Annotated in this window: 51 protein-coding genes and 2 pseudogenes (1 of these 53 running past the window's edge); 37 read left to right on the plus strand and 16 right to left on the minus strand. The window is 57.2% G+C overall.

The genetic code is table 11. From position 1 onward, the window contains the following. From COMA2_RS11055 to COMA2_RS11070, 4 genes are all read left to right on the plus strand, one after another. The coding region (locus COMA2_RS11055; RefSeq protein ID WP_090897821.1) for a molybdopterin-dependent oxidoreductase at positions 1 to 3,036 on the plus strand (3,036 nt) is incomplete at its 5' end. A gap of 106 nt (positions 3,037 to 3,142) precedes the next feature. After that, positions 3,143 to 4,432, plus strand: a complete 1,290-nt coding sequence (locus tag COMA2_RS11060) for a 4Fe-4S dicluster domain-containing protein (RefSeq protein ID WP_090895909.1) — start codon at positions 3,143 to 3,145, stop codon at positions 4,430 to 4,432. Positions 4,433 to 4,787: 355 nt separating this feature from the next. Further along, on the plus strand, positions 4,788 to 5,117 hold the full coding sequence (locus COMA2_RS11065) for a hypothetical protein (RefSeq protein ID WP_090897824.1): 330 nt from the start codon (positions 4,788 to 4,790) through the stop codon (positions 5,115 to 5,117). Between the two features lie 81 nt (positions 5,118 to 5,198). Further along, the gene (locus COMA2_RS11070; RefSeq protein ID WP_090897827.1) at positions 5,199 to 5,567 is read left to right on the plus strand and encodes a hypothetical protein; all 369 of its coding nucleotides are present in this window, start codon (positions 5,199 to 5,201) and stop codon (positions 5,565 to 5,567) included. 863 nt (positions 5,568 to 6,430) lie between these two features. Here COMA2_RS11070 and COMA2_RS11075 read toward each other — a convergent pair. Then, a complete protein-coding gene (locus COMA2_RS11075; protein ID WP_139077284.1) occupies positions 6,431 to 6,691 on the minus strand; it encodes a Trm112 family protein in 261 nt (86 codons plus the stop codon). A 133-nt stretch (positions 6,692 to 6,824) separates the two neighbouring features. Between COMA2_RS11075 and COMA2_RS11080 the strand changes: the two genes are divergently transcribed. From COMA2_RS11080 to COMA2_RS11095, 4 genes are read left to right on the plus strand one after another with little or no spacing between them, the layout of a single operon-like run. Beyond that, a complete protein-coding gene (locus tag COMA2_RS11080; RefSeq protein ID WP_090897832.1) occupies positions 6,825 to 7,433 on the plus strand; it encodes a DUF502 domain-containing protein in 609 nt (202 codons plus the stop codon). Between the two features lie 3 nt (positions 7,434 to 7,436). Continuing rightward, positions 7,437 to 7,937, plus strand: coding sequence for a GNAT family N-acetyltransferase (locus COMA2_RS11085; protein WP_090897835.1), 501 nt, complete (start codon positions 7,437 to 7,439; stop codon positions 7,935 to 7,937). A 13-nt stretch (positions 7,938 to 7,950) separates the two neighbouring features. Continuing rightward, positions 7,951 to 8,337, plus strand: coding sequence for a hypothetical protein (locus COMA2_RS11090; RefSeq protein WP_090897838.1), 387 nt, complete (start codon positions 7,951 to 7,953; stop codon positions 8,335 to 8,337). Between the two features lies 1 nt (position 8,338). Then, positions 8,339 to 8,764: a hypothetical protein gene (locus COMA2_RS11095; protein WP_090897841.1), complete on the plus strand. Its 426-nt coding sequence runs from the start codon at positions 8,339 to 8,341 to the stop codon at positions 8,762 to 8,764. Positions 8,765 to 8,862: 98 nt separating this feature from the next. Here the strand turns inward: COMA2_RS11095 and COMA2_RS20185 are convergent, their stop codons facing one another. Continuing rightward, on the minus strand, positions 8,863 to 9,207 hold the full coding sequence (locus COMA2_RS20185; protein WP_175304542.1) for a hypothetical protein: 345 nt from the start codon (positions 9,205 to 9,207) through the stop codon (positions 8,863 to 8,865). 132 nt (positions 9,208 to 9,339) lie between these two features. Here COMA2_RS20185 and COMA2_RS11105 point away from each other — a divergent pair, with 132 nt between their 5' ends. The 8 genes from COMA2_RS11105 to COMA2_RS11140 all read left to right on the plus strand — a co-directional run bounded on the left by COMA2_RS11105 (position 9,340) and on the right by COMA2_RS11140 (position 16,679). Next, a complete protein-coding gene (locus tag COMA2_RS11105) occupies positions 9,340 to 10,194 on the plus strand; it encodes an LOG family protein (RefSeq protein WP_090897844.1) in 855 nt (284 codons plus the stop codon). Continuing rightward, complete coding sequence (locus tag COMA2_RS11110; protein ID WP_175304543.1) at positions 10,191 to 11,588, plus strand: MBL fold metallo-hydrolase RNA specificity domain-containing protein; 1,398 nt, start codon at positions 10,191 to 10,193, stop codon at positions 11,586 to 11,588. The genes COMA2_RS11105 and COMA2_RS11110 overlap by 4 nt, the downstream gene beginning before the upstream one ends. Further along, entirely contained in the window at positions 11,578 to 12,807 is a 1,230-nt protein-coding gene (locus tag COMA2_RS11115) for a DmpA family aminopeptidase (protein WP_090897850.1), read from the plus strand. Before COMA2_RS11110 ends, COMA2_RS11115 begins: the two co-directional genes overlap by 11 nt. 120 nt (positions 12,808 to 12,927) lie before the next feature. Next, entirely contained in the window at positions 12,928 to 13,155 is a 228-nt protein-coding gene (locus COMA2_RS11120) for a hypothetical protein (RefSeq protein WP_090897854.1), read from the plus strand. 78 nt (positions 13,156 to 13,233) lie between these two features. Then, positions 13,234 to 14,403, plus strand: coding sequence for an FIST signal transduction protein (locus tag COMA2_RS11125; protein ID WP_090897857.1), 1,170 nt, complete (start codon positions 13,234 to 13,236; stop codon positions 14,401 to 14,403). Between the two features lie 134 nt (positions 14,404 to 14,537). Continuing rightward, entirely contained in the window at positions 14,538 to 14,894 is a 357-nt protein-coding gene (locus COMA2_RS11130; RefSeq protein WP_090897951.1) for an FKBP-type peptidyl-prolyl cis-trans isomerase, read from the plus strand. 91 nt (positions 14,895 to 14,985) lie between these two features. Next, the gene (gene gcvT / locus COMA2_RS11135; RefSeq protein ID WP_090897860.1) at positions 14,986 to 16,089 is read left to right on the plus strand and encodes a glycine cleavage system aminomethyltransferase GcvT; all 1,104 of its coding nucleotides are present in this window, start codon (positions 14,986 to 14,988) and stop codon (positions 16,087 to 16,089) included. A 68-nt stretch (positions 16,090 to 16,157) separates the two neighbouring features. Beyond that, entirely contained in the window at positions 16,158 to 16,679 is a 522-nt protein-coding gene (locus tag COMA2_RS11140; RefSeq protein ID WP_090897863.1) for an NUDIX domain-containing protein, read from the plus strand. Positions 16,680 to 16,822: 143 nt separating this feature from the next. Here the strand turns inward: COMA2_RS11140 and COMA2_RS11145 are convergent, their stop codons facing one another. Then, positions 16,823 to 17,056, minus strand: coding sequence for a hypothetical protein (locus COMA2_RS11145; protein WP_245630972.1), 234 nt, complete (start codon positions 17,054 to 17,056; stop codon positions 16,823 to 16,825). 433 nt (positions 17,057 to 17,489) lie between these two features. Here COMA2_RS11145 and COMA2_RS11150 point away from each other — a divergent pair, with 433 nt between their 5' ends. The 3 genes from COMA2_RS11150 to COMA2_RS21100 all read left to right on the plus strand — a co-directional run bounded on the left by COMA2_RS11150 (position 17,490) and on the right by COMA2_RS21100 (position 19,513). Beyond that, a complete protein-coding gene (locus tag COMA2_RS11150; RefSeq protein WP_090897866.1) occupies positions 17,490 to 18,281 on the plus strand; it encodes an enoyl-ACP reductase FabI in 792 nt (263 codons plus the stop codon). 219 nt (positions 18,282 to 18,500) lie between these two features. After that, positions 18,501 to 19,103: a tetratricopeptide repeat protein gene (locus COMA2_RS11155; RefSeq protein WP_139077286.1), complete on the plus strand. Its 603-nt coding sequence runs from the start codon at positions 18,501 to 18,503 to the stop codon at positions 19,101 to 19,103. A 182-nt stretch (positions 19,104 to 19,285) separates the two neighbouring features. After that, the gene (locus COMA2_RS21100; RefSeq protein WP_090897871.1) at positions 19,286 to 19,513 is read left to right on the plus strand and encodes a helix-turn-helix domain-containing protein; all 228 of its coding nucleotides are present in this window, start codon (positions 19,286 to 19,288) and stop codon (positions 19,511 to 19,513) included. Between the two features lie 8 nt (positions 19,514 to 19,521). Here COMA2_RS21100 and arfB read toward each other — a convergent pair whose 3' ends face one another. After that, positions 19,522 to 19,932 (minus strand): alternative ribosome rescue aminoacyl-tRNA hydrolase ArfB, encoded by a 411-nt coding sequence (arfB, locus tag COMA2_RS11165; RefSeq protein ID WP_090897874.1) that lies wholly within the window; start codon positions 19,930 to 19,932, stop codon positions 19,522 to 19,524. Positions 19,933 to 20,187: 255 nt separating this feature from the next. On the opposite strand from arfB, the gene COMA2_RS11170 reads away from it, so the two are divergent. After that, the gene (locus COMA2_RS11170) at positions 20,188 to 20,949 is read left to right on the plus strand and encodes a DUF2490 domain-containing protein (protein ID WP_090897877.1); all 762 of its coding nucleotides are present in this window, start codon (positions 20,188 to 20,190) and stop codon (positions 20,947 to 20,949) included. 324 nt (positions 20,950 to 21,273) lie between these two features. Here the strand turns inward: COMA2_RS11170 and COMA2_RS11175 are convergent, their stop codons facing one another. Further along, the gene (locus COMA2_RS11175; RefSeq protein WP_217490714.1) at positions 21,274 to 22,128 is read right to left on the minus strand and encodes a carbonic anhydrase; all 855 of its coding nucleotides are present in this window, start codon (positions 22,126 to 22,128) and stop codon (positions 21,274 to 21,276) included. A gap of 805 nt (positions 22,129 to 22,933) precedes the next feature. Here COMA2_RS11175 and COMA2_RS20190 point away from each other — a divergent pair. The 3 genes from COMA2_RS20190 (at position 22,934) to COMA2_RS11195 (ending at position 24,526) form a co-directional block, all read left to right on the plus strand. Beyond that, positions 22,934 to 23,116, plus strand: coding sequence for a hypothetical protein (locus tag COMA2_RS20190; RefSeq protein ID WP_090897886.1), 183 nt, complete (start codon positions 22,934 to 22,936; stop codon positions 23,114 to 23,116). A gap of 352 nt (positions 23,117 to 23,468) precedes the next feature. Then, positions 23,469 to 24,059 carry a Slp family lipoprotein gene (locus COMA2_RS11190; protein WP_090897889.1) on the plus strand — a complete coding sequence of 197 codons (591 nt, stop codon included), beginning with the start codon at positions 23,469 to 23,471 and terminating at the stop codon, positions 24,057 to 24,059. 47 nt (positions 24,060 to 24,106) lie between these two features. Beyond that, positions 24,107 to 24,526 carry a response regulator gene (locus COMA2_RS11195; protein WP_090897892.1) on the plus strand — a complete coding sequence of 140 codons (420 nt, stop codon included), beginning with the start codon at positions 24,107 to 24,109 and terminating at the stop codon, positions 24,524 to 24,526. A gap of 280 nt (positions 24,527 to 24,806) precedes the next feature. Here COMA2_RS11195 and COMA2_RS11200 read toward each other — a convergent pair whose 3' ends face one another. Both COMA2_RS11200 and COMA2_RS11205 read right to left on the minus strand, forming a co-directional pair. Then, a complete protein-coding gene (locus COMA2_RS11200) occupies positions 24,807 to 26,216 on the minus strand; it encodes a sigma-54-dependent transcriptional regulator (RefSeq protein WP_090897895.1) in 1,410 nt (469 codons plus the stop codon). After that, positions 26,207 to 27,913, minus strand: coding sequence for a sensor histidine kinase (locus COMA2_RS11205; protein ID WP_175304545.1), 1,707 nt, complete (start codon positions 27,911 to 27,913; stop codon positions 26,207 to 26,209). The genes COMA2_RS11200 and COMA2_RS11205 overlap by 10 nt, the downstream gene beginning before the upstream one ends. Before the next feature lie 622 nt (positions 27,914 to 28,535). Between COMA2_RS11205 and COMA2_RS11210 the strand changes: the two genes are divergently transcribed. From COMA2_RS11210 to COMA2_RS11225, 4 genes are read left to right on the plus strand one after another with little or no spacing between them, the layout of a single operon-like run. Beyond that, positions 28,536 to 31,691, plus strand: a complete 3,156-nt coding sequence (locus COMA2_RS11210; protein ID WP_090897901.1) for an efflux RND transporter permease subunit — start codon at positions 28,536 to 28,538, stop codon at positions 31,689 to 31,691. A gap of 1 nt (position 31,692) precedes the next feature. Beyond that, positions 31,693 to 32,913, plus strand: coding sequence for an efflux RND transporter periplasmic adaptor subunit (locus COMA2_RS11215; protein ID WP_090897904.1), 1,221 nt, complete (start codon positions 31,693 to 31,695; stop codon positions 32,911 to 32,913). A gap of 47 nt (positions 32,914 to 32,960) precedes the next feature. Beyond that, positions 32,961 to 34,535: an efflux transporter outer membrane subunit gene (locus COMA2_RS11220; protein WP_217490715.1), complete on the plus strand. Its 1,575-nt coding sequence runs from the start codon at positions 32,961 to 32,963 to the stop codon at positions 34,533 to 34,535. 36 nt (positions 34,536 to 34,571) lie between these two features. Continuing rightward, complete coding sequence (locus tag COMA2_RS11225) at positions 34,572 to 34,877, plus strand: P-II family nitrogen regulator (RefSeq protein WP_090897907.1); 306 nt, start codon at positions 34,572 to 34,574, stop codon at positions 34,875 to 34,877. A gap of 207 nt (positions 34,878 to 35,084) precedes the next feature. On the opposite strand, the gene COMA2_RS11230 is transcribed toward COMA2_RS11225, so the two are convergent. The 5 genes from COMA2_RS11230 to COMA2_RS11250 form a co-directional block, all read right to left on the minus strand. Beyond that, the gene (locus COMA2_RS11230) at positions 35,085 to 35,426 is read right to left on the minus strand and encodes a P-II family nitrogen regulator (protein ID WP_090897910.1); all 342 of its coding nucleotides are present in this window, start codon (positions 35,424 to 35,426) and stop codon (positions 35,085 to 35,087) included. 4 nt (positions 35,427 to 35,430) lie between these two features. Then, positions 35,431 to 38,697: a DUF2309 domain-containing protein gene (locus COMA2_RS11235; protein ID WP_090897913.1), complete on the minus strand. Its 3,267-nt coding sequence runs from the start codon at positions 38,695 to 38,697 to the stop codon at positions 35,431 to 35,433. After that, positions 38,685 to 39,989: a proton-conducting transporter transmembrane domain-containing protein gene (locus COMA2_RS11240; protein WP_139077290.1), complete on the minus strand. Its 1,305-nt coding sequence runs from the start codon at positions 39,987 to 39,989 to the stop codon at positions 38,685 to 38,687. Before COMA2_RS11240 ends, COMA2_RS11235 begins: the two co-directional genes overlap by 13 nt. Next, complete coding sequence (locus COMA2_RS11245; protein WP_245630973.1) at positions 39,986 to 41,692, minus strand: NADH-quinone oxidoreductase subunit 5 family protein; 1,707 nt, start codon at positions 41,690 to 41,692, stop codon at positions 39,986 to 39,988. The genes COMA2_RS11240 and COMA2_RS11245 overlap by 4 nt, the downstream gene beginning before the upstream one ends. A gap of 221 nt (positions 41,693 to 41,913) precedes the next feature. Beyond that, on the minus strand, positions 41,914 to 43,614 hold the full coding sequence (locus tag COMA2_RS11250; protein WP_090897919.1) for an NADH-quinone oxidoreductase subunit 5 family protein: 1,701 nt from the start codon (positions 43,612 to 43,614) through the stop codon (positions 41,914 to 41,916). Positions 43,615 to 43,989: 375 nt separating this feature from the next. On the opposite strand from COMA2_RS11250, the gene COMA2_RS11255 reads away from it, so the two are divergent. The 6 genes from COMA2_RS11255 (at position 43,990) to COMA2_RS20205 (ending at position 50,814) form a co-directional block, all read left to right on the plus strand. After that, positions 43,990 to 44,334 carry a Na-translocating system protein MpsC family protein gene (locus COMA2_RS11255; protein WP_090897923.1) on the plus strand — a complete coding sequence of 115 codons (345 nt, stop codon included), beginning with the start codon at positions 43,990 to 43,992 and terminating at the stop codon, positions 44,332 to 44,334. 13 nt (positions 44,335 to 44,347) lie between these two features. Further along, positions 44,348 to 45,823, plus strand: coding sequence for a protein adenylyltransferase SelO (locus COMA2_RS11260; protein ID WP_090897926.1), 1,476 nt, complete (start codon positions 44,348 to 44,350; stop codon positions 45,821 to 45,823). A gap of 128 nt (positions 45,824 to 45,951) precedes the next feature. Further along, positions 45,952 to 49,173, plus strand: coding sequence for a hypothetical protein (locus tag COMA2_RS20195; protein ID WP_175304546.1), 3,222 nt, complete (start codon positions 45,952 to 45,954; stop codon positions 49,171 to 49,173). An 8-nt stretch (positions 49,174 to 49,181) separates the two neighbouring features. Next, the gene (locus COMA2_RS20200; RefSeq protein WP_175304547.1) at positions 49,182 to 49,898 is read left to right on the plus strand and encodes an alpha/beta hydrolase; all 717 of its coding nucleotides are present in this window, start codon (positions 49,182 to 49,184) and stop codon (positions 49,896 to 49,898) included. 2 nt (positions 49,899 to 49,900) lie between these two features. Continuing rightward, on the plus strand, positions 49,901 to 50,647 hold the full coding sequence (locus tag COMA2_RS11270; protein ID WP_090897929.1) for an alpha/beta hydrolase: 747 nt from the start codon (positions 49,901 to 49,903) through the stop codon (positions 50,645 to 50,647). Then, positions 50,647 to 50,814, plus strand: a complete 168-nt coding sequence (locus COMA2_RS20205) for a hypothetical protein (protein ID WP_175304548.1) — start codon at positions 50,647 to 50,649, stop codon at positions 50,812 to 50,814. Before COMA2_RS11270 ends, COMA2_RS20205 begins: the two co-directional genes overlap by 1 nt. 21 nt (positions 50,815 to 50,835) lie before the next feature. On the opposite strand, the pseudogene COMA2_RS21105 reads toward COMA2_RS20205, so the two are convergent. The 3 genes and pseudogenes from COMA2_RS21105 to COMA2_RS11285 form a co-directional block, all read right to left on the minus strand. After that, positions 50,836 to 51,124: pseudogene (locus COMA2_RS21105) on the minus strand (HVO_A0114 family putative DNA-binding protein). A 140-nt stretch (positions 51,125 to 51,264) separates the two neighbouring features. Next, positions 51,265 to 51,519 carry a DUF2442 domain-containing protein gene (locus COMA2_RS11280; protein WP_090897932.1) on the minus strand — a complete coding sequence of 85 codons (255 nt, stop codon included), beginning with the start codon at positions 51,517 to 51,519 and terminating at the stop codon, positions 51,265 to 51,267. A 12-nt stretch (positions 51,520 to 51,531) separates the two neighbouring features. After that, positions 51,532 to 51,792 carry a DUF4160 domain-containing protein gene (locus tag COMA2_RS11285; protein WP_090897934.1) on the minus strand — a complete coding sequence of 87 codons (261 nt, stop codon included), beginning with the start codon at positions 51,790 to 51,792 and terminating at the stop codon, positions 51,532 to 51,534. Between the two features lie 119 nt (positions 51,793 to 51,911). Between COMA2_RS11285 and COMA2_RS20210 the strand changes: the two genes are divergently transcribed. Next, the gene (locus COMA2_RS20210; RefSeq protein ID WP_175304548.1) at positions 51,912 to 52,079 is read left to right on the plus strand and encodes a hypothetical protein; all 168 of its coding nucleotides are present in this window, start codon (positions 51,912 to 51,914) and stop codon (positions 52,077 to 52,079) included. Positions 52,080 to 52,090: 11 nt separating this feature from the next. Here the strand turns inward: COMA2_RS20210 and COMA2_RS11290 are convergent. Further along, positions 52,091 to 52,323 (minus strand): annotated as a pseudogene (locus COMA2_RS11290) (HepT-like ribonuclease domain-containing protein). A gap of 343 nt (positions 52,324 to 52,666) precedes the next feature. Between COMA2_RS11290 and COMA2_RS11295 the strand changes: the two are divergent. The 3 genes from COMA2_RS11295 to COMA2_RS11305 form a co-directional block, all read left to right on the plus strand. After that, positions 52,667 to 53,473, plus strand: coding sequence for a HugZ family pyridoxamine 5'-phosphate oxidase (locus tag COMA2_RS11295; RefSeq protein ID WP_090897942.1), 807 nt, complete (start codon positions 52,667 to 52,669; stop codon positions 53,471 to 53,473). 76 nt (positions 53,474 to 53,549) lie between these two features. Beyond that, the gene (gene ettA / locus COMA2_RS11300; protein WP_090897945.1) at positions 53,550 to 55,229 is read left to right on the plus strand and encodes an energy-dependent translational throttle protein EttA; all 1,680 of its coding nucleotides are present in this window, start codon (positions 53,550 to 53,552) and stop codon (positions 55,227 to 55,229) included. Positions 55,230 to 55,721: 492 nt separating this feature from the next. Further along, on the plus strand, positions 55,722 to 57,671 hold the 5' portion of the coding sequence (locus tag COMA2_RS11305) for a PAS domain S-box protein (protein WP_139077292.1). The gene runs 1,065 nt beyond the window's last position; the window shows 1,950 of its 3,015 coding nt (coding positions 1–1,950); it begins with the start codon at positions 55,722 to 55,724; the stop codon falls past the right edge of the window.

The following is a 57,671-nucleotide window of genomic DNA, read 5'->3' on the forward strand; positions in this document are numbered from 1 at the left end:
TTGATGCGGAAGGGGTGGAAACAATGGGCCGACGACGGATCCCCGGAGTTAACCCCCGAAGCCAAGCGCAAATATAAGTTTGACAGTCGTTTTTTAGACGATATGCTTCGCGTTTCCTGGGATACGGCCTTTACCTATGCCGCCAAGGCCATGATTGTGATTGCCACGCGGTATAGTGGCGAGGCCGGCGCGCGACGCCTTCGCGAGCAGGGTTATGCGCCGGAGATGATTGAAATGATGAAGGGCGCTGGAGTGCGCTGCTTCAAGCACCGGGCAGGCATGCCCATTCTCGGGTTCATCGGCAAACACTCCAACACCCGTTTCAACAACAGCGTCCTGCCGTTGCTGGATACATGGATACGCAAGGTCGGGCCGGACCAAGCGCAAGGCGGTCGGTATTGGAACAATTACACCTGGCATGGGGACCAAGATCCCTCACAGCCGTTTTGGAACGGCACGCAAAACTGCGACGTTGACTTGAGCGATATGCGCTTCACGAAGTTCAACACGAGCTGGGGCAAGAATTTCGTCGAGAACAAGATGCCGGAAGCGCACTGGAAGCTCGAATCGATCGAGCGCGGCGCGCGCATCGCGGTGATCACTCCGGAGTACAATCCGACGGCCCAGCGAGCCGACTACTGGATTCCCCTTCGCCCGCAATCGGACGGGGCGTTGTTCCTCGGGGCCTGCAAAATCATTCTCGATGAGAACATGCAGGACATCGACTATCTCAAGCAGTTCACGGATATGCCCCTGTTGGTCCGCACGGATACTCTCCAGTATCTGGACCCACGGGATGTGATCCAGGATTATAAATTCCCTGATTTCTCACACAGTTATTCCGGCCGGATCCAAGCGTTGAAGCCGGAATACATCGAACGGCTAGGCGGTTTCATGGTGTGGGACATGGCCAAGAAGCAGGCCGTCCCGCTTCATCGTGAGCAGGTCGGCTGGCATTTCGATAAGAGCGGGATTGAGCCGGCCTTGACGGGTACCTATCGAGTCAAGCTGCTGAACGGACGCGAAATCGACGCGCTGCCCATCTACCAGCTGTACCTGATCCACCTCCAAGACTACGATCTCGATACCACGCATCAGATCACCCGCTCTCCCAAGGATCTCCTGGTCCGCTGGGCGCGCGACTCGGGCACCATTAAACCAGCCGCGATCCACAACGGCGAAGGAGTCTGTCACTATTTCCATATGACGGCGAACGGGCGGGCGGCTGCCCTTGTCCTGACCTTGACCGGCAATATCGGCAAGTTCGGCTCCGGTTGCCATACCTGGTCCGGCAATTACAAGGTGGGAATTTGGAATGCGACGCCCTGGTCTGGCGTCGGTGGCGGCGTACACTTATCGGAAGATCCCTGGCACATCAATTTGGACGCCAATGCCCATGGGAAAGAAATCAAGTACAGGAACTACTATTACGGCGAAGAGCCTGCGTACTGGAATCACGGGGATACCGCGTTGATTGTCAATACGCCGAAGTATGGACGCAAGGTCTTCACCGGCAAGACCCACATGCCGACGCCGAGCAAGTTCCGTTGGGTCGTCAACGTCAACCTGTTGAACAACGCCAAGCACCATTACGATATGGTGCGGAACGTCGACCCCAACATCGAATGTCTCATCACCCAGGACATCGAAATGACGTCCGACGTCAACCACGCCGACATCGCCTTTGCCGTGAACTCCTGGATGGAATTCACCTATCCGGAAATGACGGCCACCGTGTCGAATCCGTGGGTGCAGATTTGGAAGGGTGGGATCAGGCCGCTGTACGACACGCGGAACGATGCAGATACGTTTGCGGGGGTGGCGGCAAAACTCGCCGAGATCACGGGCGAGAAACGAATGAGAGACGTCTTCCACTTTGTCTATGAGAATCGCGTGGACGTGTATGCACAACGCCTCCTTGACGCATCCAGCACGTTTTACGGCTACAGTGCCGATGTGCTCTTGAAGTCGGAAAAGGGCTGGATGGTGATGGTCAGGACCTATCCGCGACATCCACTCTGGGAGGAGACCAACGAGTCGAAGCCGATGTGGACCAGATCAGGGCGCATCGAGAGCTATCGTATCGAACCGGAAGCCATCGAGTACGGCGAAAACTTTATCTCCCATCGGGAAGGTCCGGAGGCGACGCCCTACTTGCCGAACGCGATCTTCACGACGAACCCCTACGTTCGGCCGGACGACTATGGCATTCCGATTGCGGCCCAACATCACGACGACAAAATGATTAGGAACATCAAGCTTGCGTGGCAGGAAATCAAACGCCACAGCAATCCCTTGTGGGAGAAGGGGTACCAGTTCTACTGCGTGACCCCGAAAACGCGCCATCGCGTGCACAGTCAGTGGTCGGTGAACGACTGGGTGCAGATTTACGAGTCCAACTTCGGCGATCCGTACCGGATGGACAAGCGAACGCCGGGGGTCGGCGAACATCAGGTGCATATCAATCCTCAAGCGGCCAAAGATCGTGGGATCAACGACGGGGACTATGTCTACATCGACGGGAATCCGGTGGACCGGCCTTACCGCGGGTGGAAACCCAGCGATCCCTACTACAAGGTCGCGCGGTTGATGATTCGCGCGAAGTACAATCCGGCCTATCCGTACCACGTCACGATGGCCAAGCATGCGCCCTATGTGTCGACCGCGAAGTCCGTCAAGGGCCATGAAACCCGGCCGGATGGGCGCGCGATCGCGATCGACACCGGGTATCAGTCGAACTTCCGGTATGGCGCGCAGCAGTCCTTTACGCGCAGCTGGCTGATGCCGATGCATCAAACCGACTCGCTCCCCGGTAAATCTGCAAACGGGCTGAAGTTTAAGTGGGGGTTTGAAATCGATCACCACGCGGTCAATACGGTGCCGAAGGAATGTCTCATCCGGATCACCAAGGCGGAAGACGGCGGCATCGGGGCCCGTGGGCCGTGGGAACCGGTCCGGACGGGGTTCACGCCGGGGCAAGAAAACGAGTTCATGATCAAGTGGCTCAAGGGCGAACATATCAAGATTAAAGTCTGAGGAAGACGTGAACCGTGAGGCGTGAACCGTGAAGCGCAGGAGTGGGTCTCCAACGGTTCACGATTCACGCGTAACGAATAACGGTTGCGACTGAAAGGAGCACACGATGCCGGAAGTCTATAATTGGCAGCTGGGCCGCAAGATGTTGTATCCCTACGAGGAACGGCATCCGAAGTGGCAGTTTGCCTTTGTCTTCAACATCAATCGCTGTTTAGCCTGTCAGACCTGCAGCATGGCGGATAAGTCGACCTGGCTCTTTTCCAAAGGGCAGGAATACATGTGGTGGAACAACGTGGAAACCAAGCCCTATGGCGGGTATCCCCAGTTCTACGACGTCAAGATCACGCAGTTGATCGAGCAGGTGAATCCGGGGGGGCAAGTCTGGAACGTTCGGGTGGGGCGGAAACACCATGCGCCCTACGGCGTCTTTGAAGGGATGACCATTTTTGATGCCGGGGCCAAAGTGGGCCAGGCCGCCATCGGCTACATTCCGACGGACCAGGAGTGGCGGTTCGTCAACATCTACGAAGACACGGCCACCTCGATGCGAGCGTTGGTCGAAGGCATCGACAAGACCGGCTTCTCGCGGGATGAGCCGTGGAAAATGACCGGGAGCAGCTTGCCGGAGCACGAGACCTTCTTCTTCTATCTCCAGCGGATTTGCAATCACTGCACCTATCCGGGGTGCTTGGCGGCCTGCCCCCGCAAGGCCATTTACAAGCGGCCGGAGGACGGCATCGTCCTCATCGATCAGAACCGGTGCCGGGGCTACAAGAAGTGCGTCGAGCAGTGTCCCTATAAGAAGCCGATGTATCGCGGGACGACGCGGGTGAGCGAGAAGTGTATCGCCTGTTATCCCCGGATCGAGGGCAAGGATCCGCTGACCGGCGGCGAGCCGATGGAGACGCGCTGTATGGCCGCCTGTGTCGGCAAGATTCGCATGCAGAGCTTGATGCGGATCGGCGAGGACGGCTTGTGGGCGGAAGATCGGTGGCATCCGCTGTACTACGCCATTCGGGTAGAGCAAGTCGCCTTGCCGCTGTACCCGCAATGGGGCACCGAGCCCAATGGCTTCTACATCCCCCCCCGGCATTCCCCGCGGGGCTATGCCCGGCAGATGTTCGGGCCCGGCGTGGACAATGCCATTGAGAAATACTTGGTCCCCAGTCGCGAACTGTTGGCCGTGCTGCAGCTCTGGCGGGCCAGTCAGCAGATTGTGTTCCGCTACGATGTCATCCCGGGGCCCAAAGTCTTTGAAACGCAGATCCACGGGAAGCGGTTCGAAATGTACAACGACACCGTCTTGGGCTTCAATAAGTCGGGCAAGGAAGTGGCCCGGATTCAGGTCGAAGAGCCGATCTACATCCGGCCGGCTGAACGGGTCACCTGGTTATAATCTAACGCAGGTCTTGTGTATAAATGGGGGCGGGGTCCCTTCGAAGAGGCTCCGCCCCCATGTTTTTCAGGAGCCTAAATTCTTAGTGGTCGGATCACACGCTTTCGGATCACATTTTTGAAGAGCTACGTATAGCGATATTTCCCCAAAAACGAATACCCTCAAGTCAAACTCGTCGCCAATTCCCAGCCTTTCAATATACCTACGGATCTTAAATCAGCTAGAGCCAACTATCCCTCTGTATCGGTCTTCTGGCTCAGCAGTACTGCTTCTTCTGTGCGCTTGACGAGACAGGCCATGTCCAGTACAGTTTTCCCATGGTGTCCTTGCTATTGTATTAGGGAGTACTCCCGGCGTGACATCACATCAGCAGCAAGCAGTTCCATTTGCTGCCCAAGCCATTCCATTTGATGAGTTTCTCGCCTCAGGTAAACTCCCAGATGGCTATCTGAATAGTGAATATGTCGCTCAACAATTCGTCGAGCGCCTTGTCCATTATATTCTCAGCGTTCCATCTGGCAGTTATTCCATGGCTCAGTTGAGCCAACTTTTGGAGCAGCTCGATCCACGCACACAGGTTTTTTTCTTCAAACGGCTCAAGGAAACCAGCCCGGATTGCTTAAAGGATTTTGCGTCTCTCTACTATGGTTTCATGAACGAGTTTCATTCGCTCCTATTCACATAAAAAGACCACGACAAAAAATACTCCTTGTCGGCACTCCAAACTGATGTATAATTACGTCTCATTCAAAGGAGAAGGAGTATTATGAATCCATCGTTACAAAGGGCCGTCACCAGTTTTTACAATTTGATTTACGAAGCACAGACCTTTGCCACCGCGATGGCAAGGATCGATACCGCTGAGCAGGAGCATTACGCCGGACGTATTGAAGGCCTCAATTGGGTTCTCGACCGCTGTCAGGAACTAGAGGACATGGACACGAACCTGACGCCTTCTTCTCTCCAGCGCATCCTTGGGGAAGTCAAATCCGATTTGGAACATGAACTTTCCGTTCAGCGAAGAGAAAAGGGACGACGGGCTGATGGGAGGGAGGAAGCCCTCAATTTCGTTGCAGATTATCTATCAAGCCTCATTACAGCCACTGAGATCGAGTCCGCCAAAACCACCGTCTGACCCAGATCCTTTCATATAAACGGGGCGGCTGTCTCTCTTTGGCTCAGAAGAGGCACGGCCCCGCCTTCTCCAGTCAATCCCAGGGAAAACGGAATCGATCACCAGCCACCAGCTTAGGGTATCGTGCCCGGACAGGGCAAGCGCACTTCTTAAAGCGACCTTGACCCCATAATGCCTTCTCAAGGTGTGACGACAGTTGGATCAACCTTCGGCCATACCAATTGCTATGTGGACGCATCATTGGTCTGACTCATGCTAAAACTGATTAAGTCTTGACCAAGACTTCCACTTCTCACTAAGATAAATTCATGTTTCCACCCACGCGCAGACCAGGCAAGCAATGGATTCCTGGGGTTGCCGGACCTCCCCAAAGACGGCAACGCCCTTCCACAAACGCTCCACAAGACCAATTCGGCTCACTCAATGCTTCTCTCCTGTTCTGTCCGCGATGCCGTGCGGCCACTCCGACAAGAGAGCGACTTCTCCTGGTGCTGCCAACGGGAAATCTGTATGAGTATCTCTGCATCCATTGTGGAACCTCGACGGGATCGAAGACGGACCATCCAGCGAACCCCCCTCAGATTGTCGCCCCCTAGCCTCTTCACACCTTCTCCAGTCACGGCCGTAGCATCCGAGACGCTTGCGAATCACTCTTCTTGCATAAGCAACTGAGTTCTTGATCAGAGGTCAATCACAACCCATGAATTCTGACTGAGAAAAGCCGTATCGTCCAAAAAGGCGAGACCCAACGACGGTCATATCACAGGGCATCATGAAAGAGAGCCTAAGCTTTGCGGCTTTGCTAGGACAATCGCCGGTCCGTCACAGAAATGCATGACCAAAAAGGTACGGGAACAGCTGGATCAATGAAGTTGCTCGAGCGGAATGCCTTCTTCAATCAGCATCACTGGAATATGGTCACGGATGGGGTAGAGGATCGCCCGATCGGCGCGAATCAAACCACCGTCGAGCTCGCCGGACACTGGACGTTTTCCCACATTCTTCAATTCGCCTCGGGCCACCGCGGCATTGAGTTTCTGGATGAGAGACTCTTCCGCCAGACTCACCGTCTGTTTCGTCTCAGGGCAACAAAGGATTGCCAAGAGCTCTTTATCAATACTCATGACCATCGATCTCCCGATGTGTAACAACCGGTAGAATAATCGATAGGCATCTCAAGCGCAAGCCGTCAGAACGCACTCCTCATCCTCTATCAGATCTGCTAGACTGAACAGGCATCCTCAAGGGTGTGTCGCTATGATCAAAGCCTTCTCGAAAACATGCATGGCGGGCCTCATTATTCTGGTCCCGGCCTGGACTACGTTCTTAATTCTCACGACGCTCTTTACGACGCTTGACAGCTTGATCGGTCGATACATGTTGGATCCCCTCCCTGGACTCGGCCTGTTCCTCTTGGTGCTTCTGCTCATTCTAGCCGGCATCATCGGTGAACATATGGTCGGTCGAGACTGGTTGGCCAAGCTCGAGCACAGGATTGAGCAGATCCCACTCATCCAGAGCATCTATCTCACGTTGAAAGGCATGACGGATGTCCTGAATTTTCGCTCGCGCTTCGGGCGCAGCAAGGTCGTTGCCTTTCCGTTTCCGCGCGACGGCTGTTGGGCATTGGGATTTGTGATGGGGACGGCGCCTCCATCCGTTCAAGTCGAGCCTTCCCACACCCTGTTCATGGTCTTCGTTCCCACCGCGATTCACCCCTTTACCGGTTTCCTGGCCTTTATCCCGGAACATGCGCTGCGGTCGATCAATCTTCCTGTCGAAGATGCGATGAAAATGGAGTTTTCAGCCGGATTCTATCGTCCCCCAAACGGTTGGCTCGACGCCTCGCCCTCACGTTCCACATGATCTATGACGCTTGAGAGCATCCACATCAGACCAGCGACCAAGGATGACGCGGAGACCATCATCGGATTCAATAGAGCCATGGCACTCGAAACCGAGAATCGCCGGCTCCACCTACCAACACTGCGTCAGGGCATTCTCGCATTCTTAGAAAGTCCCGGGTATGGATCGTATGTCGTGGCGGAACTTCCAGAAGACACAAGATGCAAGCTGGTCGGTCAGCTTATGCTGACCTATGAATGGAGCGACTGGCGGAACGGGGTCTTTTGGTGGATCCAGAGTGTCTACGTCGAACCGGATCGGCGAGGCAGAGGGGTGTTTCGGGCCATGTACACGCATGTCCTGGCCAAGGCGAAAGCCGATCCAGGGGTCTGCGGGATTAGGTTGTATGTGGAACGGGAGAATCGCAGGGCTCAAACCGTGTACCAGCGTGTGGGACTCACTCCGTCCGTATACACGGTATTCGAGCAAGATTTCGTCCTGGGGCATGGGGCCGCCCAGAAATAGACAAGGAGTTCACATGAAAGTCGGTCGCTGTTTGCATGGCTTCGTTATCGCCGCGTTGTTGCTTCAAGGATGTGCCTTCAGTCGAGGGACGCTCGGCGATGACGTCAAAACCGAGATCGTCGCGACTATTCAGAAAGGTACGACGACGAAAACGGAAGTGGTCAACCTGCTGGGCGCGCCGGATCGGTTGCTGCAACTCAACGGACGGGACGTTTTCCACTATTATCGCTACGATGCAAAGGCGGGAAGCCTACTCCTGATCCTCCTCAATTTCACGCGCCTTTCAGTCAAGAGCGATGACGTATTTATCATCATGAATCGTGACGGGATCGTTGAAGACGTCATTTCATCGAAACGCACCGATAGTTTGGGTTTTCGATTTTGGCCATTCGGGGAGTGACGTGAAGCGCGTGGTGAAAAAGACCCTTCCCTCACTCGTGGCGGTGGTGGTGTGTCTGTCATTCATGGGTTGTAATGTGGTTCGTGTGACCCTCAATACGACGCTCACGCCGGAGAACGTCGCATTCATCGTCCCGGGAAAGACCACATTGACCGAGGTCATCACCAAGCTCGGCACACCGGATACCCTCACGGATGCTGACTCAGGGGTTGTCGCGACATACCGGTTCCTCGACCTGAAATATTCACGTGTCAACTTCGGATGGTTGGCGAAACCCTGGACACCCGTGGATCCGGATTTGATCTTTTCACGGACCGGACTTGGGGTCGATGAGTTCCAAGTGTTCTGTAATCCTGACTGGATTGTTGTGCAGCAAGGTTTTCAACGCAGTCTCATCAGACCTCCGTTCCATCCCTATCCCTTTTAACAACACAAACGATCCCCTCCATAATACCTGTAGATAGCAAGTTAAATTGTCCGGTGTATGGAGCACATGATCTGTCCGGTATGTCCTCTCAAATCATGTCAGCTGCGCGCTGAAATGTTTTCGCGCACAATTGACTTAGGAGCAATGATCGGTCGGGCGTCCGATCCATGGGGCGAGCCACGACGACCTGGCTGAGCCTTGTCCGGTTCGATCACCCACCCATCCGACTGATACCGCGCCAAGCACCGTGGGCCATGGAAGACGGCCAACGGGCCATCGGGGTATTCATAGACCCGCACGGTGACTTCCACGGTATTGTCGTTGGGGACGACGCGCTCTTCCTGGACACAGAGCACATCGGCGAGATCAGTCCCAATCCACGGGACGAAGGCCGTGCCCGCTTCAGTCGCCGCCACCTCCTGTAGGATCCGTGCCCGCGTCATGGTGTCCCTCCTTGAGGGCGCACCCTAAACCGGACACTTCATGTGCTACAAAAAGCGAACAGATGATGTGCTAGCCACATCCCCTCCATAATGAATTGCCGCTGTCCTCGACCGCAGCTATAATGGCGGACCGTGGAGCGACCATCTTCCGATCAAGCGGTGCCGTCACAGCCCGATATCACATCCTCCTCCTATATTCCCGCCGATAAAGATACGGAGTTTCTCCAGCGCGATGAGCTTCGGCCGATTCGCATCGGACTCGAACTCCTGAAGCCGGAGCTGATTCAGCGCGAGGAACGCATACACTCAACCATCGTGGTCTTCGGAAGTGCCAGACTGCATGAGCCCACTGTGGCACAACAAGCGCTGCACCAAATCGAAGCGGAAGCCGCCCACAGGCCGAATGATCCCGCGTGCCGGCAGAAAGTCGCCATTGCCAAGCGGCAGCTCGAACTCGCCAAGTATTATGAGATCGCCCGAGAATTCAGCCGGTTGGTTTCGTCGACCTGCCAGATCGACGGCCATTGCGACTATGTCATCGTGACCGGCGGAGGGCCCGGCATCATGGAAGCGGCCAATCGTGGCGCGGCGGATGTGAACGCCAAATCCATCGGGCTCAACATTACCCTGCCGCACGAACAATACCCGAACCCCTACATCACACCCAAGCTGAGCTTTCAGTTTCGCTATTTCGCCATCAGGAAAATGCATTTCCTCATCCGAGCGAAGGCGCTGGTCGCGTTTCCCGGAGGGTTCGGCACACTCGATGAGTTGTTCGAAACGCTCACCTTGCTCCAGACCGGGAAAACTGAGAGCGTGGTCGTCGTTCTGGTAGGACGGGACTTTTGGGGACGTCTGATCAACTGGCAACTGCTGGTCGAATGCGGCCTGATCACACAGCAGGACCTGCAACTGTTTCACTATGCCGAGACAGCTCAGGAAATCTGGGATCTCATCTCACGCCACAATGGAGCACACGCCATATGAAACTCTCATTCCACGGCGCCGCCCGTTCGGTCACCGGGAGTCGACATATGTTAGAGGTGCCGGGGTTCCGCATGCTGTTGGATTGCGGAATGTTTCAGGGCCGCCGGGAGGAGGCATTCAGGCGGAACCGAGACTTCGGGTTTGAACCCAAGTCGCTGGGGGCGGTGCTGCTCTCCCATGCGCACATCGATCATTCCGGAGCACTTCCGGTGCTTCCTCGACAGGGATTTTCAGGAAAAGTCTATCTCACCAGAGCCACGGCTGATTTGGCCGGCATCATGCTCGAAGATTCCGCCCGTGTGCAGGAAAACGACTGCCGCTACGTCAACAAACAAGAGAAGCGGCGCGGGAGAACTTGTATTCAGCCGTTGTATGACGGCAACGATGTTCGGAAAATTGTCAGGACATTTGAAGGCGAACGATACGGAGCTCAACTGAAGCTCGCGCCGCGCGTGATGGCGTCGTTTCATGACGCCGGTCATATCTTGGGATCGGCGGCTATTCGCGTCAAGTATTCGGCACGGGGCAATAGCACCACCGTCTTGTTCAGCGGCGATCTGGGTCGGTCCCACATGCCGATCCTGCGTGATCCCGAACCGCCACCGGCCTGCGATATCCTGATTCTGGAATCCACCTACGGCGATCGCTTGCACGAACAGGCCGGCGAGGAAACGAAAAAGAAGGCCCAGGACCTGATTGCCCACGCGCGGCAACACAAGAGCAAGATCATCGTGCCGGCCTTTGCCGTGGGTCGCACCCAAGAGCTGGTGATGCGGATCAAGGAACTGGTCGGTGAGGGTCGCGTGGACCCCATTCCCATCTATATCGACTCACCGCTGGCTGATAAGGCCACGGAGGTGTTCAAGCGCCACCCGGAATGTTATGACGAAGAGACCATGAAGACCTTCTCATCCGGGGGCGATGTCTTCGCCTCGCGCTACATCCACTTCGTGTCGTCGCAGGAAGACAGCAAGCGGCTCAATGCCATGCGGGGGCCCTGTGTCATCATTTCCTCGTCGGGGATGTGCGAGGGCGGCCGGGTCATTCACCATCTCAAACATGCGATTCTGGACGAGGCGAACATCATCGTGTTTGTCGGCTTTCAAGCGGAACATACACTTGGGCGCAAACTGGTCGAGGGTTGGGATGTGGTCCCGATCTTCGGCGTGCCGACGAAGCGCCGGGCCCAAATCGTCAAGTTCAACGGTCTGTCGGCCCATGCCGATCGCAATGATTTGTTGGCCTACGTGCGAGCGATCACTCCGCAGCCCAGCACCGTCTTCATCGTGCATGGTGAAGAGAAACAGGCCCTCTCCTTGGGCGCGGCGATCCAAGCAGAACATCCGAAGATCGATGTGCGAATTCCGCATCAGGGCAGCACGCATGACGTCTAGCGCCGGGCATTCTATCGAGGCGATAGGACAAGGGATCGCTCGGCTGATCACCCTGTCGTGCCTCACCATCGTGATCGCAGGGTGCGTCTCGCCTGCCACGGCTGAATCACCACAAGAACGTCAACGCCTACGGGATCTTGGCATCGTGATCGGACAGTCTCAGCCCGGCCCTCTGAATGCGATTACCGACGTAGCCGGTGTGAAAGTCGGCCACACGACCCTCATTCAAGGCGAGGGACCGCTTAAGCCGGGCCAAGGTCCCGTCCGCACAGGCGTGACCGTTGTGATTCCTCGCGAGGATGTCTGGCACAAGAAGGTCCCCGCCGGCTCGTTCGTGCTGAACGGCACCGGCGAAATGACCGGCCTCGCATGGGTCGCGGAGTCGGGCTTCCTCGAATATCCCATTGCCCTCACGAACACGCTCAATATCCCCCGCGTGGCGAACGGCGTCATGAGCTGGATGATCATGCGGTATCCGGAGATCGGTATCTCCGATGACACGCTCACACCCGTCGTGGCCGAGTGCGACGACGGCCGATTGAACGACATCCAAGGCCGCCATGTATCCGAACCGGATGTGATCGCGGCGCTCAACGGCGCGAGCAGCGGCCCGGTGAAGGAAGGCACCGTTGGAGCCGGCACGGGCATGATCTCCTATGGATTCAAGGGCGGCATCGGCACCGCATCACGAAAGCTCTCGGAGAAGGAAGGCGGCTACACCATCGGAGTCCTCGTCAATGCGAATCATGGCCGTCGACCGGAATTGGTCATCGCGGGCGTACCGGTGGGAAGACTCTACGAACCATCACGACAGATGTCTGAGGCGCTCTCGCCAGGCCAAAGCGAAGGGTCCATCATCGTCGTCATCGCCACCGATGCGCCGCTCGACAGCCGCCAGCTCACGCGCTTGGCCAAACGCGCGGCGCTCGGCCTGGCCCGCACCGGTTCCACTGCCCGCCACAGCAGCGGTGACTTCATGCTCGCTTTTTCCACCGCCAACGTCATTCCGCATTATCCGAAAGAGCCAATCTACCAGCTGACCCATCTGGCCGATACCCACCTGAACCCGCTCATCACCGCCACGGTCGAGGCCACCGAAGAAGCCATTCTGAACGCCCTCACCATGGCTTCCACGATGACGGGTCGAGACGGCCGGCGGGTCGAGGCCATCGACCTCATGCGCCTCCACACACTTCTGTCCGGTTCGCGAGGAAACTGATCACCTGAGGTTCTGAGCATTTGTTGACCGTCGCATCCTGCGCCCCATTGTAAGGTGAACCAAGCTTGCAAATGTGGCGATTCCCTCGTTATCCTGCGAATGGTACCCTGGAGGAATGGCATGGGCGATTATCAGATCGGTGGCGGGCTCCAACTGCTGACAGCGGTGCAAAAGACAGAAGCCTTTGCCGAGTTCCTCAAGGCACGAATGATTCACGCGCTGGAAACGGAAGATCCGACCGAATTGCATTACCTCCTGGCGCAGGTGGACGATTATCATTCCTATCTGTGGCGCTATTATAAGAAGCTCGCGCAGACCCGAGCCCAGCGGATGGATCCAGGCGTCTGATCCCCCGCTCGCTCCGAGGTTGTGCGATCCACACACATATCGGACTCACCTAATCTGTCCCCATCATGAGGCGCAATCGTGCAATTTGCAGTAGCTCTCTCGAAAACGGCGGAGACGGAATCTGCGGCTCAGGCCGTAGCTGAAGATATTCGAGCGCAGCTGGGTGCCGCGCCGGTCGACCTCGCCTGCGTCTTCTTTTCCGCTCATCATGCGGCCGAGGCCGATCTCTTGGCGCAGGCGCTGACAAGCACGCTTCATCCGAACCTCCTGATCGGCTGCAGTGGAGAGGGGGTCATTGCCGGCGCGGAAGAAGTGGAAACGGCCCCGGCGGTGACCGTTTGGGCCGCGGCCCTTCCCGACGTCCATCTGCACCCATTGCGATTGTCGTTTTCACCGACCCAGGATCAATTTCACCTCTCGGGATGGCCTGAGCCTGGGACTCACGACGCATCGTTCCTCCTGCTCGCCGATCCCTTCACCGCGCCTGTTCAAGACATCCTGGGGATGTTGGAAGAGCGTTACCCTGGAGCGAAGGCGGTCGGAGGACTGGCCGGAGGCGGACAGGAGGCCGGCATGAACCGGCTGGTGCTCAACGACCAGGTCTTCGATGGCGGGCTTGTGGGGGTCCGGCTTTCGGGAGCGGTGGCAATTCGCCCAGTCATTTCTCAAGGCTGCCGCCTGATCGGCGAGCGATTCGTCGTGACGAAGGCGGAGCGCAATCTGCTACATGAACTCGGGGGCGCGCCGGCGTTGGAGCGGTTGCAGGCGGTCTTCGAATCCCTGTCGGAGGAAGACCGGTTACGCGCCAATCGGGCGCTTCACCTCGGGATCGTGATCGATGAACATCGGAACCGGTTCGAACGCGGAGATTTTCTCATTCGCAATCTGCTCGGGGCCGACCGCGCCACCGGCGCCGTCGCGATCGGTGATGTGGTGCAAGAGGGGCAGACGGTGCAGTTCCATCTTCGCGATGCGGACTCAGCCACGGAAGATTTGAACGCCCTGTTGGCGACCGACCGAGCCGGTCATCGGCATCCTGTCCTCGGCGCACTCATGTTCAGCTGTTGCGGCCGTGGTCTGGGGCTCTTTGGACGGCCGAACCATGATGCGGCTGCGACCACGCAACAGCTGGGACCGATTCCGATCGCGGGGTTCTTTGCGCAAGGCGAGATCGGCCCTATTGGCAACCGCAACTTCTTGCACGGGTACACGGCCAGTCTGGCGCTCTTTGCCGAACGGGACCGGTAAGTCCCAGTCCTGGTTGACCCAACCATCCTGACCATGCCATACAGTGTGAGGGAGGAGATCTTATGAAATCATGGTTCTTTTCATCGCTCGTCGTGATGCTGATGCTGATATTCTCATTGGGAGTAGGAGGTTCCATGGCTGAGAGCAATCAGGAAGTCACAACGCCCTCCGGGCTCAAATATGTGGATCAGGTAGTCGGCACCGGAGAGGTGGCGGTCGCCGGCAAGACGGTGAACGTCCATTATACCGGGTGGCTGGAGAACGGGAAAAAATTCGATAGCTCCGTCGATCGTGGACAGCCCTTCTCGTTTCCCCTCGGCGCCGGGCGTGTCATCAAGGGGTGGGATGAAGGGGTCCAGGGCATGAAAGTGGGAGGCAAGCGGAAACTCACGATCTCCTCCGATTTGGGGTACGGCTCGCGCGGTGCCGGCGGAGTGATCCCACCGAACGCCACGCTGATTTTCGACGTCGAGCTCCTCGGAGTCCATTGAACGTCATCAGGTCTATCGGGTCAGAACGTCATCAAGTCCGGGTCTTCGAATTCTCTGACGTGACGGGTTGTCCGACGTTCGACTGATCATTATGAAACAGACTCCGCTGCACGCGTGCCATCGGGCGGCCGGCGCCAAGCTCGTCGACTTCGCGGGATGGGAAATGCCCATCCAGTACAGCGGCGTGGTGGATGAATATCACACCGTCCGCAGCAAGGCCGGTCTCTTCGATGTCAGCCATATGGGCCGACTTGTCCTCGCCGGCTCCGGGGCCGAAGCACTGCTTCAACGCATGACGACGAATGATCTGGCGGCGCTGCGGCCCATGCAGGCGCAGTACTCGATGGTCTGCAACGAGCAGGGCGGCATCAAGGACGACATATTCGTCTATCGATTGGCGAAGGCCGGAGTATTTCTTCTCTGCGTCAATGCGTCGAATCGAGCCAAGATCGTATCCTGGCTGACGGAGCACGGTCAGGCGTTTCCTGATTGTCAAATTTCCGACCGTTCGGCGGAGATCGCGCAAATCGCCTTGCAGGGCCAGGCTGCGCGGGCGATCGTCGCGTCGCTCGGGTTCTCACAACTGGAGCAGCTCAAGCTCAGAGAATCCACGATGGTGCAAGTGGCGGATGTGGAGTGTCTGGTGGCGCGAACGGGTTATACCGGGGAGTTCGGCTATGAGTTCTATGTGTATGGGCCGGCCGACCCAGTCTGGGACAAGCTCCTGCACGCAGGCAAGCCGTTCGGATTGAAGCCGGCTGGTCTGGGTGCGCGAGATCTCTTGCGCCTAGAGATGGGGTATTTGCTCTATGGCAACGATATCGATGAGCGAACGACGCCGATCGAGGCCGGAGCGGAATGGGCCGTGCGGTTCGAGAAAGGGGACTTTATCGGAAAACCTGTCCTGCTGGCTCAAAAGCAAGCAGGCCCGTCCAGGCGCTTCATCGGCTTTGAATTGCTGGAAAAAAGTGTCCCCCGCCACGGGTTCACGATTCTCTCTGTATCCTCACCCCAGACTCCCATCGGAGCAGTCACCAGCGGCAATCTTTCCCCGCTTCTCCAGAAGGGAATTGGCTTGGGGTACGTTGCTGCCGAGTATGCCGAGCCGGGAACGGACCTCTTCATCGACATTCGTGGAAAAGCGGTTCCGGCGAAGGTGGTGAAGCCGGCGTTCTATAAACGTCCCTCGAAGTAAGTGACGCCCTAGTCGGAGGGGTCGCTCCCGGTTCAACCTGCACAGTGCTCAGCCGAGGAGAATCTCGAATGGTTCGCAATATTTACACAGGGAAGGTTGTCACACTGAACGTCGACACCGTGCAATTACCGAACGGTGTGACGGTGGACCTCGAAACCATCCGTCATCCGGGGGCGGCCGCGGTCGTGCCGATCAAAGATGATGGGACCGTGGTCTTAATCCGGCAGTTCCGGCACGCGGCCGGGGGGTTCATTTACGAGATTCCTGCAGGAAAATTATCTCCGGGCGAAGATCCGTTGCATTGCGCGGCACGCGAACTGGAGGAAGAGATCGGCTATCGCGCGGCCTCGTTTGAGTTGCTCTCGAGTATCTTCACGGCTCCGGGGTTTGCGGACGAGGTGATTCATGTCTACAAGGCCACCGGTCTGACACAAGGGCGTCAGCAGTTGGATCACGACGAAGTGCTTGAGATCGTCGAAATGTCGCTGGAACAAGCGATCACAAGAATTCAGGACGGCACAATCCGAGATGGGAAAACGATCGTGGGATTACAAGCCGTCCATATCATGTCGAACTCGACTCGTCGCTGACCAGGTAGTGTGCCGACGGAAGTTGAGGAAGTCGGTCAGGCCTGTCTGAGAGTATCCGCGGTAACGACTCCGTACAATAATTTGGGGGCACCTCCACACGATGTGGAAGTGCCCCTAAAGTTCCAACCTCACCAGACGGAGTCTTATTTTCCGCCCTTCTCGTCCTTCTTATCGCCAAAGGTGTCCGCATGGCCACCTTTCTTCTCTTCTTTCTTATCGCCGAAAGTCTCGTCGGCCTTGCCATCCTTCTTCTTCTCTTCAGCCATCACCACATGGCCGCCCTTCTTCTCTTCCTTCTTGTCTCCGGCGAACGCGGGCGCGCTGAAGGTTACCGCCACCGCCACTGCCATTACTGCCATTAACATGCTCTTCATCATGGATATCCTCCTTGTTTGCTGGTTTGTGTACCGACTATTGGGCACCTATCGAAATAGGTGAGCAAGCTTGGTGCCATGCTTTCCTTTTCCGCCTCCCGGCTCTATAACGTTGAGGAATCATGAAGTCTTCGTGCAGTGCCACGGTCCTCTACGCGCGGTTGGCAGAAGGTTTTTTGGGGTGAATTCTTGGGGCAGAATGGAGTCAGCCTCAACTAAACCGCCTCACGATGGTTTGCCGGACTCCTGCGAACCTGTCGTATTTCACAGCAAGACAGAATCGTGCTATCTTCCGTCCCCTAGGCTGGAACGCTTTTTCTGACCCGAGCTCTATTTGTAGGGTGCGCGAAAGCCAGGTATCTGGGAATGGGAATTCCGGTCAACGTGCCATGCGCTGACCACTCCCGTCGATCTTCAACAAAGGAGAACTGTGCCGATGTTACTCACTGGTAAAAAAGGACTCGTGATCGGCGTGGCCAATAAGCACAGCATCGCCTGGGCCATCGCCCAATCGGTTGCCGGTCAAGGAGCTCAGCTCCTCTTCAATTATCAAAACGAACGGCTGAAGCAAAACGTGGAGGAGTTGGCCGCCACCTTGCCCGGCTCGAAGGCGTTTCCCTGCGATGTGAGCAACGACGGAGAGATTACGTCGCTCATGCAGCAGGTTCAAAAGGAAGTCGGTCAGATCGATTTCCTCGTCCACTCCCTGGCGTTCGCGCCTCGAGAAGAGCTGAGCGGACAATTCGTGAATACCAGTCGGCAAGGGTTTGCAATGGCGCTCGACATCAGCGCCTATTCGCTCGTGGCCGTCACCAGGGCCGCCTTGCCGTTGATGACCGCCGGGGGCTCCATCATCACACTCACCTATCTGGGAAGCGAACGCGTTGTGCCTCATTATAACGTGATGGGTGTCGCCAAAGCCGCGCTGGAGGCCACGGTCCGCTATTTGGCCTATGATCTCGGCCGTCTGAATGTCCGGGTGAATGCGATCTCTGCCGGGCCGATCAAGACCCTCGCCGCCCGTGGCGTCTCCGGGATCACGAAGATGGTCGATCTCCATAAGGAGTTTGCGCCGCTCCGTCGTCCGACCGAACAGGGTGAGGTCGGCGACACGGCCTTGTTCCTGGTCAGCTCCTTGGGGCGGGGCATTACCGGGGAAGTGATTTACGTTGATGGCGGATTCAACATTCTGGGCATGATGGCTCCCGATGAACAGGTTGGTTCCTGAGCGCACGTTTTGTAGGGATGTTGACGAATGGTGCATATACCGAAGAGAATCAGCCGTGCAAAGGGGGATGGTGACGATCAGTCGCATCTCGCGTGACGGTGGTAGAATTAGGACGACGGGTCGATCGAAAGGCAATCTCCGGTAACAGCGCAGCTCATCATGCGGATAACGTCATTTCTTCTGGTAGGCATCGTCTCGAGTGGCGTTTCTCTCGTTACGATGTCAGCGTCGGCACAAGACGCGCACCCGTCCCTTGCGAAACAGGCGCTTGAAGAGTGCGCCAAAGGAAGACTCGCGACTGAGCGTGAGAAGCGGCAGGCGCATTTTCAACAAGGACAGAGTTTAGGCGAACGGGCGGTCGCGGCCGATGAAGGGAATGCCGATGCCCACTTTGCGCTGTTTTGCAACCTGGGAGAGCTGCTCCGCATCGACGGAGAATCCCTCACCTCGCTCTTCGGACTTCGCCGCATGATGCACGAACTCGACCGGGCTCTCGAGATCAATCCAGCCCATATCGACGCGCTCTCGGCGAAAGGGACCTTGTTGGTGAAGCTGCCGAGCCTCTTGGGGGGCGATGCCGAGAAAGGGGAGGCGCTCTTAGAACATGTTGTGAACAAGGCGCCGAAAGCCGTCAATGCTCGACTATCTCTTGCCAAAGTGCGGTGCGAGCATGGCCGACATCAGGAAGCCGTCACGCTGGCGACAGATGCCCTCGTCCTCGCTCAACAACACGACCGGGCCGACTTTATCCCCGAAGCGCGAGCGGTACTCGAGCAGCTCCAGGCCAATGCCGCTAAAGCCGGCTACAAAGCTCAATTCTAATCTTCTGCCGCCACATCGGTCTTGATCGCGTCCGGAGCAAGACCCATCGAGTGTTCTCCGCAACGTCTTCACGGGTCCTCGCCGCTTCTTCGACGCAATTCGTCGATCGTGAACACTCCGAAATCTCACGCCTGCATGCATGTCATGATTGACTGAGTCCGGAGGAGATCGCACTCGTCGAAATGAAGGTAAATTTGAGCCGATCATTGCGGGCTCGTCGTGAGGCTCGTGGGCTTTCTCAGCTGGCCCTCGCAAAGCGACTTCGATCGAGCCAATCTCGCGTGGAAAAGATGGAGGCAGCAGACCGGACTGTTTCGATTGATTTGCTGATACGCGGCCTCGTGATTCTCGGCGCAAGACCGCGAGACATCGCACAAGCTCTTGGCCGAGAGACCGGTGCCGCGGCCTAATCTACTTGCTAGTCAAGAGTTCTTCGCAATGCCTTGAGACGTCCCTGCCGTTTCTTTCCCTCAATCCGCCGATTCTGCGAACCCTTCGTCGGCTTGGTCGGCCTTCGCTTCTTGCGCAGGATCGCCACGCTCTGAATCAACAGGCGCAGTCGATCCAAGGCATCCTCGCGGTTACGCTCCTGGGTTCTGTGTTGTTGCGCTTTGATGGTAATCACGCCGTCGGCGGAAATGCGGTGATCTTGAAGCTTCAGCAGTTCCTCTTTATAGAATGGCGGCAGGGAAGAGGCACGAATATCGAACCGTAGATGTATGGCGGTCGAGACCTTGTTGACGTTTTGCCCGCCGGCGCCTTGCGACCGTATGGCGTGTATGTCGATCTCGTGATCCGGGACAGCGATAGACGATGAAACACGCAGCATGATGAGTAGCTAGCACAATCTCGTGACAGGTGGCAATCTCCGGCACCCACTGGTGGGAGTCACAAAATTTTTAGCTGGCGTTTCTTGTGCGGGAAGAGGTACAAAATTGGCCCAAGACGAAGCAAGGACCTGCCGACCTCAGCCCGACAAGAACCCATGGTGAGGTGAGGATTGCGGAGAAGGCTCGCCCTTGCCTCGGGAACAACGTGCGGGGTTTTCTCGAGTGTCGGACATGCGCCCGCTTGAGGAGGAATCATGCAGCGTGCAACGGCCAATAAACGAATGCGCAAGTGGGGACGACGGATCGCAATCGTGACCATCGCCTGGAGTCTTCTGATCGGAGGAGAAACCTTTGCTCAATCCACCTCGACATTCAACCAGGACTTTCGCCTCTGGGCACCGGTTTTCCTCACGGTGAAGCTGCCCTCATCCTTTCTTGCCTACATGGAAGTCAACACCCGCTTCGCGGATCTAGACGATGCCGGCCATATCGATCAACTGCTGCTCCGTCCGGCGCTTGGCTATCAACTGACGGATAATCTCTCCATTTGGCAAGGCTACGCGTGGGTCGGCAACTTTAATCAGCCGCATACCCCACCGCAGTCTTCCTTCTTCGAAGAAAGCCGGATCTATCAACAGATCAACTATGCGAGCAAATTCGAATCCTTCAGGATTCTCAGCCGCTTCCGCCTTGAGGAACGTTGGATCGAACATGCCGACGGTACTGCTCTGAGGTTCCGTCTGATGCTGCGGGGGGTGTACCCGTTGCCGTTTGCTCCTGAATGGGCGCTCGCGACCTACGACGAAATCTTTGTCAACCTCAACACGGTCGGCACGCGCGGGCCCGAGGCGGGTTTTGATCAAAATCGATTCTTTCTCGGCATCAATCGCACGTTTTCAAAATATTTCAATATGGACTTCGGTTACCAAAATCAGCTCCTCAACAGCCGGTCGATTCCCGACCTTGCGAACCAGATGAACCATGTCATCTTATTCCAGTTTTACATCAATCTGTAATCTCTTGAGGCGCAATGCACTATTTCCTCGATCCTCAAGACCACACTAGGCCCGGAAAAGAAGTTGTCGGCAACTGCGGGCCGATCCGAGAACGATCAGGCAGGGCATCCTGACCGCCAAATATTCAAGCCGATGTCTGTTCTTGCGCGTAATTGGGTGACATGCACCAGCTTTACGGGACCAACCCGTAAAGCTGGTGAAGTGATCAGAGAGGAAAAGACCGGCGAATCCCTATAGACGGTAACATGCTCTGTGAATCTGTCGAGATCTTCCATGCAGGATCGAGATGGATGTCCGTAACATAGCCTTCGTGCGACGACATACTTATTTTTTCGTCGCGGTCGTTGTAGTTGGGAGATTCGTCTCCAGCACGAAGCGTTTATGCAAAGGTTGCGTCGGTCGCGCATTGTCGTGTTTCACGAGAGCGCGAAACTTTTTGATCTGTTCAGCGGAGACCTCGATGGGGTCTTGCATAACCGCCCAAATAACACCTTCGGAACAGGGCGGCGTGGTAAAGGAACCGGAGTAGCGATAGTAGGATTTCCGCTCAGGCAAGAGGTTCATCGGATTGACGGTGTGATTATGGTCGTCATTGACTTCTCCCACCTTGGTGGGCGCATGCTCCAAGAAGGTTTCGAAAAACTGATTGTGTTTGCCTTCTTCCATAAAGACGGCAACCACCGCCACCTCATGACGCTCGTTGTGATGCACCAGATGCAGTTCCATCGGGTAATGCTTCTGATCTATCGTGTGCTCACTCGGAACATGGAAATGGAACTGTTCAAGTAAGTAGAGGTCCTCGTCGAACACGATGGTGCTGTCCTTATCAAAATGGAGGACCGTCTGTCCGTGTTTGGGATAACGGGATTTGACCGTTTCTGAAAGCGGCTCGACTTCTTGTAATGTATGTCCATTATTCACCACATGAAAAGGAGCATCTCGATAAGAAAACTGAATGTCGTCGAGCGTCGTCTTATGAGCGCGCAACAAATCGATCGGTGATTGGGCCATGCCTTTTTCACAGATGGAGAACTCGGGCCCAAGCTCGCTCCAATGAAGCGGTCCATGAGGACCATCATATCCCCATGTGCTATGCCCTGTTTCTCCCGCATGCACGCATGCGACCGGCAGCGTCAACGTCAGCATGATCAGCAGGCTTCTGATCGAAATCCTCATCATACTCGAGTGACTCGATACGGCAACCATTGATCCCTTCATGACATTCCTCCCCCTTCTATGCGGATTGACCACTGAGTCATCTGTCGACAACCAATCTTGAAGTGAAACTGTTGCTACCCGGGGCGCAATTATAGGTTCGCGTCGATCCATTTCTCAATAGTTTACCTGTAGGATTCGCCTGGGTAAATCGTATAAAGATCGGTATACGAACTAATTCAGGAATAGAAGATCAGGACTTTCGTGGCATGGCTGTTCGTCGACGTCGATTGAACAAACGAAGCAGGTGATCTCCATAGCGAGAGGCTTATGAAGCCTCTCCATTTCTCAACTCAGTCCCTTCCCTGTGCCTTTGTGACATACCATGCCAGGCTGTCACGAATCCATTTCTGATTTCCCGCCATATCGGATAGGACCATAGGCGAAATCGTTGACGAATTCTTTCAGGCGATAGGCCGCAAGGAGCTTCTCAGATGGCATCGGGCTTGCTGTTGCTCATAACAGGCGGTTCAGAAATCCAGGAAGTCGTTCCGACCGAGGCTCAGGTGGCGGCTGTCTCACGAAGGAGCCGATATGGAATTGACGCCATACATATTGATCCATGATCAGGGCGAATGGTGCGGTTATCGAAAAGACCATCCGAACTATCGGGTGCATGGAAAGTCGTTCGAAGATCTGCGATTGAAGCTCTATCGAATGCTTCTCGATATAAGTTGTTCAACGTCCTCTCCCGGCGGTTCCAACACGACAGGCTGTACTGCTATTGGCCACGACCAATTTCTCAAATTACGTAATGAGGGGTAAGACAATGGCGGACACGAGATATTCAAAGAAACAGATTGCCACCACGCGACGACAACGACAAATTGAGCTGGCCGACAAAAGGCTGCGCAAGCTTCTGGCGGATCTCTCTTTTGACGAGATCATCGTGCTGCAAGAGTTATGGGAGAGACAACACCAAGCGATCGGGGCAAAACGGACTTTCAATTAGGAGCACCGCCATTGAATCGCGCCACGATCCTCGGCAGTTTCAATGCGTAAAACGAACGAGTCGGCATCAAGATCGGATGAATGAGATCGGACGGATGAACAGCTGTCGCTCTGTCAATTCTACTGCTTTTGACGCCGGAGCATCCGACATGAACGGCTCAATGACTCAACATTCCAGCGTGAGTAGAGCACGCCGGCGGCCGGAACATCACGAAGGAAGCGACATGTGTGGGACGTTGTAGAAGGTTCATGATGGCTGAGTGAAGGAGCGCGTGCGGCATGGCTATTCCGCTTGCTCTGTGACCATCCGCACGTGTCAGGACCTGTGATTTATCCAAGAAGGAGATTCACCCATGCGTATCGTCGGCCTATTCGCAATATATGTATTGCTTGCGGCATGTACAACTACGCCGATGTTTCCTCCGGAAATCATGAAAGACGTCGAAAAGGATACCTTTGATTTCAAGACATGGAAAGAGCAGGCGTATCATCCTTCCAACGCCCATTTCGTCCCTCACAAAGTGGAATTGGGAGGACGGATCATCAAAGTGGTTCAGAAGCCGGAAGGCGTTCTCATTCTTGCCGAAAAACAGCCCGTCGAGAAATATCCTGGGTATGGCCCCCGTAGCGCCGAACAGGAAAGCCCATTGATGTACGCCATCCTCTTCAATGGTTTTCCAGAGTCCGGCATGTTGCAGGTCGGCAATCGACTCGCCGTTGTCGGCGCGACGGATAAGGCCGGAACAGAAGTGATCGGATGGACTCCCACAACCATGCCGCATCTTCTGGCGCAATGTCTTCACATTTGGAATACCCAGGGAGTGAAAACCGTCGACGATTTTCCCTATGAAGGCATGATGGGATATTACCCTCCGGAAGAGAGAACCTTCTGTGTTGAAGAGAACGAGCGAGGGTCATTGTCCGCCAGTGGCACGGGTTCCTGAAGTGGAGGGGCGAAGAGTCCGTCCAGAATTGAGCGAAGGAGGCTGAGATGACCGGGTATGGGAAACGAGTGTTGATTGCCGAAGACGAGCAGGATCAGCGAACCTGGCTGGGCGTGGTTCTAGAGAGTGCGGGATACAGCGTTCATGTGGCCTGTAATGGACGCCACGCATTGGAAGAAATGAAACGTCGTCGGTTCGATGCCGTGGTGACTGATGATCGCATGCCCCATATCGATGGATTTCAACTCCTTTTGCTCGGGCGGCTGGTTTGGCCGGAGACGCCGATGATTCTGTTATCGAGCGAGGATGCAACGTTGTCCGACATGGTCGAACAAGGAGAAGCGCGCCGTTGTCTCCGTAAACCGTACGATGCCGGCGACTTATTGAAAGTGATAGAAACCGCCATTGAAACAGGAGGCGAAAGGCGATCGCACACGTCGGGATCTATGGCGTTGTCTCTACGATGAAGCATGTTCAATCTACCGTACCATTTTTATGTGCTTTGCATTGGAAGCGAGCCGAGCCTATCAGCGAGCCGCTGTAGGAGCACGCTCTAACTTTGCGCACGGTTCTCGAGATACTCACCGTCTGTACGCCGAGCGATCTGATCCCGTCTAGCAATCCGAGCTGACATGATCCCGGCACCTTCATTCAACGCCGCGATGATTCACTGAAGATGTAAACGAGACCGATACCGTTCCCAGGGGACGCCAGGTCTGTTTGTCCCCTTCATGAAGCTGCACCGCGTCAGGACCCGTTATGATCCGACGTGTTGGTCTCGGTCCACGCCTGAGTTTTGCCGAGATTATATCGTTCGAGAAGACGATAAAGTGTTCGCCTGCTGATGCCGAGCAAACGCGCCGTCCGCTCCTTGTTGCCGTGCGCCGATTCCAGCATTTTGAGTACCTGGTCCCTCTGCAGCGCCTTAAGAGTTCCCGGGGAAATGTTCATGGGATCAGAACTGCGCCCGTTTTTGTGAAGCACTTCGGGAGGAAGATCGTCGATTGAGAGAATCGCGTGTGAGGCCAGTGCCACCGCGCGCTCTACGACATGTTCCAGCTCACGCACGTTTCCCGGCCAGAAATACTGGACCAACGCGTGCATCGCGGTGGAAGAAAAAGACGTGACGGGAATTTCTTTTTGGTCGCCGTACCGCGCGAGAAAGAACTCAGCCAGTAAAGGAATGTCTTCAGGCCGTTCCCGAAGCGGAGGCAGGAGGACCGTCACCGTGTTCAACCGGTAGAGCAAATCTTCACGAAACCGGCCGGAGGCGGTCAATTCGGGTAGGTTCCGACGGGAGGCCGCAATAATCCTCAAATCGACCCGCACCGACTCATTGCTTCCGATTCTTCGGATTTCTCCTTCTTGAAGGACACGCAAAAGTTTAGCCTGTCCCGCCGGTGAGAGATCCCCGACTTCATCCAAAAAGAATGTGCCGCCGCTTGCTTCTTCGAGCAGGCCGCGCCGCATGGCATGGGCGCCGGTAAACGAGCCCTTGGTGTGGCCGAACAGTTCGCTTTCGAGCAGAGAATCCGGGATGGCGCTACAGTTGATGGCCACGAACCGGTGAGCCGCGCGCGGGCTGTTGTCGTGAATGGCGCGGGCGATCAATTCCTTGCCGGTGCCGCTCTCGCCTTGGATCAATACCGCTGTCCGACTGCGAGAGACCTTCCCGACGAGTTTGAAGACCTCCACCATCTTCTTACATTGTCCGATCAGAGATGCCGCTCGTGGCCGTTCGCAGAATGCGCGCTGAAGCGTGCGATTGTCGTCGATCAGGCGCCGGTGTTCGACGGCTCGTTTCATCGTGAGGACAAGTTCGTCGAGATTCACGGGCTTGGCGATATAATCGAACGCTCCTTGTTTCATGGCTTGGATCGCAGTGTCGACGGAACCGAATGCGGTCAAGAGCACAATGGGCATCTCCGGCATGGTTTTGTGAAGCGAGTCTAAAAGGTCTAATCCTGAAAACGGCACCATGCGGATGTCGCTCAATACGGCGTCATAGGTGACCGCGCCGGCCTTGCTCACGGCCTCCAGGCCGTCAGAGGCGATGTCCACCCCAAAGCCGGCTTGGCTTAAGGCCTCGGCCAACATCTCCCGATTCCGCTGGTCGTCATCCACGACGAGGATTGAAGGCAGGCCATTTAGTGACATTCCCGGACCTCCCGCTTCTTCCAAATAGGCAGATCGACAGTGAATTCCGTTCCCTGCCCCACCTCACTTTTTACGGCGAGCCGGCCGCCGCTGTCGGTCACCACCCGGTGACAAATCGCCAAGCCGAGTCCGGTTCCGCCATGCTTGTGCCGTGTCGTGAAAAACGGCTCGAAGATTCGAGACAAGTGTTCCGGAGGGATTCCATACCCCGTATCGACGATTGTCAGGCGAACCGCCGTGCCGTTAATGAGAGCTCCTTCACTCACAACGACCGTGCCGGGAAGCTCGGTGCCGCACGCGGCGCGTGTTCGGATCGTCAATTCCCCCCCGGACGGCATCGCTTGTTTGGCATTGGAGACCAAGTTGAACACCAGTCCGTGCAAGGCATTTGGGTCGCCGGCGACCAGTGGGAGATCTCCTTGCAAGTCGGTCTTGAAGGTAACCTGTCGTCTCGTCATTCCCGGTGAGAGCAGGGACAGCACTTCGTGGATGGTGCTGTTGAGGTTCAGGGGAGCCGACCGGAGACGCACGCGGGTTTGATTCAACACCTGTCTGATGACGGCCACCATGCGGTCGACCTCGGATCGGATGATGGCAAGATGTCGTTGCCGGCTCGAGGAATCGTTCGCATGATTGAGCATTTGTAGATGACCGGAGAGGGCATTTAAGGGGTTGCCCAATTCATGAGCCACCGTCGCGGACAACTCGCCCAGCGCCGCCAAGCGCTGGCTGCGTTCGATCGCGATCCTTGCCTCGACCAGTTCCAGGTTGGCTTGCTGCAGTTCCTCGGTCGCGTCCGCCACCCGCTTCTGAAGCGTCTCGTTGAAATGCCGAACTTCCATCAGAAGACGATCTTTTTCCGACCACGCTCGCCTGCGCGCGGACAGCATGCGATTGAACTGAGTCGTCAGTTCTTTGATTTCGACGGGGCCTTCGATCGACACATCGCTTGACAAGTTTCCAGACTCCACATTTCGCATGGCGATCAACAATCGCTGAACCGGCCGATGGAGCTTGATCCGGATCAGGAACAAAAAGGTCACCGATGTGATGATGACGACGCCGATGCCGATTGTTTCGGACAAAGCCAGTTCCTGTTTGATGAGATCATCATACTCCTTTACCGAATAGAGACCCCGCAATGCTCCGACAACCTTGCCGTCGATCGTAATCGGGGCTGTAATGCGCCAACCGCGCTCCGTCGACGATTCATCGAGCTGCATGACCGAGCGTCCTGCCTGAACCTCGGTCCTTTCATGAAGATCCAACGCGTGGGGCACCGCCTTCGGGTCGGTGGAGAAAATGAGGGGGCTGGAGTCGGGCGTGATTTCGAATACCGAAAGACGCTTCACACCGGCTCGGATCTCATGAACGTCTTGGATAAGCTCCTGTAGTTTCGCAACGTCTCGGATTCCTCCCGTCTTGCCGATCATGTCGCCCATAAACTCCGCGATGCGGAGAAACGCAACTTGTCGATTATGCGCTCCCGCCTTATTGACAACCTCACTTTCAAGCAGCGCCATGACGACGATCGACAGCGCGACAAGCATGGCTCCGGTGACGATGAACCAGGCCATGATACCGTCGAGCTTAAACCACTTCCTGAACATCTCGGCCTCGTCGAATCGGTCGACCAGTGTCGTACTGTGCATCATACTATGTTGTGAGGTTGTCTGCATCCGCATGTCTTGACGCATGTTCGCTTCCATCGGATGAACAATCAGTTCCGTCTTCTCACGATAGCGAGGCGTTCATGTTTTAGTGCCCGGTGCCGTCGGTTCACATAATCGGTACCGCAAAAAGACTTGCAAATTACGGTCCTTCCAAACATTCAGGAGCGACTCATGTTCCTGCTTGTTCTCCACAGAGTGAACGGTTGGATTTTTATGGGAACTACATCCTGCCCGACACGACAAGTCTACAAAGGCAGCATGAATGACAGCCGGCGCATGACTTCTAGGCCGCCATCAATGTGCGAGATGAATGTCTCCGACGGTCTTCTACGCTCTGCAGTCGCCCGCCGAGCCGGTTACCTTTGGCACACCTGTGTAATTGTGGCACGACGATTCCTCGCCTTGTCTCAAGCCGCTTACTCTTCTCTTTAACGAATCCTTCATGATTTCGCGTTTTGCCACGTCAGGCAAACACCTTGCTTAGTGTGTGGCTCATGAACATGACCTACGATTTCTCCCTCAGCGGATGGCGATGTCTCGTAGAGGCTTCTTCGGAAGCGCATCCTGGTAGGTCGTCACGGAGAGCGGTGATTCGGAAACTACGTCTCGGAAACCAACATGAAAGAAGTATAGGGAGACTCCTCGTATGAACAATCTCGTCCAGATTGCCTTGAAAAGACCATATACGTTCGTGGTCTTGGCTATCCTCATCCTGGTGTTCGGGGCGATGGCGGTCGTTGAGGCACCGACCGATGTCTTTCCAAATATTCAGCTGCCGGTCAGTTCCGTAGTGTGGCTTTATGATGGCTTGATGCCGCAAGAAACCGAGGGGCGAGTTACACGCGTCTTCGAACAACTGCTGACGAGTACGGTCGAAGGCATCAAGACCATCGTGAGCACGTCGTACTTCGGCCACTCCATCATCAATATCTTTCTTCAGGACGGCGTTGATCTGGCCGGCAGCGAAGCCGATATCGTGGCGATATCGCAGACCGCCGTTAAAGCGCTCCCGCCTGATGTTGCCGCGCCCATGGTGATGCGGCTGTTCCCCTCCCAAGTGCCGGTGGCCGTATTGCAAGTCGAATCAGAGGTGCAAACACCGGCGGAGCTCTACAATCTCTGCATCATGAGAATACGACCCATGCTCGTCACGATACCCGGCGCGATCCTGCCGCATCCCTACGGGGGGCAAGACATGCAGGTCATGATCAATGTCGATCAGCAGAAATTGCTGGCCCGCCACCTCACCACGGAGGACGTGCATCAAGCGATCGAGAAACAAAACCTCGTGTTGCCCGGCGGGGACATGAAGATCAAGGAGACCGATTGGCTCGTCTTGACGAACGCATCGCCGCTGAAGATTGAAGAGTTCGACGACATCCCGATCAAGCGAGACGGCAACTCCTTCATCCACCTGCGCGACGTCGCCACGGTTCGCCTCGCCGGCCGGGTACAAACGAACTCCGTCCTGGTCGACGGCAAACAGGCGGTCATCGTCGTCGTCATGAAAAGCAGCGAAGCGTCGACGTTGGACATCGTGGATGGAATCAAAAAAATGCTCCCTCGCATCCAGGAGGTCGTGCCTCCCGATGTAAAGGTCAGTCTCCTCAGCGATTCCTCGGTCTTCGTCAGAGATGCCATTGCCGACGTGGTGCATGAAATGGTCATCGCCGCCGCCCTGGTCGGCTTCATCGTGCTGCTGATGCTCGGCTCCTGGCGCCCGACGGTCATCGTTCTCACCTCGATTCCACTTTCCATCCTTTGCTCCATCATAGGACTCCATCTGCTCGGAGAATCGATCAATATCATGACCCTAGGCGGGCTGGCGTTGGCCGTCGGCATTCTCGTCGACAACGCCGCAGTCATGATCGAGAATATCGATACGCACCTCGCCATGGGTAAGCCGTTGGAGACGTCGATCATCGACGCCGCCAATCAGATCATTCTCCCGACGTTCGTCGCCACGCTTGCCATCACAATCGTGTGGGTCCCCCTCTTTCACTTAAGCGGCATTGCCGGGTGGGTGTTCCCGGCGATGGCCGAGGCCGTCGTCTTCGCGATGCTGGCTTCCTTTATCTTGACCTATACCCTCGTCCCGACGATGGCGAAGTATATTCTGAAGGCTCATCACGCGACCGAATCCGGAGGCGGCGCCTTTGCCCGCTTCCAGCGTGGATTCCAGGAATCCTTCGACCGCTTCCGCGATCGCTATGCCGCATTGCTGGAGCGCGTGATCGCCCACCGGGCGCGATTCGTCATGATCTCCATGGTGTTCGCGCTGGGATCGCTCGTTCTGTTTTACTTCAACGGACGAGAGTTTTTCCCTCAGATCAAGGGCGGCTTGTTGCAGATGCACATGCGGGCGCCGCTCGGGTTGCGGATCGAGGCGGCAGGGCGTGTGGCTACCCTCGTCTCAAACGACATCAGGGAGATGCTGCCCGGCAACGTCGACACGATCGTCAGCAATTGCGGCCTTCCGGTCGGAGCCCATAACCTCGCCTTTATTCCATCGCCGACGATCGGCACTCAGGATTGCGACCTCACCATCACGCTGAAGGATGGACAGTCGCCGGTGTGGGAGTATCGGAACCTGCTCCGCAAAAACCTGACGAAGCGTTATCCAGGAACGGAATTCACCTTTCAGCCGGCGGATCTGACGGATAAGATTCTCAACTTCGGCTCGCTCGCGCCGATCGACCTGCAGATCAATGGGCCGGATCTTTACGCCAATTACGCGTACGGCCAAAAACTGGCGAGCAAATTCCGCCAGATCCCCGGCGCCGCGGATGTGTACATCTATCAGACGATGTTTCAGCCGACGATCCTGGTCGAAGGCAACCGGAGATTCGCGCTCGGCCTGAATCTGAACCAGAAGGACTTCGGCTTCAACATGCTCCTCGCAACCGCGGGCAGCCAGCAGATCGATCAGAAATATTGGCTCGACCGCTCGACACGGCAGTCGTATCGACTCAATGTCTATACCCCGCAACCGCAGCTGACGAGCGTGAAAGATCTCATGTCGATCCCGGTTGCTCCGGAGGTGCGCGACCATGAGGAAGGCTCGGACGACGCCGTGCATTTGCTCGGCAATATGACCAACCTCTCGCTGATCGGAACACCGGGAGTGGTGACGCACCGGAATCTCCTGCCGATGATCGATGTCTTGGTGTCGGCGGAGGGACGCGATCTCGGCGGTGTGTTGGCGGATGTCCGAACAATAGCGGCCTCCATGAAGGACGAGCTGCCGCGCGGCTCGGAAGTGGAAATCCATGGCCAATCCGAAGTCATGCACGAAGCCTTTATCGAACTCGGTGGCGGTCTTCTTGTCGCGATCCTACTGGTCTATCTGTTGATCGTCGTCAATTTTCAATCCTGGCTTGATCCCTTCATTATCATTACGGCCTTGGTGGGCGCATTCGCGGGCATCGCATGGTCGCTCTTCGCGACCCATACGAATATCTCCGTGCCTGCGCTGACCGGAGCCATCATGACGATGGGCACGGCCACCGCCAATTCGATCCTGCTCGTCGCCTACGCCCGTGAGCGGCTTGCGGTTCACGGTGACGCGCTGCGGGCCGCGATCGAGGCGGGGAAGGGCCGCATTCGCCCGGTACTCATGACGGCGGCGGCCATGATCATCGGCATGCTTCCCATGGCCATGGCGAATTCGCAGAATGCGCCGCTTGGCCGCGCCGTCATGGGAGGATTGGCCGTTGCCACCCTGTTCACGTTGTTTTTCGTTCCCTGCATTTACGCCATCATCTATAACCGTCGAACTGTTCTCCAAAAGGAGTGTGATTAACATGGATAACTTGGGCAGGAAAGTCTTTCTGATTGTAGTTGTCATCGTGGTGCTCGCGTTTCTCGGTTATCGGTTTAGCGCGAACCAGCAGGAGGCGGCCGCGTTGCAAACGGACACCGTGGACCGCACCGTTACTCCGGTAGCGATCACGCATGCCAAGCTGTCGGATGCGACCGACACCATTACACTCCCCGGCAATATCGTCGGTTGGAACGAGGCGCCCATCTACGCGCGTGTCACCGGCTACGTGAAGGAGTGGCACAAGGACTACGGCCATGAGGTGAAGAAGGGAGAGGTCCTCGCCGAAATAACCACTCCGGATTTGGATGCGGAATACCGACAGGCCGTTGCGGATCTGCAATCGGAACGCGCCAAGAACGAGCTGGCCGACCTGACCGCAAAACGTTACGTGGCGATGCGGCACAATCAAGCGCTCTCGGAACAAGCGATTTCCGTACAGGTGGCCGAGGCAAAGGCCCAGGCCGCGAAAGTGAAAGCGGCGGAGCAAAAGGTGAAGAACATTGAAGCGTTCATCGGGTTTAAACAGGTCACGGCTCCCTTCGACGGCGTCGTGATCCAGCGCAATATCAGCGTCGGAGATTTGGTCGGCAAAGAGGGCAACCTCAACACACCCAATGCAAAGAACAATCTCTTTACCGTGGCCGTCGTCGATAAGTTGCGCCTCTTCGTGAGTGTCCCTGAGTCCTTCGGAGCCTTCCTCAGTCCCGGCCTGACGGCCGACGTGACCGTGCCTCAATTCCCCAATCGCCATTTCACGTTCGAATTTCTGACCGTCTCGAAGGGATTTGATACGAACACACGCACCGCGGTGGCGGTCTTTACCATCGACAACAAGGACCGCGTGCTTTGGCCGGGATCCTATGCCACCGTTCATTTGACCGCTCCCGTGGACCTCGGGGTGATGACGATTCCGACGAGCGCGATGGTGTTCCAGGAGCACGGCACGCAGGTGGCCGTCGTGGGAGAAGACGACCGGCTTCACTTTAAGCCGATCGTGGTGGCCAAAATTCTCGACAACGTCATCGAAGTGACACAGGGCATTTCCGAGAGCGATCGCATCGTGAATAATCCCGGCGCCGCGCTGCTGGAAGGAGACAAGGTGCGCATCGTCAAAGCCGCCGGAGGCTATGACCTTGTGACTCGAGAAGCCCCAGCTTCAGAAGCCAGTACGCAGAAGAAACAATCGACGAAATCTTTATGACATCCGATCCTCTTGAGAGGGGAGACTGTGCACAAATGACGATGAATATGATCCCCACAAAACGCATCGGGGCATGGCAAAGCGGCTTGTTGGTCTTGGCCCTGCAGGTTTCGGCCTGCGACTCCCTTCCGCGGGTCGATTTGGCCCCGACCTATGAGCCGCCACAATACGTCGTGCCCGTCTCCTGGCATGGCTCGAGTCCCTTCGTGGAGGCGAAACCGTCGGATGACGAAGTTCGCCCCGATTGGTGGAAATTGTATAACGATCCGGTTCTGAATAAGCTCGTCGAACAAGCCATGGACGCCAATCCGGATCTCCAGGCCGCCGCCGAGCGCTTCGTGCAGGCGCGGGATGTGATGATGAAGGCCCGGTCGCAGTTATATCCACAGCTCGGCATCGGGTTCGGCGGTCGGCACGCCAGACAGTCGGTCGACAAACTCTTTCGCCCCGACAATATCCCGATCCAGGGAAGCACCATGGAGCTGGGAGGCATTGCGGCATGGGAGCCGGATTTCTGGTCGGCCCTCCGCAATGCCATGCGGGTGGAGACCTACACCGCCCAGGAACGCGCCGCCGATTGGGCGCTTGCGCGTCTCAGCCTGCAAGCGGAGGTGGCATCGGACTATTTCATCCTCCGGGGTTTCGATGCGCAAACCGCCACGTATAGCCAATCGATCGACCTTTACAAACGATCGTTGGCGCTCGTCAAGGCGCAGTTCGCCGGCAAACTCGCCTCGGCGCTGGACGTCGCCCGTGTCGAATCCTTGTTGTTCAGCACAGAGACAAGATTGGCGCAGATCCAAGGCCAGCGCCAACTGACGGAACAGGCGATCGCCATTCTGGTCAATATGGCGCCGGCTAGTTTCACGGTTGAACCGGTCGATGACCTTCGTGTCGCAAGCTTTACGATTCCGCGCACCATCCCGTCCACCCTGCTGGAGCGTAGGCCGGACATTGCCGCGAGCGAGCGAAGGGTCGCACAGGCGAGCCGCACCGTCGGCATCGCCAAGGCGGCGTTTTACCCCAATGTCGCGTTCCGCGCGGACGGCGGATTCGAAGACGGCTTTCATTTGATCGAACTGGCCCATACGTTTTGGACCTACGGCGCAGAGGTGTCGCTGCCGGTCTTTCGTGGAGGATATCGCCGCGCTCAATTGCAACAGGCATGGTCGGCGTTTCGCGAAGCGGAAGATGTCTATCGTTCGACCGTGCTCAATGCCTTTCGTGAGGTCGAGAACAATTTGAGCTTGACGAATCGGCTGACCCTCGCGGCGGATCGGCAAGATGCCGCGGTGGAGGCGACGTTCAAAACGCAAAATTTGACCACCGATCTGTATCGGGGCGGGCTCGCCTCGAGCCTGGAGCTCATTTTCGCGCAGGTCAATACACTTGAGGCCCGCATCGATTCCATCACCATCAAGGCGGACTTGCTCAAATCCTCGGTGGCCCTCATTCGGGCGCTCGGGGGAGGCTGGAACAGAAAGCAATTGCCCTCCGACGACCAGATTCAACCGTTCGGCACGCTTCAATATGTCAATCTTGACAAACCTGCTCCCGCCGGAGGAATTGATGTCCCCGCAGAGAATAACCATTTATACAATGATCTGACGAAGCGCCCTTAGTTGGACAGGCGTTCAGAAGAGAGAGGATATAGGCACATGAAAACTCTCATCATTGTGGCTCGGGACTCGATGATAAGCGACCTGGAGGAACTCCTGCAGAGTAATGGCGTCAAAGCCTACACCATCATGAGCAACGTCATGGGCAAGGGAGTAACGGGTAGAGTGTTCGGGACTTTCCTCAACCCCGACACCAATGCGATCATTTTTGCGGTCCTTCCACCCGACCAGGCGGACAAGGCGGTCAGTGCGCTTCAAACTCTTCATGCCACGCGAAAAGCGTCTTCATGTGACACGCCTATCCCTCTCAAGGTGTTTTCTTTTCCTTGTGAGGAACATGTGTAGCGTCATGGGCTAAAAGCTGTCCGGTGTCTGCTTGGCGGTCTTGCAAATAGGGGCGGCTCAGGGAGGGGCTCGCAAGCGGTTCTCCACGATGAGTTCGGTGGAAGGGCCGTCGTCGTACTCATCGGTCGTCGCGGCGTCAATGGGAAATGAACATCAGGGAAGTGACGAGCTCAGGCCGACCTCTCCTCGTGTAGACGGAAGCGGCAGTCAGGATTTGGCGCCCTTCTTCCCGAAATATTCCTGGCGGCCCACGGCGACATCGGCGACATACATGAAACCGGAGTGCCGATCGAAGAGCGGACGAAGGCCGGCAAGAATGGGTTCGACCTTTTCTTCCGGCACGACCGTGAGGATCATTTCGAGGCTCTCCTGCTCGCTGAACATGAAGTGCGCCTCCCGCACCCCATGGTGTCCCTTGCCGGATATATTGCCGATGATCGTGTATCCCGAGGCGTGGACACGGTCCAGCAGGTCGGTTACGAACGCGCGATGCTCGCCCGCGACAATCACACGAATTTCCTTCATCGGATGCAAACTTAAACCGCCCATCGAGTCACTCCTTTCCAGCCTCGGGTTGTACCGTCGAAACCGGTTGCTTCTGTTCCCTTGAGACATCCTCGGCGATGCGCGCCCATTCTCCGTTCGGTCGATATCGATACCAGCCACCGTCTCGCGGATCCAGCACGATCAAATGCACCCACTCATTGTGATAATAATGCTGAAGCACTTCATGTCGCGCAATGAGTTTCTCGATTCCTGTACGAGGGGCTTCAACGATGGTCAATAACCGCATCGGCTCGTGGTACGGCATTTCCCCGTTCATGACGGTTTGTCGAGCCAATCCCAGCCGGAGATCGCTCCAGGGGCCGGACATGATGCCAAGCCGCCCGACGACATTATGGTAGATCTTGCTCCCGCTGCCGTACACGTCGTTGTCCACGGCGGAGAAATAATGTTCCATATTGATCCACTGCGCCACCACCTGCGGCGCGGTGAGCAGCACTTCGAGTAGTCGATGGTTCGGATCTTCGCGATAGTCGTATGAATGCAGGAATACACGCCCGCCCAAGTCCAGTCCTTTCGTCAGCTCGCGGCGTCCGATCAGGAACGAGGTATTGTTCGAGAGACCCCACTCCGGCCGGACTTGGCTCCAGTCGACGCTCCGCTTGCGGACCTGTGCCTCGGCGCTGGTTCGTTTGAGTACCCGGCGGATATCGGGAAAGCGCAGACAACGCTCTTGGCTGGTGAGGACGGAGGCCTCTTTGAGGTCTTCTTGGAGTCGGGCGATGTCCGCGCGATGGGTCGGCGGGGCGTCTTCGAGGTCGAACAGCTGTATGGCATCGGTCGTCGTGTCCATCTGGCCGGCGACAAAATGCGTATCGGCGGGGATATTGATTCCCAGTTTGGGGATTCGCTCGCGGACCTTGGGATTGTTCGCCATCATCGCGAGGGCGCGAGCATTGGGTTTACCCTCATTGCCGCCGCAGGCTCCGCAATCGAGCGCGGACTCGTAGGGATTGTTGTCCGACGTGCTGCCATGGGCGCAGAACAGGACCAGACGCGCAAAGTTCTTGGTCAGTCCCATCATGCGGAGGGCGGTATCGACGGTCAGGACTTGCTCTTCCAAGGTGAAACCGGTCCTGGTGAGCCGTTCTTTGTGTCGTGACGCGGATCGCGCCGTCAGGTCATATTGCCGTCGCAAGGTGTCGACGAACGCGGTGATCGTCTCCTGTGTGAGTCCGGCCCGCTCGAGTTCCTCGTCCGCGATAGGCGGCGCTGGGTCTCCTTCCACCATCAGAGCCCGCTGACGGAGACTTTCGACGAGCGTCGGCGTGATGCGAAAGCTGCGGAGCCCGAGGTGTTCGTGCAAGGCTTCCTTGATCACGGCTTGTTGCTCGGCTGCCAGCATTTCCGCTGTTTCCCCAGGCGCCAGCTTGTCTATCGTCAACGTGGTGGCCAAAGAGGGGACGAACAGGCGCCGCAACCAGGTGGTCCATCGCTGGTAGAGCTTCGGAACCAACGTCTTGCCGAATATCGGCAGGCTGTAAAACCAGCCCAGCGATTCCACCATGACATAAGGAGTCACGACGTTCTCTTTCAGATCGTGCAAGAGCGTGTGACCCGCCTGCACCCACTTGGCCCTCGCCGTGTGCAGCGAGACCTTATCGTCGAGATAGCTGCGGGGAATTTCCCGGACCTCGTTCTTCGCCCGCATGATCACGGGGAATTGTTCCGTGTCGTGTTCCTTGCCCCAGGCCCGATAGCGGATGAAGGCGGCGAAGAAACCGGCAAAGCCGAACGTTTCGTGTGGGCCGATTGCTTCAAGGTGGCGGCGGAACGGTTCGGAGCGCACGTCGATGCAGTAGACCGACTGTGAGTACGGGCGAGCCGTCTCAGAGGGAGGGGTGTTCCTGGCGCGCGCGCGCAAGGATCCTAACAGCTCCTCCTGGTAGCCGGCTTCCAGGGCCTTGAGCCATACCGGCCCATGGTCCGATTCGGGGAACGTCTCCATCCAATCGACGACTTGCTTGAGGTCCGTGGGAGCGCTTTCAACGAGCGCGGTTGCCTTGATGTTCACTGAATGGGCCAGGGCGAGAAGCCGGCGCGCGGCCCCGCGACGGGCGGCAGCTTGCAGCCGGGGAATGACCTCGGCGCGGTATCGTGCGAGGATATTGTTCCAGCTTTGTCCCTTCCGATGCGAGAGCCGGTCGACTTCCTCGGCATAGAGGGCGGGCAACCGGCCGGCCACCCGCTGCCGTCGAAGATAGTATTCTTCCGGATAGTCGCGCATGAAGGCCATCACGGCTTCGTATCGCCCGTCGATCCCGAGACGGTCCTTGCAAGCCTGTTGGACCAATTCACGCGCGTACCAGAGACGAATCGCGAGAAACTTCACCAGCCCGACGGGGTGAGTTTGCTGCCATGGATAGTCACGTTCTTCCGCGCGCCATTTGATGAAGCCGGCCCATCCGGGCAGCGCCGTCAATTGTAACGATAAGTAATTTTGTAGAAGTTCCGCGGGAATCCCCAGCGCATCCAGGCTTTCGAGGAGCGCATCCTCGGGGTAGTCCGGCAGCTGGGCGATCTTCCGGCGGCTGTCTTTGATTCCACAGGGAGACCATTCGTGGGAGGTCATGGCCCTCCACGCTTCATACAGGCCCTTGTCGCGTCCCGGCATCACCCACGTGGCATGTCCCTCGTCCAGGAAGGCCCCGCACCATTTGATCATTTGCTCGTTGATCTGCTGGACGATCTGTGTGCCGAGTGTGTCGTCGCACCAGTGCGAAAGCGTCAGCCACCGGCAAAGCGCGGCTTGATTTTCATCCACGACTTTACGGATTCGATCGTCCAACGAAAAAGGGAGCAGCGCGCCTTCCAGCTTACGAGCAAGCGCGTCGATCAGCGGCCTGTCGGGATCTTCCAGTTGATCATCGAGCGGTTCCATGGTCGGCGCACACAGTCCGTCGGCCAGACAGGCGCGCAGGACCGACCCATGCGTGATGGTATGCGATCCGATCGCCACCTGCTTATCGAGGACATGAGGCTTGAGCGCGTCATCGAGATGAGTTGACCGGATACGACCGGCCTTGAGGTACTCGCGATACAGAGAATTGGGAAGATATCCGTTGCCGCCCATGAACTGCTTCCCGCGCTTGACGGCTTCCTCGAACGGCAAATATTCAATGCTGTGCAAGGGATTGTGGTGGACGAAGGTCCGCATCGGCCAGTACTGCGCAATGACTTCCCCGGCAAGGCGGACGACCCCGCGCAATTCCATTCGCCTGGATTCCATGTCCGCCACGCGCTCTAGCGATTCCATGCGAGGGACCTCTCCATGGCGATGGTTCTACTTGAGGCCTGATCCGGCGCATATAAGCTGGTCGGGGCCAAGCCAAGCGCCAGCAAGGTCAGCACCGCGATCAACAGCGATGCCAACTCGGGATACCGGAGGTCGGCATAGCGTAAATCCGGCCGGCGAGCGCCGAAGAGCAGTTGTTGCACCATCTGCATGATGTACCAGGAAGCGGCAAGCCAGGCGGTGAGCGCAATGAACAGGCCGATCGTTGAAGAGGGCGGCGCGGTCAGCAGCAACCCCATGAATCCCGCAAACACTCCGAAGGGTGGAAGACCCATCGCAGCCAGGGCGAGCAGCGACAGCAGGACCCCGTAGCTCGGCATGGACGAGGCCAATCCACTGATCGACTGCGGGTCCACATCGTCGCCGTATCTCGTGCGGATCACCTGCCAGGCAACCAACAGTCCACCGGTGGCAAGGCCGACCGCTCCGGCCAGCACGGCCGCGCGCGGCGTCGCCGTGTGGGCTCCGGCCACAAACCACCAGAGGATCGAAAAGAAGGAGACGCTGCCGTAGCCCAGCAAGAGACGGACGCGCGACTGGGCCAACGCCTTGATCGCGCCGTACAGCGAGCTGACCAGGGCCAAGAAGCTGACGACCGTCACGAATTCATTCGGCATCGTCGGCATGGCTTTCGCCAGTCCGTGAAGGCCAAGCAGGGGCAGCAGCAACACAATGAACGGCGGCAAGCTGCCCGGCAGTCTGGTCAGCGCCGTGAGGTATCCGTCATGAAAGGGCATGAGCGGCAACAGCACGGCACAGGTCGCCAAGGAGGCCACCGATGAGATGGGCGGTTCAGCCGCGAGGGACACACCCGCGCCGACGACGCCGACACCGAAGGAGCCGATGCCCCACCAGGAGATGGGCCAGAGCGTGGTGTGGTGGCGGTATAGCAGGAACATGATCGTCAGCATGAGTGAGATCAGGCACAGGAGGCCGAAATTCTCGGCGGTGAGCGCGCCCATCCCCAAACCGAGAAACACCAACGTCATGATCCAGGAGAGCCGATGGTTCTCGTGAACGGGCTGGCCTAATACGGACACCATGGCCGCGATCGGGAGTAAATAGAGCGGTAAGAACCCATCGGGCGGGGTCGGAAGATAGTTGGCAATGGCGACGATCGACGCGAGGCTGATGACAGAGCAGACGATCGCATACATTTTCACCCGATAGGGATCCGACGACCGGGTCAGGCTCACGAGCGCTCCCAGGAAAGGAATCCCGGTGACGAGCCATGGGAGGAAAGCTTCCATCATCGCGACCACCCGCGTTCCAGTTTGTCGATTCGATGAACCAGCTGCGTCGTCGTCGAGCCGAGCAGTTGATAGAGCTCATCGGCATACATCCGATTGAGGAACACCGTATAAAGCCGAATCCTCATCGCTTCGATCCAGACCGGCATCCAGACCGTCCGACCGTGGGCGCGCAGGTAGAGATAGGTCCAGCCGAAGATCGTCATGATCGCGGCCATCACGACAATGAGGTCGAAGAGCCAGTCCGGGAGATCGGCGGCCTTGAAATACGACGCCACCTCTTCCGGGTTGGGATAGAGGAACGCGGTGAACGATTCGACGGCGAACAGATAGACGAACACGGTGAACAGAAGCGTCAGCAGCATGATGGCCGATACTTTCCAGGACGCCACGGCACGCAGCCGTGTGAGCGTCAAGATCGCTTGCGACGAGGTGATCCAGATGAAAAACAGGATAATGACGGTTCCCTGGGATTCCAAGAGTGGAATGCGCAGGACTCCGTGCGTGACCAAGAGAATAAGCAGCGGGATGAACAGCGTCGTCACAAACCCGGTCAGCCAGGCCAAGCGAGAGAATCCCGCCTCGTCATTCTCATGGTCCGTATGGGGGAAATGCGGCTCCTGGCGCGCCTTATGGATGACATTTCCACAATTGAGGAAGACCGTGGCCTTGAAAAGGCCATGGGCGATCAAATGAAAGACGGCCAGCGAAAAGGCTCCTAAGCCGCATTCCATGATCATGTAGCCCATCTGCCCGATCGTCGAGAAGCCGAGCGTCTTCTTGATGTCGTTTTGCGCCAGCATCATCGTTGCGCCGAGGGCGGCCGTCAGCGTCCCGATCACGAAGGCCACGTGCAAGGTGGTGGAACTCATGCCGAAGAGCGGCGCCAGGCGGTTGATGAGAAAGCCTCCGGCGTTGATGATACCCGCATGCAGCAAGGCGTGGACCGGCGTGGGAGCGAAGAGCGATCCGGGCAGCCACAGATGCAGAGGAAACTGCGCTGACTTCCCCATCGCGCCGATAAACAGGAGGAAGGTGACTGCCGTCACGGCGCTGACGTCCATCCCGGGCAGAATCGACAGCGTCACGGGGATGTCGGCCGCTCTGGCAAACAGTTCTTGGAATTCGAGGGTGCCGTACAGTTGATACGCGAGGACAATGCCGGCTAGAAACGCCGTATCGGCAACGCGCAACAGCGTAAACGTCTTGAATGCGCCCGCCAGCGTCGCGGCATGGACATGGTTGTGCGCAAGCAGGTAGAGCAGATAGCTGAGGATTTGCCAAAAGAGAAACAGCATCATGAGGTTGCCGCTCGAGACCATGCAGATCAACACGAAGTCGGTCAGGCAAATCAACGTCAGATACCGGCGCGTATGACGGTCCTGATACATATATCTCGTGGAGTAGTAATAGATGATGGTGGAGACACCCGTGATCAATGTCATCATGACCGCGCTCAAGCGGTCGACATAGAAGCCGATGGGAATAATGAAGGATACGACGGAGGAAGGGTCGTAGAATCGAACGGTGACGGGACCTTGCGAGGTGACCAGGACCAGGATGCCGATGGCGCCGAGGAATGCCGATCCAATGGGATAGGCGGCCGCCTTCGCGCGGGTGGAACGCGGCGCCTCGCCGCCGGTCATGACGATGCCGGCGGCGATGAGCAGCAGCAGCGGGACGCATAGTACGAGCGACAGAAGCACGTTATTCCCACGGAAGGTTGAAAAGCGCTCGTTCGTTCTCGGTCAGGCAGTCGGGCACACCCTGCCGTAACGGCGGCAGGCTAACCATTAATACGGGGTCTCCATACTCGTCAAGCAGGGACTGATCGTCGGTTTCCGCTCTTGTGCTTTTGCGGACCAAGCGCCTATGTCGTCTCCGCAGAATCCGGCAGTCTCATCTCCACGTCGTCGGGCCCGGTCAGTCAAAGCGCGCGTTCCTGGGCGCGCTTATCCAAGCGCTGAATGACGGACGTCAGTCTGTGCCCCACTCGATGTAAGACCACGTCGACATACAGTCGATTGAGGAACAGCACATAGAGGCGGATCCGGACGCTGGTGATCCACGATGGCGTCCACAGGGTCCGGCCATGGGCCCGCATGTACACATAGATCCAGCCTACGATCGTCACCAGCGTCGACACCACGAGAAGAAGGTCAAAGAGCCAGTCCGGAAGATCACCGGCCTTGAAGTACGAGGTCACTTCCTCCGGGTTAGGGTACAGGAATGCCGTGAACGATTCGACGGCAAACAAATACACGAATACGATGAACAAAAGCGTCAGCAACATCGCCGCGGACACCTTCCAGGACGCGACGGCCCGCAACCGGGTCAGCGTCAAGATCGCTTGCGACGAGGTGATCCAGATGAAAAAGAGAAAGATGACGGTACCCTGGGACTCCAGCAGGGGAATCCGTAACACGCCGTGAGTCGCCAGCAAGATGAGCAAGGGGATCAGCAAGGTCGTGAGAACCCCCGTCATCCACGTCAGGGGTGAATAGCTTTCTTCCTCCGCCTCTTGTCCTCGATAGGGGAAGACGGGTTCCTGTCTCGCCTTGTGGATGACATTTCCGCTGTACAAGAACACCGTGGCCTTGAACAGACCGTGCGCGATCAAGTGAAAGACCGCGAGCGAAAACGCCCCGAGACCGCATTCCATCACCATGTAGCCCATTTGACCGATCGTCGAAAAGCCGAGCATGTTCTTGATGTCGTTTTGCACCAGCATCATGGTCGCGCCGAGGATGGCCGTCAGCGTGCCGATCACGAGAGCGACGTGCAAAGTGGTCGAGCTCATCCCGAAGAGCGGGGCCAGGCGGTTGATGAGAAAGCCCGCGGCATTGATAATGCCCGCGTGCAGTAAGGCGGTCACGGATGTGGGGGCATAGAGATACCGGGGAAGCCAGCCGTAAAACGGAAATTGGGCTGATTTACTCATTCCGCCGACAAGGAGCAGGAGAGTGACCGCTGTCGCGCCGTTGAATTCGACACCGGGGATCAGGGAGACGGTCGCCGTCGATTGCGCGGCGGCGGCAAACAGATCAGGAAATTCCAATGTGCCGTACAGCGAGTAAGCCAGCACGGTCCCACCCAAGAAGGCGACATCACCGACCCGCAAGAGCGTGAAGGTGCGAAACGCGCTTTTCAGTGTTTCTTGGTGGCTATGATTGTGGACGAGGAGGTAGAGGAGGTAACTCAGCAACTGCCACAGCACGAACAGCATCAGCAAGTTCGCGCTGGACACCAGGCACAGGAGGACAAACACGGTCAACCCGATCAAGGCAAGATACCGGCGCTCGTGCAAGTCTTGGTACATATATTCGACGGAGTACGTGTAGATGATCGTGCCGATGCCGGAGATCAAGACCATCATGACCGCGCTCAGCCGATCAATATACAGGCCGATCGGAACGGCCAATACGGTGGAAGCCACCGGATCGTAGAGTCGAAGCGTAATCGGGCCTTCCGTGGCCACGGCGTACAGCGTGGCGATGGCGCCACAGAAGGCCACACCGATCGGCCAGGCGGCAATTTTTGCGCGAGTGTGGCGCGTGACGTCGCTACCGACGCCCACGATAAGGGCGGCGATCAATGGAAGCAGGTGTACCAGCAACACCGCGGACATCATTACCTCGAAAAACACAAAAGCCAACCGGTATGCTCGACACCTGTCGATGCAGCTCAGTTGGCTTGTACTGCGACCGGCCTCTCGCATGAACTGCCGGTCACCCTACGATCCATGACATGGAACACTCGGGGTCCCACCGATCCGTAACCATGTTACAGTACCAGGACCGGCAGCATCGCCGTGTGTTCAAAACAGTTCTTGCATAATATGGATGAACGAGCAGCGTCAAGGACGAATAGGAAGACAGGTCTCTCAACCGGAGATTCTTGGCCCGAAAGGCCCATGATTATGGATTGATTAAGACAAAAGGCCCAGCGCGACACGTATCCTTACTTGTCATGCGATCCTAGAGGATGATAGTGAAGGTGAGTCATGGAAAATTCAATTCGCAATGCCATTATCAAGTTCGAACAAGAGTTCTTGGGGCGAGGCCCTGATGAAGTCCGTGCGCTCGTGGCTCGGGATCTCGTTGTCGTTCGGCTCAAAGGCGTGCTGACACCCGCTGAACGCCAGCTCGCGAAAACCTCGGAAGGTGTCGAGATGGTGAAACGCCTGCGGCAAAACTTGATCGCGCAGGGTCGTGACAAGCTCTGTGAGCAAGTCGGCGAGATCACCGGAGCCAAGATTCTCGGTCTCTTCACCGATATCGATGTGCAGCTCGGAGAACGGGTCTTCGTGTTTACGTTGGATCGGGAACTGCAAAACGGTGGCCGATAGGATATCGTCTTCCATGACTCGGCGCACACTGGAAACGCTCGCTTTCGACAACACCTACGCCCGTCTTCCCTCAGCCTTCTACGCGCGATTGAGTCCGACTCCATTTACCGCCCCTCCCTATCTGGTTCATGCCGACCCGGCCGCGGCCGAGCTGATCGATCTCGATCCGGAACAATTTATCCGGCCGGAATTCACGGCGCTCTTCGGCGGGAGCGCGTTGGCGCCGGGCATGGAGCCGCTGGCCATGCTGTACTCCGGCCATCAGTTCGGGGTCTATGTGCCGCAGCTTGGCGACGGACGAGCGATTCTCCTCGGGGAAGTCAAGAACGAACGAGGAGAGCGGTGGGACCTGCACCTCAAAGGTGCGGGGATGACGCCGTTTTCGCGGGACGGAGACGGCCGGGCGGTGCTGCGCTCGACGATCCGCGAGTATCTTTGTTGCGCGGCGATGCAGGGACTCGGTATCCCGACCACGCGGGCCTTGTGCCTGGTGGGCAGCGACGACAAGGTCTACCGCGAGCAGATCGAAACCGGCGCGACGGTGGTCCGGATGGCGCCTTCACATGTCCGCTTCGGCATGTTTGAAGTCTTCTATTACCGAAAGCAGCATGAACATCTACAGACGCTGGCCGATTACGTGATCGAGCACCATTTCCCGCGTCTTCGTGATGATGACGACAAATACGCCCGGTGCTTCACCGAGGTCGTCGAGCGCACCGCACGGTTGATCGCTCAATGGCAGGCGGTCGGTTGGGCGCATGGGGTCATGAACACCGACAATATGTCGATCCTCGGTCTGACGCTGGACTATGGGCCGTACGGCTTCATGGACGATTACGACGCCGGCTTTATCTGTAATCACTCCGACCACAATGGCCGCTATGCCTTCAACCAGCAGCCCTACATCGGGCTCTGGAATCTGAGCTGCTTGGCGCAAGCCTTGTTGCCGTTGGCGGAAAAAGAGGCGTTGAAAGCCGGTCTGGATACCTATCAACCCCTGTTTGAGTCCGAATATCAGATGCGCATGCGGGCGAAATTCGGATTGGTCGAGGCGCAGGCGGAAGACGACGAACTCATCCGCGACTTCCTGGGGCTCCTCCAGGGCAGCCATGCGGATTACACGATCGTATTCCGGGAATTGGCCACCGTGTCATCGGCGGAGAATGCCCCGAACGACAGGCTGCGAGAACACTTCCTCACCCCAAACCGGTTCGATGAGTGGGCGGCGCGTTACCGAGATCGACTGCGGAACGAGCATAGCCGTGACGGCGACCGGCGGGACCGGATGAATCGCGTGAATCCCAAGTATGTGCTCCGGAATTATCTTGCTCAAACGGCGATTGAGAAGGCGCAACACAAGGACTTCTCCGAGATCGCCCGCCTCTTCACTCTTCTGCAAGATCCTTTCAACGACCAGCCGGGTATGGAGGCCTATGCGCTGCCTCCTCCGAACTGGGGCAAGCACCTGTCCGTAAGCTGCTCATCTTAGTCGGCCGTGACCTTTGCAATTGCGTTGTGAGGGACCTCGGCTTCACTCTCAGAGCGGTCTGTTGTAGAGTGGCGCGCGCGGCAGCTGCATGCATGGCTCTTTGACGCATCACCTCTCTAAGAAGCGAGATGGCGAAAAAACAAAGCGATTCCAAGATAGCGGTGGCCGGCGCCCTCACGCTCGTGCTGGGGTTGGCCGGCGTCCTGCTGGTGAAAGAGCCGCTGCGCAGCTCTCGACCAGTCGGGACGGGACTGGACATGAGAGCAACCGTCGAGGAGCAAACAGTGCGTGCCCGTTTATGGGAAGACCCCGTCGCGGCGGTTCAGCGGGGCCTCCGGGAAGTCAAAACGAACCGACCTGCCGCCACTCCTCTTCCACCGCTCACCCAGCGGCTTCGATCACTCCGCCAAGCGATCGCGGACCGGGTCAAGGATGGTCATCACGTGACAGTCTTGGTGGTGACGACCAGTGGAGGACCCTATGTCGAAAGTGCCGAGTCGCGGGTTCGTGATCGCTATGCCGTCGGAACGGCCCTCGGAGTGGCCTGTTATGTGCCGGAACAGGAGGGCCAACTGTCGTTTGTCGAGTGGGACCAAGGTTCTCTTTCAGCCTTGCCGTACGAATGGTACCGACTCCGGAAGACGAGGGTGTGCGGCGAGGAAGGGGCGCGTGCTCAGGACGTGCTGGTGGTCTGGTTTTCGGACGAAACGCTGAGCCGGGGATTTTTCGCGAGTCTGACATCGTTCTCGCAAGCGCTCGTCTGCCGAGAAACCGCGAAGAAAAGCGAGTGCCTCCTCACGGAGGATTCACGCAGGCTCGTTCGGTTGAATCCGAACCTGCAACAGGCCGTCACCTTCAAGATCCTGGGACCTCGTACCTCTTCGGCCTTTCGGGCGCTGCTGGCCGAGGCGGGTGAGTCGTATGCCGAGCCCCACGAAGGAATCGGGGTCTGGCCGAATGCCGACGGCTGGATCGAGCTGTACTCCCCATGGAGCAGCGCGATGAAAGGGCTTCTGGCCTACGGCCTCAAAACAGGTGGTGGGAAAGGCGCGGCCTGTGCCACGTATGCCTCCTGCGAGCAGGAATTCGCTCGACGGCTGTCGGATGCGAATATCCGGTTGACCTATGATATCGGGTCCGACGATCAATTGTTCGACGCGTTAGTCGAGGAGTTGGAGCGTCGGCAGGTGCGGCTTGGGTGGGACGCCGTAATCTTGATCGGGGAATGGGATTCGTTCTATGGGCGAGCCCTTCCCATTGAATTTCGGGCCGCCGCCTGCGCGAAAGTCGCGATGTTGCCTGAGAGGGACCTGGAACGTATCAAGGTGCCGGTGGAGATCAAGAGTTGGTGTTCCACGATTCCGCAGGCCGTCGACCTCCAGATTCAACGACAGGCCGACTATGAATCACTGACCCTCAACGTCCATCGGTATAGCTATCTGAGCGGTCTTGATGGGGAAGTCCCGGGGGAGGACAGAGGGAAGGCCGCTCGGGCCGATAATGGCAAGGAGAGCCAGAGGGATCGTCCGGAAGGGACGAGCCAGATCGATTATGTACGGGCCTTGGTGGATCGAATCCATGACGAGGGGGAGGGGGCTCGAGCCATCGGCATCTTCGGAACGGACCCCTATGATTCCTTGCTGATCATCAAAGCGCTTCGTCCCGCGTTTCCTCACGCCATTTTCTTTACGGTCGGCCTTGATGCCCGGCATCTGCACCCGAGCGAGTATAAGTGGACACGCAACATGGTCATCGCCTCTCCCTTCGGGTTGCAGTTGGATGGCGGTCTGCAGCGAGATGTCCCGCCCTTCCGCAGCAGCTATCAGACCTCCACCTATTTCGCCACGCTGCAGGCGGTCGGCCATGTCATGTGCCGCCGTGACGAGCCAGTGGGAGCTTCGGGCGGTCCCTGCATGGCCACCTACCATGCGGCATTGACACCCGACGACCGTCTCTACGATGCGGGATCTCATAGCAGACTATTCGAGGTAGGCCGGAGTGGAGCGGTGGACGTGAGCATCGTGAAGCAAGAAGGGGTGCGCACCATTCACCCTTTGCGCGCCGATCTGGCCCATACGGATGGATACGGCCAGCTGAAACAAGGCGTCGGATTTGACAATGCCGCCGTGGCCGCCGCGACCGCGGTGGGATTTGTCCTCGTGGTGGTGGTGGCCTGGAGCAACCAACGCCTCTGGTCGGGCATCGTGCGGTCTCCGCGCGCGCTGAGCACCGCGGCAGTGACTCTTGTGGCGTTGTTCGCGGTCTTTGTGTCGGCCGGAGGGGCCGATGCCTTGCTGGCTGGGCATGACGAAGGGGAGCCGTTCTCGTGGACGGCCGGCGTCAGCATCTGGCCGAGCGAGCTGTTGCGGCTCTTCGTGGTGGTCCTGTCCGTCTTATTATTTGTGAAAGGTGCCCGCGATCTTCAGAAAAACGGTGAACAGATCGGCGAGAAGTTTCAGTTCATCGCGACATCGGGACGGTACCGCTTCTCTCCTCGGACCGTCTGGACGAATCTTCAGCGGGTCTACCATCCCATCGCCACCATCGCCTCGATGAAGGTGGACCAGGCCTGGGCCCGGTATCGAGAAGCCGGTCGGCTGAGCCAGGGGATCGCTCGCACGTTTCTGTTGTTCCTCATCTACGCGGGAGCGATGTGGGCCATCGGCTATTTTGTGCTGGACGAGGAATATATCCATCCCTGCCGTGGGTTCCTGAGTTGCAATGTGGACTCGGTCATGACGCTCGCCAGCGTCGGCATCGTGGTGCTGCTGAATCTGGCGGTATTTGACGCGGTGATGCTCTGCCGCCGGTGGATCGGATGGGTCATCAACTCGACCGGAGGGTGGTCCGACCACATCCAGGACGAATATCTGCGCAACTACGGAGTGGGAGACGCGCAGAAAACAGAGTTCGAGAAATTTCAGTATCTCGCCGTGGTCGACCTCATCGCGCAGCGGACGGAGGTGGTCAATCGGCTGATCCGGTATCCGTTCATCGCGCTCTTGATCATGATCGCGGCGCGCAACGAGTATTTCGACATCTGGAATTATCCGCTGCTGCTTTTGCTCTCTTGGTCGGTGAATGTGTTGGTGGCGCTTCTCGGCGCCTTCCTCCTCTATCAATCGGCAAGCCGGGCCAAAGCGGCGATGCTGGCCGGGCTCAACCGGCAAATCGTCAGGACCTTGGGCATCGGGAAGGATCACGACGTGCGAGTGAAACAGATTCAGCATGTCATCGGCGAGGTAGAAGACAACGAACAGGGCGCCTTTGTCCCGCTCTATCAACAGCCGGTCGTCGAATCGTCCCTGTACGGTTTGGTGGCGTTGCTTCAATATCTGTATCTCCGTTAGGGGGCTGCATGCGTGAAATGTCAGTAGGTGGATTGAAGGTCAGGCTCGCCGGCGGCATAGACGGGCAGGGAGGCGGTGACGGTCCGGTCATTCTGCTGCTCCACGGATTCGGCGCGCCGGGGGACGATCTGGTCCCCCTCGCGGATGTGATCCACGTTCCCACCGGGACCCGCTGGCTCTTCCCGGAAGCGCCGCTCTCGCTCAATATGGGGCTCGGCGATTCGCGCGCCTGGTGGATCATCGACTTCGCCCGCATCCAAGCCGATCGTGAGGCCGGTCGCATTCGTGATTTATCGATCGAAGTTCCGCAGGGCTTGGCCCTGGCACGAGAACGTATGCTGGGATTTCTCAAGGGACTTCCGCGGCAGTTCCCGATCGATTACAAGAAGACGGTCATCGGCGGGTTTTCACAGGGAGCGATGCTTACGTGTGATGCCATCTTGCAGACCGACTATCCATTCGCGGGGTTGGTGCAGCTCTCCGGCAACTTGCTGGCTCAGGCGGTCTGGGGGCCGCGTATGGCTCAACGAAGAAGGCTGCCGGTTTTTCAAAGTCATGGCACCCAGGACGAGATCCTTCCCTCTATCGGGGCAGAACGGCTCCGCGACGCGCTGACTCAATCGGGCCTTGCCGTAGAGTGGCACAGTTTTCGAGGCGGACATGAGATTCCGGAGGCAGTGCTTCGGCGGTTAAGCTCGTTTATCACGAACGTTCTCGCGGCCTGATCATGCAACCACTTGAACTCATCGGCGCGGACGGCAAACGCATCAAGGGCGATCGAGCCCATGGGATCGACCGCCAGATCCTCTTCATCACGGGCTTCTTATCCAAGCGCTGGGGCAACAAGAGCAAGGCGTTGGCGCAATGGTGCCAGGAGGAAGGGTGGGGGTTTTGTTGTTACGATGTGCGTGGGTTCGGAGAATCGGAGGGCCAGTTCACGGACTACACGCTCTCCGATTGGATTGCCGATGCGCGAACGGTGTTGCGGTCGATCGAGGCCGGGCCACCCGTCACCATTGTGGGCAATTCGCTCGGCAGTTGGATCGCATGGCTGGTCGCGCAGGAATTCTCAGCCGTAGAAGAACTGATTTTGATCGCGCCGGCGTTCAATATGATGGGCGAGCGGGCCAAGACCATTTCCCAGGTCCGGCTCCATGACTGGCATACTGCCGGATGGATGCCGTGGGACGACGACCCGGTGCATGGGAAGTGGCCATTGTCCTGGAAGTGGGTGGAGGAGAGCGAACTGTATTGGGCCAAGACGTTCGAGCATCTGCGTCCCGTAAAGACGACCATTCTCCACGGGGAGCAAGATATTGTCATTTCGCCGGATGGAAGCCGGCGGTTCACCCAAGAACTCCTTCGTCGCGATGCCGGTTTTCCACTTGATCTCAGACTGATTCCGGGCGACCATCGGTTGAGTAGTCCCGAACACCTGGAGCTCTTTCGCCGATTGGTCGGGAGGCGAGCCTGATGCTGGTGTTGATTCACAAAGAATGCGGCGGACCGGCGCTGGAAGAATCACCGGTCGGTGAAGTCTGTGCCATCCCCGTCGATCGCTTTCCCTTCCCCTGCTTCACCTGCCTGGAAGAGATCGTCGACGAGTCCGAGGTGCGGCTGTCGGAAGAGCTGGGGATCTAGCCACACTTCAGGCACGGTATGTCAGGCCGCCTGCAGTAAAAACTCAACTTTCACGGCATCAAATGGGAACTCGACCCCACCTCTTTGTGCAGGGATAAGCAGCTCGGCCGAGAGGAGAGCTGTGATATCACCATGTACGGTCTTCACATCCCGGTGCACTCGACGAGCCGCCTCACGAATCGACATCGGCTCGGCTCAGCATAATGCCTTGAGCAATTCCCAACGCTTGGCCGTGAACACCTGCCAGAGCCTGTGGGAAGTCTGCCATTGCATCGGATGGTGAGCGAACATCAAGTAGGACGGTTTTCATGGTTTCCGCCTCGCAATATCGTCTGAAAATCACCAATCAGCGTATCCGGGCCTGAGAACTCGTAGGCACGTTCCTTCGCATCATAGTGGCGATGGTCACCCTGCACTGATTACATGCCAAGGCGGAGTGCATCTGAATGCTCAGGTGAGGAGTGCTACACCCTTTTCCTTGATCTCCCGGTACATCGCATCCGGCGCTAAATCGATGTGCCCAGGCCATGCGATCGCACCATGATCAAGGAACACCTGTTTGAAGAAAGTCGGATTTTTCAGGGGTTCGAATACGCCGGTGAGATGTTCGAGCGTAAAGCGGACCTCGCCGGATAGCCCATCAGCGAATTGCACAAAGAGTCCTAGATTTTCCAATGGCTTCACATCCACCACATCCCAGTACATGGCGGGATCCCCCTATAGCAATGGCGCGATGGGTTTTGGAGATTCCTTTGTCCGGCAGAGACTCCAATCATCGAGCAATTCTTGCTGGTGCAATTCGGCCCAGTCGAGCACAAGCTCTAGCGCTCGACGAGGCAGCTCGCCTTCCAAGACACGCAACTGCCGAATGTCTACGGTAGCTGTGAACTCTGCATACTCGGCATGGAAATGAGGAGGCGCATGGTCATTGAAGAACATTTTAATCAGAATCCCATAGAACGTACTGATCGTCGGCATTGCTGAGTGCTCCGCTCGATTCTGCCATCCACAGGTCAAATTCTATGCCGACATTCTTCACAAAGCAATGCAATGAGCACTACAGAGCTCTTTCCCGGAGTGGTGATGAAAGAAGTTAGATGCTGGTGTTGATTCACAAAGAATGCGGCGGACCGGCGCTGGAAGAATCACCGGTCGGTGAAGTCTGTGCCATCCCCGTCGATCGCTTTCCCTTCCCCTGCTTCACCTGCCTGGAAGAGATCGTCGACGAGTCCGAGGTGCGGCTGTCGGAAGAGCTGGGGATCTGACAGATCCTAGATTATGGTGATGGCTTTTTCTCAAGGGACGTGAGAAGTTGTGCGATCCTGATCTCCAACATCGGTAAGTCTCGCTCGACCACATCCCAGACCAGTTGCAGATTAATGCCGAAATAGTCGTGGATGAGTTTGTCCCGCATCCCGGCGATGGGCTTCCACGAAATGTCTGGATGAGCGTCTTTGAGTGCCTGGGACAGGTGTTTGTCGCTTCGCCGATAATTTCCAGATTACGCACAACTGCATCCTGGATCTTACGGTCGGCACAGAAGCTATCCCCGGCCGGCTTCAGTGTAGGTGAGAATATGCTGAATGGCGTCCCGAATGTGGAAGAGGTAGATGCAATCGTCCTTCATAGTGGGGCGGCTTCGGCCTGGATGCGTTCTTTCAGATAGGGCTGAGGCCTTCATCCGTGAGGACATCGACTTTGCGCTGCAGGATGGATTCCAGTTCCTCACTCGGTCAATCAAATCGAATAGGCTGCACATAATTCCCTGCTCCGACCGCTCTCAGTGGAAATGTCCGACAGATCCAGGGTAATGTGTCACATAATTCATTGAGTGTCGGCACACGATCATTTCATGTCTTCATCACGACAACATAACAGCGGGCCGGATTCAGACGGTCCTGATGTTCCAGAACCATCCCATGCCGAGCGGGCGAAGACACTGGTGTACTTGCAACAGACCGGCAGTCTCTCGACACTCTCGCGCAAGCAGCCAGGCTGGCCTTTTGGATCGGTGATGCCCTATGGATTGGATGCCCAGGGACAACCGGTCTTTCTCCTCAGCACGATGGCGATGCATACGCAAAACCTCCTGGGCGATCCACGCGCCAGCTTGCTGGTGGCTCCGCCTGAAAGCAGGATCGATCCCCTTGGAGCGGCCAGGGTCACGTTGATGGGTTCCGTGACCAAGGTGCCGAAAGAGGAGTACGCCGAGGTTCGCGCGTGCTACCTGGATCGCCATGCCAACGCGTCCTACTGGGTGGACTACCAAGATTTCGGTTTCTTCCGCATGGCTCTCGCGGAGATGTACTTTGTCGGAGGGTTCGGGTCGATGGGCTGGGTGACAAGGGCTGACTATATAGCGGCATCCGTGGACCCGCTTGCTGACGAAGCCTCGAATCTGATCCGCGAGCTCAATAGCGAGCAAGCGGAGACGTTATTGCTGCTGGCTCGCGCGTTAGGCGATGTGGACGCGCAGCAGGCCACGGTGACCGCGCTGGATCGGTTGGGATTTCATCTTCGGTTTACCACTCCCGGCCGGATGCAGGGCGGGCGCGTGGCATTTACCGATCCTGTTCGTAATGAGTCAGAAGTCAGAGCGGGCTTGGCCGGCTTGGCCGCTCAGGTGAACGCCGGACTCCACGTCCTGCATTCGCTGTAGGCGACTCGGGCATCATTTCTGGCGGAGAGTGTGCCGTTCAGCGCGCCTGTAGGTCATTAGCGAGATAGGGGAGCGTATGGCAACGAACGATAAGCAGGTTATTTTTTCACTCGTCAATGTCGGGAAGGTCTATCCGCCGAAGCGGCAGGTACTGCGAGAGATCTATCTCGGCTTCTACTATGGCGCGAAGATCGGGGTCTTGGGTCTGAACGGTTCCGGCAAGAGCTCGTTGCTCAAGATCATTGCAGGCGTCGATCCGAACTACACGGGCGAGATTATGAGATCCAAGGGCTACAGCGTCGGTCTGCTGGAACAGGAACCGCAGCTGGACCCGAACAAGACGGTCAAGGAAGTGGTCGAAGAGGGCAAGGCCGAACTGGTCGCCCTGATGCACGAATATGAGGCCGTCAGCAATAAGATCGGTGAAGTCGGCCCCGATGAGATGGAGAAGCTGCTCGACAAGCAGGCGCAGCTGCAAGAGAAGATCGAAGCCGCCAATGGGTGGGAGCTGGAAAGCCAGCTTGACCTTGCCATGGATGCATTGCGTTGCCCTCCTGCCGATCAGAAGGTCGGGACACTGTCGGGAGGAGAGAAACGCCGGGTGGCGCTCTGTCGCCTGATGATCCAAGAGCCGGACATTCTGTTGCTCGATGAGCCGACGAACCATCTGGATGCCGAGTCGGTCCAGTGGCTTGAACAGCATCTCCAACAGTACAAGGGCACCGTCATTGCCGTGACCCACGACCGGTACTTTCTCGACAACGTGGCCGGATGGATTTTGGAACTGGACCGGGGGCACGGAATTCCGTTCCAAGGCAATTACAGCTCCTGGTTGGAGCAAAAGAAAGACAGGCTGGAAAAAGAGGAAAAGGCGGAGTCGAAACGGAAGAAGACGCTGGAACATGAGCTGGAATGGATTCGGATGTCGCCGAAGGCCCGGCAATCGAAGGGGAAGGCGCGGTTGAACCGCTATGAGGAACTGGTCAATCAGAAGCAGGACCAAGTGGCGGATGATCTGGAGATTTATATTCCGCCGGGACCGCGGCTCGGGGATGTCGTCATCGAAGCCAACGAGATCAGCAAAGCCTTCGGCGACAACGTGCTCTATGAGCATGTGAATTTCAACCTGCCGAAAGGTGGCATCGTGGGGGTGGTCGGGCCGAACGGCGCCGGGAAGACGACGATGTTCAAGATGATCATCGGCAAGGAAAAGCCGGATGCGGGAACGATTAGGGTCGGCGAGACCGTCAAGCTCGGCTATGTCGATCAGGACCGGAGCCTCGACCCCACCAAGTCCGTGTATGACGTGATTTCTGACGGACAGGATACGATCAAGCTGGGAAAGGCGGAGGTCAATGCCCGAGGCTACTGCGCCCGCTTCAACTTCGCCGGGACGGATCAGCAGAAGAAGGTGAAGGACCTCTCAGGCGGGGAACGCAATCGGGTGCATCTCGCGCGCATGCTGAAAGAGGGCGCGAATCTGATCATTCTCGACGAGCCGACGAACGATCTGGACGTGAATACTCTGCGGGCTCTTGAGGAAGGGCTGGAGAATTTCGCCGGCTGCGCCGTCATCAGCAGCCACGATCGCTGGTTCCTCGACCGGCTCGCCACCCACATCCTCGCCTTTGAAGGCGACAGCAAGGTGGTCTGGTTTGAAGGAAATTATAGCGACTACGAAGCGGATCGGAAGAGGCGTTTGGGCAAAGACGCCGATCAGCCTCACCGGATTCGGTACCGCAAGCTCACCCGCTAAGAGAGTACGTCTCGGTACTTCCTTAACTATCCTTAACCATACGGTAAAGTTGAGTGGGGGGGCCGCATCAGCGGGTCCCCCCACCGTCTAACCCCACGTCGTCCACGTTGACTCTTAACTTATCCGCCTTCCATCGGTTAGGGTCGAAAGGCATCAGAATATGTCGGAGCGTAAGGGAAAAGATAGAAAAGTCTGGCTCCAATCCATTCAAGCTGTTTCGTGATCTTGCCGATATGAATGGTGCGCAGAGAAGAGCACCATCGAGTCTTCCATGACAGGCGATGGCATCCGTGGCCGGCGGTATGCAGCTCAGGTCTCTGCCGGTTGGTGTGAGCCGGACATGGCTCAGCATCGCCCGGGCAGGTGATCCACGGAGCGACGCATGGACGCAGGTTCGTTCAGGAATCGATACCGTTCCCGCTTGTCCCGCCCTTCCCGGAAAGAACCTATCCCCATTCAACGTGCGCATTTTCCCTCCGATGCGGTGTCCCCGTGACTGATTGGAATGGGGGCCAAGCCGCTACGCGGATGTTACCGATCAACGACGAGTACTGGGCGTTCGCCTTGGAAGGCAACAGTATCGGACTATGGGATTGGGATGTCGCCACGAACAGGATCGTCTTCTCAAAGGGGTGGAGGGATCTGTTCGGATATACACAGGGTGATGTCGGAGACCGCTTCGACGAATGGTGTGCTCTGATCCATTCGGACGATCGCTCGAAAGCCCAGGCCGCTATTCAGCGACTGGTCCAGGGCGAGAGTCCCATGTGCGCCACTGAATATCGGATGCGCTGCAAGGATGGGTCATACAAGTGGATTGCCGCGCGAGGGAAGATCTTTTTGCGGACTCAGGATGGCGTCCCCCTCCGCATCCTCGGCACCCATACGGATATCACCGAGCAAAAGCAACTCGAACGGCGGCTGACGCTCCAGCACGAAGTTGCCGATGTCTTAACCGGTGTATCCGGATTGGATACCGCCATTTCCGCGATTCTCAAACCGGTTTGCGAGACATTGGGGTGGGAGGAAGGCTTACTCTGGGTCGTGGATGAATCGGCTCAACGACTTCGCTGCCGCTCAATTTGGGCTGCGCCCCGTATCGTAAGGAACGAGTATGGCATTGCGAGCCGCGAGATGACGTTTGCCATGGGGGTTGGGCTACCAGGTCGGGTCTGGGCGAGTACAAAACCAGAATGGATTGCAGATGTGACCCATGACCGGAATTTCCCTCGAGCGGCTTTAGCCGAGCAGGCGGGGTTCCATGCGGCGGCGGCCTTTCCCGTCAGAACGGCCGGTCGTATCTACGCGGTGCTGGAATTTTTCCATCATGAGATCATGCCCACGGATCGATCGCAGCTCGCGACGTTCCAAGCCGTGGCCGACCAACTCAGCCGATTCTGCGCGCATGAGCAGGCAGAGGGGCGGTTGCGTCAAACCCAGTTCGCCATGGAACAGGCGGTCGATGCCATTTACTGGATTGATCCTCGAGCCAAGATCCTCTACGCGAATAGGGCCGCGAGCCTCATGGTGGGCTACTCAAGAGAAGAACTCCTCGGCATGACGGTCCACGATCTCAATCCGGACTTTCCCGCTTCCATGTGGCCGGACTTCTGGGATGAGACGCGTCGAAACAAGACGATGTCGCTCGAAACCAACCATCGCACCAAGGATGGGAGGCTCGTCCCGATCGACATTCGAGTCAGTTTTCTTGCCTATGAAGGACAGGAATTCCACTGCGCCTTCGTGCGCGACATCACCGAACGCAAGCGGGCGAAGGAAGCCCTCGAACACATTATGCACCGTTACAAAGACCTGATCGAATCGATCAACGGCATGGTGTGGGAAGCCGACGCCTCGACGATGCAGTTTACCTTCATCAGCAAACAAGCCGAGGCCATCCTCGGGTATCCGGTCGAACAATGGCTCTCCTCGCCGACCTTCTGGGTGGACCATATCCATCCCGAGGATCGGAACTGGGCGCCGCAGTACTGTCTTGAGGAGACCCGCAAACATCGTGGGCACACCTTCGAATACCGCATGCTGGCCGCCGACGGCCGCACCGTCTGGATTCGAGACCTTGTAGCCGTGCTCCTGGAGAATGGACGGGTCACGAAATTGCGCGGCATCATGGAGGATATCACCGCCCGCAAGCTTTCGGAGGCCAAACTGGCCAAAGCCTCACAGGACCTGGAACAGAAAAACCGGGAGCTCGAGGAGGCCCGAGATAAGGCGCTTGAGGCTGTGAAGATCAAGGCCGAGTTTCTCGCCACGATGAGCCACGAGATTCGGACCCCGATGAACGGTGTCATCGGGATGACAGGGCTGTTGCTCGACACCCCTCTGAACCCGGAGCAGCGTGAATATGCCGAGACGGTTCGGCTGTCCGGGGAACACTTGTTGGGCATCATCAATGACATTCTTGACTTCTCCAAAATTGAGACG

Origin of the sequence: Candidatus Nitrospira nitrificans (assembly GCF_001458775.1) — a bacterium.
Lineage (GTDB): Bacteria > Nitrospirota > Nitrospiria > Nitrospirales > Nitrospiraceae > Nitrospira_D > Nitrospira_D nitrificans.

Bases quoted from the DNA above. Each gene is read 5' to 3' on its own strand.
- COMA2_RS11060 (WP_090895909.1), top strand. From the start codon at position 3,143: ATGCCGGAAGTCTATAATTGGCAGCTGGGCCGCAAGATGTTGTATCCC.
- COMA2_RS11070 (WP_090897827.1), top strand. From the start codon at position 5,199: ATGAATCCATCGTTACAAAGGGCCGTCACCAGTTTTTACAATTTGATT.
- COMA2_RS11075 (WP_139077284.1), bottom strand. From the start codon at position 6,691: ATGAGTATTGATAAAGAGCTCTTGGCAATCCTTTGTTGCCCTGAGACG.
- COMA2_RS11080 (WP_090897832.1), top strand. From the start codon at position 6,825: ATGATCAAAGCCTTCTCGAAAACATGCATGGCGGGCCTCATTATTCTG.
- COMA2_RS11085 (WP_090897835.1), top strand. From the start codon at position 7,437: ATGACGCTTGAGAGCATCCACATCAGACCAGCGACCAAGGATGACGCG.
- COMA2_RS11090 (WP_090897838.1), top strand. From the start codon at position 7,951: ATGAAAGTCGGTCGCTGTTTGCATGGCTTCGTTATCGCCGCGTTGTTG.
- COMA2_RS20185 (WP_175304542.1), bottom strand. From the start codon at position 9,207: ATGACGCGGGCACGGATCCTACAGGAGGTGGCGGCGACTGAAGCGGGC.
- COMA2_RS11110 (WP_175304543.1), top strand. From the start codon at position 10,191: ATGAAACTCTCATTCCACGGCGCCGCCCGTTCGGTCACCGGGAGTCGA.
- COMA2_RS11115 (WP_090897850.1), top strand. From the start codon at position 11,578: ATGACGTCTAGCGCCGGGCATTCTATCGAGGCGATAGGACAAGGGATC.
- COMA2_RS11120 (WP_090897854.1), top strand. From the start codon at position 12,928: ATGGGCGATTATCAGATCGGTGGCGGGCTCCAACTGCTGACAGCGGTG.
- COMA2_RS11130 (WP_090897951.1), top strand. From the start codon at position 14,538: ATGGCTGAGAGCAATCAGGAAGTCACAACGCCCTCCGGGCTCAAATAT.
- gcvT (WP_090897860.1), top strand. From the start codon at position 14,986: ATGAAACAGACTCCGCTGCACGCGTGCCATCGGGCGGCCGGCGCCAAG.
- COMA2_RS11140 (WP_090897863.1), top strand. From the start codon at position 16,158: ATGGTTCGCAATATTTACACAGGGAAGGTTGTCACACTGAACGTCGAC.
- COMA2_RS11145 (WP_245630972.1), bottom strand. From the start codon at position 17,056: ATGATGAAGAGCATGTTAATGGCAGTAATGGCAGTGGCGGTGGCGGTA.
- COMA2_RS11150 (WP_090897866.1), top strand. From the start codon at position 17,490: ATGTTACTCACTGGTAAAAAAGGACTCGTGATCGGCGTGGCCAATAAG.
- COMA2_RS11155 (WP_139077286.1), top strand. From the start codon at position 18,501: ATGTCAGCGTCGGCACAAGACGCGCACCCGTCCCTTGCGAAACAGGCG.
- COMA2_RS21100 (WP_090897871.1), top strand. From the start codon at position 19,286: ATGAAGGTAAATTTGAGCCGATCATTGCGGGCTCGTCGTGAGGCTCGT.
- arfB (WP_090897874.1), bottom strand. From the start codon at position 19,932: ATGCTGCGTGTTTCATCGTCTATCGCTGTCCCGGATCACGAGATCGAC.
- COMA2_RS11170 (WP_090897877.1), top strand. From the start codon at position 20,188: ATGCAGCGTGCAACGGCCAATAAACGAATGCGCAAGTGGGGACGACGG.
- COMA2_RS11175 (WP_217490714.1), bottom strand. From the start codon at position 22,128: ATGATGAGGATTTCGATCAGAAGCCTGCTGATCATGCTGACGTTGACG.
- COMA2_RS20190 (WP_090897886.1), top strand. From the start codon at position 22,934: ATGGCGGACACGAGATATTCAAAGAAACAGATTGCCACCACGCGACGA.
- COMA2_RS11190 (WP_090897889.1), top strand. From the start codon at position 23,469: ATGCGTATCGTCGGCCTATTCGCAATATATGTATTGCTTGCGGCATGT.
- COMA2_RS11195 (WP_090897892.1), top strand. From the start codon at position 24,107: ATGACCGGGTATGGGAAACGAGTGTTGATTGCCGAAGACGAGCAGGAT.
- COMA2_RS11200 (WP_090897895.1), bottom strand. From the start codon at position 26,216: ATGTCACTAAATGGCCTGCCTTCAATCCTCGTCGTGGATGACGACCAG.
- COMA2_RS11205 (WP_175304545.1), bottom strand. From the start codon at position 27,913: ATGCGTCAAGACATGCGGATGCAGACAACCTCACAACATAGTATGATG.
- COMA2_RS11210 (WP_090897901.1), top strand. From the start codon at position 28,536: ATGAACAATCTCGTCCAGATTGCCTTGAAAAGACCATATACGTTCGTG.
- COMA2_RS11215 (WP_090897904.1), top strand. From the start codon at position 31,693: ATGGATAACTTGGGCAGGAAAGTCTTTCTGATTGTAGTTGTCATCGTG.
- COMA2_RS11220 (WP_217490715.1), top strand. From the start codon at position 32,961: ATGATCCCCACAAAACGCATCGGGGCATGGCAAAGCGGCTTGTTGGTC.
- COMA2_RS11225 (WP_090897907.1), top strand. From the start codon at position 34,572: ATGAAAACTCTCATCATTGTGGCTCGGGACTCGATGATAAGCGACCTG.
- COMA2_RS11230 (WP_090897910.1), bottom strand. From the start codon at position 35,426: ATGGGCGGTTTAAGTTTGCATCCGATGAAGGAAATTCGTGTGATTGTC.
- COMA2_RS11235 (WP_090897913.1), bottom strand. From the start codon at position 38,697: ATGGAATCGCTAGAGCGCGTGGCGGACATGGAATCCAGGCGAATGGAA.
- COMA2_RS11240 (WP_139077290.1), bottom strand. From the start codon at position 39,989: ATGATGGAAGCTTTCCTCCCATGGCTCGTCACCGGGATTCCTTTCCTG.
- COMA2_RS11250 (WP_090897919.1), bottom strand. From the start codon at position 43,614: ATGTCCGCGGTGTTGCTGGTACACCTGCTTCCATTGATCGCCGCCCTT.
- COMA2_RS11255 (WP_090897923.1), top strand. From the start codon at position 43,990: ATGGAAAATTCAATTCGCAATGCCATTATCAAGTTCGAACAAGAGTTC.
- COMA2_RS11260 (WP_090897926.1), top strand. From the start codon at position 44,348: ATGACTCGGCGCACACTGGAAACGCTCGCTTTCGACAACACCTACGCC.
- COMA2_RS20195 (WP_175304546.1), top strand. From the start codon at position 45,952: ATGGCGAAAAAACAAAGCGATTCCAAGATAGCGGTGGCCGGCGCCCTC.
- COMA2_RS20200 (WP_175304547.1), top strand. From the start codon at position 49,182: ATGCGTGAAATGTCAGTAGGTGGATTGAAGGTCAGGCTCGCCGGCGGC.
- COMA2_RS11270 (WP_090897929.1), top strand. From the start codon at position 49,901: ATGCAACCACTTGAACTCATCGGCGCGGACGGCAAACGCATCAAGGGC.
- COMA2_RS20205 (WP_175304548.1), top strand. From the start codon at position 50,647: ATGCTGGTGTTGATTCACAAAGAATGCGGCGGACCGGCGCTGGAAGAA.
- COMA2_RS11280 (WP_090897932.1), bottom strand. From the start codon at position 51,519: ATGTACTGGGATGTGGTGGATGTGAAGCCATTGGAAAATCTAGGACTC.
- COMA2_RS11285 (WP_090897934.1), bottom strand. From the start codon at position 51,792: ATGCCGACGATCAGTACGTTCTATGGGATTCTGATTAAAATGTTCTTC.
- COMA2_RS20210 (WP_175304548.1), top strand. From the start codon at position 51,912: ATGCTGGTGTTGATTCACAAAGAATGCGGCGGACCGGCGCTGGAAGAA.
- COMA2_RS11295 (WP_090897942.1), top strand. From the start codon at position 52,667: ATGTCTTCATCACGACAACATAACAGCGGGCCGGATTCAGACGGTCCT.
- ettA (WP_090897945.1), top strand. From the start codon at position 53,550: ATGGCAACGAACGATAAGCAGGTTATTTTTTCACTCGTCAATGTCGGG.